Annotated in this window: 53 protein-coding genes and 1 pseudogene (1 of these 54 only partly in view); 24 read left to right on the top strand and 30 right to left on the bottom strand. The window is 72.3% G+C overall.

Annotation, left to right across the window (positions count from 1 at the left end):
* Positions 1 to 155 carry the 3' portion of a hypothetical protein gene (locus tag AB0F71_RS24660; RefSeq protein WP_360238091.1) on the top strand. It extends 103 nt beyond the left edge of the window, so 155 of the gene's 258 nt are visible here — the last part of the coding sequence; its start codon lies off the left edge, out of view; it ends in the stop codon at positions 153 to 155.
* 87 nt (positions 156 to 242) lie between these two features.
* Here AB0F71_RS24660 and AB0F71_RS24655 read toward each other — a convergent pair whose 3' ends face one another.
* From AB0F71_RS24655 to AB0F71_RS24625, 7 genes are all read right to left on the bottom strand, one after another.
* Complete coding sequence (locus AB0F71_RS24655; protein WP_360238089.1) at positions 243 to 1,013, bottom strand: succinate dehydrogenase iron-sulfur subunit; 771 nt, start codon at positions 1,011 to 1,013, stop codon at positions 243 to 245.
* Positions 1,013 to 2,755: a succinate dehydrogenase flavoprotein subunit gene (sdhA, locus tag AB0F71_RS24650; RefSeq protein WP_360238087.1), complete on the bottom strand. Its 1,743-nt coding sequence runs from the start codon at positions 2,753 to 2,755 to the stop codon at positions 1,013 to 1,015. The genes AB0F71_RS24655 and sdhA overlap by 1 nt, the downstream gene beginning before the upstream one ends.
* A 51-nt stretch (positions 2,756 to 2,806) precedes the next feature.
* Positions 2,807 to 3,298, bottom strand: a complete 492-nt coding sequence (gene sdhD, locus AB0F71_RS24645) for a succinate dehydrogenase, hydrophobic membrane anchor protein (RefSeq protein WP_360238085.1) — start codon at positions 3,296 to 3,298, stop codon at positions 2,807 to 2,809.
* An 8-nt stretch (positions 3,299 to 3,306) separates the two neighbouring features.
* Positions 3,307 to 3,687 (bottom strand): succinate dehydrogenase, cytochrome b556 subunit, encoded by a 381-nt coding sequence (sdhC, locus tag AB0F71_RS24640; protein WP_033332398.1) that lies wholly within the window; start codon positions 3,685 to 3,687, stop codon positions 3,307 to 3,309.
* Between the two features lie 308 nt (positions 3,688 to 3,995).
* Entirely contained in the window at positions 3,996 to 4,436 is a 441-nt protein-coding gene (locus tag AB0F71_RS24635) for a 2-oxo-4-hydroxy-4-carboxy-5-ureidoimidazoline decarboxylase (RefSeq protein ID WP_360238175.1), read from the bottom strand.
* Between the two features lie 327 nt (positions 4,437 to 4,763).
* Complete coding sequence (locus AB0F71_RS24630) at positions 4,764 to 6,413, bottom strand: alpha/beta hydrolase (protein WP_360238083.1); 1,650 nt, start codon at positions 6,411 to 6,413, stop codon at positions 4,764 to 4,766.
* A gap of 73 nt (positions 6,414 to 6,486) precedes the next feature.
* Entirely contained in the window at positions 6,487 to 7,242 is a 756-nt protein-coding gene (locus tag AB0F71_RS24625; protein WP_360238081.1) for an SDR family oxidoreductase, read from the bottom strand.
* A 334-nt stretch (positions 7,243 to 7,576) separates the two neighbouring features.
* Between AB0F71_RS24625 and AB0F71_RS24620 the strand changes: the two genes are divergently transcribed.
* The 7 genes from AB0F71_RS24620 to AB0F71_RS24590 all read left to right on the top strand — a co-directional run bounded on the left by AB0F71_RS24620 (position 7,577) and on the right by AB0F71_RS24590 (position 16,268).
* Complete coding sequence (locus AB0F71_RS24620) at positions 7,577 to 8,830, top strand: amidohydrolase (protein ID WP_360238079.1); 1,254 nt, start codon at positions 7,577 to 7,579, stop codon at positions 8,828 to 8,830.
* 256 nt (positions 8,831 to 9,086) lie between these two features.
* On the top strand, positions 9,087 to 10,142 hold the full coding sequence (locus tag AB0F71_RS24615) for a BMP family ABC transporter substrate-binding protein (protein ID WP_360238077.1): 1,056 nt from the start codon (positions 9,087 to 9,089) through the stop codon (positions 10,140 to 10,142).
* A gap of 215 nt (positions 10,143 to 10,357) precedes the next feature.
* On the top strand, positions 10,358 to 12,022 hold the full coding sequence (locus AB0F71_RS24610; RefSeq protein ID WP_360238173.1) for an ABC transporter ATP-binding protein: 1,665 nt from the start codon (positions 10,358 to 10,360) through the stop codon (positions 12,020 to 12,022).
* A gap of 3 nt (positions 12,023 to 12,025) precedes the next feature.
* Entirely contained in the window at positions 12,026 to 13,180 is a 1,155-nt protein-coding gene (locus AB0F71_RS24605) for an ABC transporter permease (protein WP_360238075.1), read from the top strand.
* On the top strand, positions 13,177 to 14,469 hold the full coding sequence (locus AB0F71_RS24600) for an ABC transporter permease (RefSeq protein WP_360238073.1): 1,293 nt from the start codon (positions 13,177 to 13,179) through the stop codon (positions 14,467 to 14,469). The genes AB0F71_RS24605 and AB0F71_RS24600 overlap by 4 nt, the downstream gene beginning before the upstream one ends.
* The gene (locus AB0F71_RS24595) at positions 14,466 to 14,858 is read left to right on the top strand and encodes a cytidine deaminase (RefSeq protein WP_360238071.1); all 393 of its coding nucleotides are present in this window, start codon (positions 14,466 to 14,468) and stop codon (positions 14,856 to 14,858) included. The genes AB0F71_RS24600 and AB0F71_RS24595 overlap by 4 nt, the downstream gene beginning before the upstream one ends.
* 132 nt (positions 14,859 to 14,990) lie before the next feature.
* Positions 14,991 to 16,268 (top strand): thymidine phosphorylase, encoded by a 1,278-nt coding sequence (locus AB0F71_RS24590; RefSeq protein WP_360238069.1) that lies wholly within the window; start codon positions 14,991 to 14,993, stop codon positions 16,266 to 16,268.
* A 63-nt stretch (positions 16,269 to 16,331) separates the two neighbouring features.
* Here the strand turns inward: AB0F71_RS24590 and AB0F71_RS24585 are convergent, their stop codons facing one another.
* The 3 genes from AB0F71_RS24585 to AB0F71_RS24575 are packed head-to-tail and all read right to left on the bottom strand — an operon-like array spanning position 16,332 to position 18,264.
* A complete protein-coding gene (locus AB0F71_RS24585; RefSeq protein WP_360238067.1) occupies positions 16,332 to 16,625 on the bottom strand; it encodes a hypothetical protein in 294 nt (97 codons plus the stop codon).
* Positions 16,612 to 16,965 carry an AbrB/MazE/SpoVT family DNA-binding domain-containing protein gene (locus AB0F71_RS24580; RefSeq protein ID WP_360238065.1) on the bottom strand — a complete coding sequence of 118 codons (354 nt, stop codon included), beginning with the start codon at positions 16,963 to 16,965 and terminating at the stop codon, positions 16,612 to 16,614. Before AB0F71_RS24580 ends, AB0F71_RS24585 begins: the two co-directional genes overlap by 14 nt.
* Before the next feature lie 9 nt (positions 16,966 to 16,974).
* The gene (locus AB0F71_RS24575; RefSeq protein WP_360238063.1) at positions 16,975 to 18,264 is read right to left on the bottom strand and encodes an MFS transporter; all 1,290 of its coding nucleotides are present in this window, start codon (positions 18,262 to 18,264) and stop codon (positions 16,975 to 16,977) included.
* A 92-nt stretch (positions 18,265 to 18,356) separates the two neighbouring features.
* Here AB0F71_RS24575 and AB0F71_RS24570 point away from each other — a divergent pair, with 92 nt between their 5' ends.
* The 3 genes from AB0F71_RS24570 (at position 18,357) to AB0F71_RS24560 (ending at position 21,259) form a co-directional block, all read left to right on the top strand.
* Positions 18,357 to 19,325, top strand: coding sequence for a LysR family transcriptional regulator (locus AB0F71_RS24570; protein ID WP_360238061.1), 969 nt, complete (start codon positions 18,357 to 18,359; stop codon positions 19,323 to 19,325).
* Between the two features lie 192 nt (positions 19,326 to 19,517).
* Entirely contained in the window at positions 19,518 to 20,675 is a 1,158-nt protein-coding gene (locus AB0F71_RS24565; protein ID WP_360238059.1) for an adenosine deaminase, read from the top strand.
* A 215-nt stretch (positions 20,676 to 20,890) separates the two neighbouring features.
* Positions 20,891 to 21,259, top strand: coding sequence for an ATP-binding protein (locus tag AB0F71_RS24560; RefSeq protein ID WP_360238057.1), 369 nt, complete (start codon positions 20,891 to 20,893; stop codon positions 21,257 to 21,259).
* Positions 21,260 to 21,343: 84 nt separating this feature from the next.
* On the opposite strand, the gene AB0F71_RS24555 is transcribed toward AB0F71_RS24560, so the two are convergent.
* On the bottom strand, positions 21,344 to 21,529 hold the full coding sequence (locus AB0F71_RS24555; RefSeq protein ID WP_188308551.1) for a PspC domain-containing protein: 186 nt from the start codon (positions 21,527 to 21,529) through the stop codon (positions 21,344 to 21,346).
* A 366-nt stretch (positions 21,530 to 21,895) separates the two neighbouring features.
* On the opposite strand from AB0F71_RS24555, the gene AB0F71_RS24550 reads away from it, so the two are divergent.
* Positions 21,896 to 23,251: a hypothetical protein gene (locus tag AB0F71_RS24550; protein WP_360238054.1), complete on the top strand. Its 1,356-nt coding sequence runs from the start codon at positions 21,896 to 21,898 to the stop codon at positions 23,249 to 23,251.
* Positions 23,252 to 23,323: 72 nt separating this feature from the next.
* Here the strand turns inward: AB0F71_RS24550 and AB0F71_RS24545 are convergent, their stop codons facing one another.
* Positions 23,324 to 23,866 carry a hypothetical protein gene (locus AB0F71_RS24545; RefSeq protein WP_360238052.1) on the bottom strand — a complete coding sequence of 181 codons (543 nt, stop codon included), beginning with the start codon at positions 23,864 to 23,866 and terminating at the stop codon, positions 23,324 to 23,326.
* Positions 23,867 to 24,019: 153 nt separating this feature from the next.
* Here AB0F71_RS24545 and AB0F71_RS24540 point away from each other — a divergent pair, with 153 nt between their 5' ends.
* Positions 24,020 to 24,661: a PhzF family phenazine biosynthesis protein gene (locus tag AB0F71_RS24540; RefSeq protein ID WP_360238050.1), complete on the top strand. Its 642-nt coding sequence runs from the start codon at positions 24,020 to 24,022 to the stop codon at positions 24,659 to 24,661.
* Here the strand turns inward: AB0F71_RS24540 and AB0F71_RS24535 are convergent.
* The 4 genes from AB0F71_RS24535 to AB0F71_RS24520 form a co-directional block, all read right to left on the bottom strand.
* A complete protein-coding gene (locus AB0F71_RS24535; protein ID WP_360238048.1) occupies positions 24,658 to 25,275 on the bottom strand; it encodes a VanZ family protein in 618 nt (205 codons plus the stop codon). The genes AB0F71_RS24540 and AB0F71_RS24535 overlap by 4 nt on opposite strands.
* 118 nt (positions 25,276 to 25,393) lie before the next feature.
* Positions 25,394 to 25,723, bottom strand: a complete 330-nt coding sequence (locus tag AB0F71_RS24530) for a hypothetical protein (protein ID WP_360238046.1) — start codon at positions 25,721 to 25,723, stop codon at positions 25,394 to 25,396.
* Positions 25,720 to 27,261, bottom strand: a complete 1,542-nt coding sequence (locus AB0F71_RS24525; RefSeq protein ID WP_360238044.1) for a HAMP domain-containing sensor histidine kinase — start codon at positions 27,259 to 27,261, stop codon at positions 25,720 to 25,722. The genes AB0F71_RS24530 and AB0F71_RS24525 overlap by 4 nt, the downstream gene beginning before the upstream one ends.
* Positions 27,262 to 27,305: 44 nt before the next feature.
* The gene (locus AB0F71_RS24520) at positions 27,306 to 27,983 is read right to left on the bottom strand and encodes a response regulator transcription factor (protein WP_030257458.1); all 678 of its coding nucleotides are present in this window, start codon (positions 27,981 to 27,983) and stop codon (positions 27,306 to 27,308) included.
* A gap of 586 nt (positions 27,984 to 28,569) precedes the next feature.
* On the opposite strand from AB0F71_RS24520, the gene AB0F71_RS24515 reads away from it, so the two are divergent.
* Entirely contained in the window at positions 28,570 to 29,232 is a 663-nt protein-coding gene (locus AB0F71_RS24515; RefSeq protein ID WP_360238171.1) for a SigE family RNA polymerase sigma factor, read from the top strand.
* A gap of 216 nt (positions 29,233 to 29,448) precedes the next feature.
* On the opposite strand, the gene AB0F71_RS24510 is transcribed toward AB0F71_RS24515, so the two are convergent.
* From AB0F71_RS24510 to deoC, 5 genes are all read right to left on the bottom strand, one after another.
* Entirely contained in the window at positions 29,449 to 30,072 is a 624-nt protein-coding gene (locus AB0F71_RS24510) for an ATP-binding protein (protein WP_360238169.1), read from the bottom strand.
* Between the two features lie 76 nt (positions 30,073 to 30,148).
* Positions 30,149 to 30,556 carry a hypothetical protein gene (locus AB0F71_RS24505; RefSeq protein WP_360238042.1) on the bottom strand — a complete coding sequence of 136 codons (408 nt, stop codon included), beginning with the start codon at positions 30,554 to 30,556 and terminating at the stop codon, positions 30,149 to 30,151.
* 212 nt (positions 30,557 to 30,768) lie between these two features.
* Positions 30,769 to 31,674, bottom strand: coding sequence for an aldehyde dehydrogenase family protein (locus AB0F71_RS24500; protein WP_360238040.1), 906 nt, complete (start codon positions 31,672 to 31,674; stop codon positions 30,769 to 30,771).
* The gene (locus tag AB0F71_RS24495) at positions 31,667 to 33,163 is read right to left on the bottom strand and encodes an aldehyde dehydrogenase family protein (RefSeq protein ID WP_360238038.1); all 1,497 of its coding nucleotides are present in this window, start codon (positions 33,161 to 33,163) and stop codon (positions 31,667 to 31,669) included. Before AB0F71_RS24495 ends, AB0F71_RS24500 begins: the two co-directional genes overlap by 8 nt.
* 5 nt (positions 33,164 to 33,168) lie before the next feature.
* The gene (gene deoC, locus AB0F71_RS24490) at positions 33,169 to 34,155 is read right to left on the bottom strand and encodes a deoxyribose-phosphate aldolase (protein ID WP_360238036.1); all 987 of its coding nucleotides are present in this window, start codon (positions 34,153 to 34,155) and stop codon (positions 33,169 to 33,171) included.
* Between the two features lie 225 nt (positions 34,156 to 34,380).
* On the opposite strand from deoC, the gene AB0F71_RS24485 reads away from it, so the two are divergent.
* The 5 genes from AB0F71_RS24485 to solA all read left to right on the top strand — a co-directional run bounded on the left by AB0F71_RS24485 (position 34,381) and on the right by solA (position 39,225).
* The gene (locus AB0F71_RS24485; RefSeq protein WP_360238034.1) at positions 34,381 to 35,061 is read left to right on the top strand and encodes a PH domain-containing protein; all 681 of its coding nucleotides are present in this window, start codon (positions 34,381 to 34,383) and stop codon (positions 35,059 to 35,061) included.
* A gap of 194 nt (positions 35,062 to 35,255) precedes the next feature.
* Positions 35,256 to 36,167, top strand: coding sequence for a pyrroline-5-carboxylate reductase (gene proC / locus AB0F71_RS24480; protein WP_360238032.1), 912 nt, complete (start codon positions 35,256 to 35,258; stop codon positions 36,165 to 36,167).
* 94 nt (positions 36,168 to 36,261) lie between these two features.
* Complete coding sequence (locus AB0F71_RS24475; protein ID WP_360238027.1) at positions 36,262 to 37,131, top strand: methyltransferase; 870 nt, start codon at positions 36,262 to 36,264, stop codon at positions 37,129 to 37,131.
* On the top strand, positions 37,124 to 38,068 hold the full coding sequence (locus tag AB0F71_RS24470; RefSeq protein WP_360238025.1) for an EamA family transporter: 945 nt from the start codon (positions 37,124 to 37,126) through the stop codon (positions 38,066 to 38,068). Before AB0F71_RS24475 ends, AB0F71_RS24470 begins: the two co-directional genes overlap by 8 nt.
* On the top strand, positions 38,065 to 39,225 hold the full coding sequence (gene solA / locus AB0F71_RS24465) for an N-methyl-L-tryptophan oxidase (RefSeq protein ID WP_360238023.1): 1,161 nt from the start codon (positions 38,065 to 38,067) through the stop codon (positions 39,223 to 39,225). The genes AB0F71_RS24470 and solA overlap by 4 nt, the downstream gene beginning before the upstream one ends.
* Positions 39,226 to 39,306: 81 nt before the next feature.
* On the opposite strand, the gene AB0F71_RS24460 is transcribed toward solA, so the two are convergent.
* The 3 genes from AB0F71_RS24460 to AB0F71_RS24450 form a co-directional block, all read right to left on the bottom strand.
* Positions 39,307 to 41,031, bottom strand: a complete 1,725-nt coding sequence (locus tag AB0F71_RS24460) for a phospho-sugar mutase (protein ID WP_360238021.1) — start codon at positions 41,029 to 41,031, stop codon at positions 39,307 to 39,309.
* A gap of 163 nt (positions 41,032 to 41,194) precedes the next feature.
* Positions 41,195 to 42,016 carry a purine-nucleoside phosphorylase gene (locus tag AB0F71_RS24455; RefSeq protein WP_360238019.1) on the bottom strand — a complete coding sequence of 274 codons (822 nt, stop codon included), beginning with the start codon at positions 42,014 to 42,016 and terminating at the stop codon, positions 41,195 to 41,197.
* Between the two features lie 146 nt (positions 42,017 to 42,162).
* Positions 42,163 to 42,600, bottom strand: a complete 438-nt coding sequence (locus tag AB0F71_RS24450; RefSeq protein ID WP_350503464.1) for a gamma-glutamylcyclotransferase — start codon at positions 42,598 to 42,600, stop codon at positions 42,163 to 42,165.
* Positions 42,601 to 42,697: 97 nt separating this feature from the next.
* Between AB0F71_RS24450 and AB0F71_RS24445 the strand changes: the two genes are divergently transcribed.
* A complete protein-coding gene (locus AB0F71_RS24445) occupies positions 42,698 to 44,149 on the top strand; it encodes an NAD(P)H-quinone dehydrogenase (protein WP_360238016.1) in 1,452 nt (483 codons plus the stop codon).
* 199 nt (positions 44,150 to 44,348) lie between these two features.
* Entirely contained in the window at positions 44,349 to 45,341 is a 993-nt protein-coding gene (locus AB0F71_RS24440) for a DeoR/GlpR family DNA-binding transcription regulator (RefSeq protein ID WP_360238014.1), read from the top strand.
* 85 nt (positions 45,342 to 45,426) lie between these two features.
* Here the strand turns inward: AB0F71_RS24440 and AB0F71_RS24435 are convergent, their stop codons facing one another.
* From AB0F71_RS24435 to AB0F71_RS24410, 6 genes are all read right to left on the bottom strand, one after another.
* On the bottom strand, positions 45,427 to 47,202 hold the full coding sequence (locus tag AB0F71_RS24435) for a biotin carboxylase N-terminal domain-containing protein (protein ID WP_360238012.1): 1,776 nt from the start codon (positions 47,200 to 47,202) through the stop codon (positions 45,427 to 45,429).
* Positions 47,203 to 47,437: 235 nt separating this feature from the next.
* The gene (locus AB0F71_RS24430) at positions 47,438 to 48,184 is read right to left on the bottom strand and encodes a hypothetical protein (RefSeq protein ID WP_360238010.1); all 747 of its coding nucleotides are present in this window, start codon (positions 48,182 to 48,184) and stop codon (positions 47,438 to 47,440) included.
* An 86-nt stretch (positions 48,185 to 48,270) separates the two neighbouring features.
* The gene (locus tag AB0F71_RS24425; protein WP_360238008.1) at positions 48,271 to 48,873 is read right to left on the bottom strand and encodes a nucleoside triphosphate pyrophosphatase; all 603 of its coding nucleotides are present in this window, start codon (positions 48,871 to 48,873) and stop codon (positions 48,271 to 48,273) included.
* Between the two features lie 47 nt (positions 48,874 to 48,920).
* Positions 48,921 to 49,061 carry a hypothetical protein gene (locus tag AB0F71_RS24420; RefSeq protein ID WP_360238006.1) on the bottom strand — a complete coding sequence of 47 codons (141 nt, stop codon included), beginning with the start codon at positions 49,059 to 49,061 and terminating at the stop codon, positions 48,921 to 48,923.
* Positions 49,062 to 49,192: 131 nt separating this feature from the next.
* Positions 49,193 to 49,414 (bottom strand): acyl-CoA carboxylase epsilon subunit, encoded by a 222-nt coding sequence (locus tag AB0F71_RS24415; RefSeq protein WP_360238004.1) that lies wholly within the window; start codon positions 49,412 to 49,414, stop codon positions 49,193 to 49,195.
* Between the two features lie 29 nt (positions 49,415 to 49,443).
* On the bottom strand, positions 49,444 to 51,033 hold the full coding sequence (locus AB0F71_RS24410) for an acyl-CoA carboxylase subunit beta (RefSeq protein WP_360238167.1): 1,590 nt from the start codon (positions 51,031 to 51,033) through the stop codon (positions 49,444 to 49,446).
* 262 nt (positions 51,034 to 51,295) lie between these two features.
* Here AB0F71_RS24410 and AB0F71_RS24405 point away from each other — a divergent pair, with 262 nt between their 5' ends.
* From AB0F71_RS24405 to AB0F71_RS24395, 3 genes and pseudogenes are all read left to right on the top strand, one after another.
* On the top strand, positions 51,296 to 52,189 hold the full coding sequence (locus tag AB0F71_RS24405) for a biotin--[acetyl-CoA-carboxylase] ligase (RefSeq protein WP_360238002.1): 894 nt from the start codon (positions 51,296 to 51,298) through the stop codon (positions 52,187 to 52,189).
* A gap of 173 nt (positions 52,190 to 52,362) precedes the next feature.
* Positions 52,363 to 53,484, top strand: a complete 1,122-nt coding sequence (locus AB0F71_RS24400; RefSeq protein ID WP_360238000.1) for an adenylate/guanylate cyclase domain-containing protein — start codon at positions 52,363 to 52,365, stop codon at positions 53,482 to 53,484.
* Between the two features lie 374 nt (positions 53,485 to 53,858).
* Positions 53,859 to 54,884 (top strand): annotated as a pseudogene (locus AB0F71_RS24395) (sensor domain-containing diguanylate cyclase); the annotation flags it as partial.
* Positions 54,885 to 55,722: the final 838 nt, after the last annotated feature.

Below are 55,722 nucleotides of genomic sequence, written 5' to 3'. Positions count from 1 at the left end.
ACCAGGCCTTCGTGAACGGCGACCACTCCCAGCCCACCGCCTTCTTCTGGGTCCACCTGCTCCTCGCCGTCACCTCCTTCCTCCTCGGCATCGCCGTCGGCACCATCGGCGTCCGCGGCCTCCGCGCCACCCGCCGCACCCCGGCCACGGACTGAAATCCCCGTTGCCGCCACCCGGCAACGACGGAGGCCCCCGTCCGATCGGAGGATCGGGCGGGGGCCTCCGTCTTGCTCAGGCGGGGGTCAGAAGCGGCGGGTGACCAGCGCCCGCTTCACTTCCTGGATCGCCTTGGTGACCTCGATGCCACGCGGGCAGGCCTCGGAGCAGTTGAAGGTGGTGCGGCAACGCCACACGCCCTCACGGTCGTTGAGGATCTCCAGGCGCTGCTCGGCACCCTCGTCGCGCGAGTCGAAGATGAAGCGGTGCGCGTTGACGATGGCGGCCGGGCCGAAGTACTGGCCGTCGTTCCAGAACACCGGGCAGGACGACGTGCACGCGGCGCACAGGATGCACTTGGTGGTGTCGTCGAAGCGCTCGCGGTCCTCGGCGGACTGCAGGCGCTCGCGGGTCGGGTCGTTCCCCTTGGTGATGAGGAACGGCATGACGTCCTTGTACGCCTGGAAGAACGGGTCCATGTCCACGACCAGGTCCTTGAGGACCGTCAGGCCCTTGATGGCCTCGATCGTGATCGGCTTCTCCGGGTTGACGTCCTTGATCAGGGTCTTGCACGCCAGCCGGTTGCGGCCGTTGATCCGCATGGCGTCGGAGCCGCAGATGCCGTGCGCGCAGGAACGGCGGTAGGTGAGGGTGCCGTCCTGCTCCCACTTGATCTTGTTGAGCGCGTCCAGGACGCGCTCCTTCGGGTCCATGGTCAGCTGGTAGTCGACCCACACCGGGTCCGGGTGCTCCTCCGGGTTGAACCGGCGGATCCGGAAGGTGACGGTGATCAGCTGTACGCCACCGGCCTCGACCGCGTCCAGAGCGGCCGAGTGCTCCACAGTCGGAGTGCTCATCAGTACTTACGCTCCATCGGCTGGTAGCGGGTCGTGACGACCGGCTTGTAGTCGAGGCGGATGGAGGTGCTGCCGTCGGCGGCGACCTCCTGGTACGCCATGGTGTGCTGCATGAACTTCACGTCGTCACGGGTCGGGAAGTCCTCGCGGTAGTGGCCGCCGCGGGACTCCTCGCGGGCCAGCGCGGAGACGGCCAGCACCTCGGCCAGGTCGAGCAGGTTGCCCAGCTCGATGGCCTCCAGGAGGTCCGTGTTGTAGCGGAAGCCCTTGTCCTGGATGGAGACGTGCTTGTAGCGCTCCCGCAGGGCGGCGATGTCCTCGACGGCCTGCTTGAGGGTGGCGCCGGTGCGGTAGACCATCGCGTTGGCGTCCATGGTCTCCTGCAGCTCCTTGCGGATCTGCGCCACGGACTCGGTGCCGGTGGACTCGCGGAGCCGGTCGACCATGCCCTGGACCAGCGCCTCCGGGTCGTCCGGGAGCGGGACGAACTCGTTCGCGTTGGCGTAGTCGGCGGCGGCGATGCCCGCGCGACGGCCGAACACGTTGATGTCCAGCAGCGAGTTGGTGCCGAGGCGGTTGGCGCCGTGCACGGACACGCAGGCGACCTCGCCGGCCGCGTACAGGCCCGGGACGACGTCGGTGTTGTTGCGCAGGACCTCACCCTCGACGTTGGTCGGGATGCCGCCCATGGCGTAGTGCGCGGTGGGCTGGATCGGGATCGGGTCCGTGTAGGGCTCGATGCCGAGGTAGGTGCGCGCGAACTCGGTGATGTCCGGGAGCTTGGCGTCCAGCTGCTCCGGCGGCAGGTGGGTCAGGTCCAGGTAGACGTGGTCGCCGTCCGGACCGCAGCCGCGGCCTTCGCGGATCTCGGTGTAGATCGCGCGGGAGCAGACGTCACGGGACGCGAGGTCCTTCATGACGGGGGCGTAGCGCTCCATGAAGCGCTCGCCGTCCTTGTTGCGCAGGATGCCGCCCTCGCCGCGGGCGCCCTCGGTGAGCAGGATGCCCATCCGCCAGATGCCCGTCGGGTGGAACTGGAAGAACTCCATGTCCTCCAGCGGGAGGCCGCGGCGGTAGGCCACGGCCTGGCCGTCACCGGTGAGGGTGTGGGCGTTGGAGGAGACCTTGAAGAACTTGCCGGTGCCGCCGGAGGCGAACACGACCGACTTGGCCTGGAAGACGTGGATCTCGCCGGTGGCCAGCTCGTAGGCGACGACGCCGGCCGTCTTGCCCTCGTTGAGCAGCAGGTCGAGGACGTAGTACTCGTTGAAGAACTCGACGCCGTGCTTGACGCAGTTCTGGAACAGCGTCTGGAGGATCATGTGGCCGGTGCGGTCGGCCGCGTAGCACGAGCGGCGGACCGGGGCCTCGCCGTGGTTGCGGGAGTGGCCGCCGAAGCGGCGCTGGTCGATCCGGCCCTGCTCGGTGCGGGAGAAGGGGAGGCCCATCTTCTCCAGGTCGAGGACGGCGTCGATGGCCTCCTTGCACATGATCTCGGCGGCGTCCTGGTCGACCAGGTAGTCACCGCCCTTGACCGTGTCGAAGGTGTGCCACTCCCAGTTGTCCTCCTCGACGTTGGCCAGGGCGGCGCACATGCCGCCCTGGGCCGCGCCGGTGTGGGACCGGGTCGGGTAGAGCTTGGTCAGGACCGCGGTGCGGCTGCGCTGCGTCGACTCGATGGCCGCGCGCATGCCGGCGCCGCCGGCGCCGACGATGACGGTGTCGTACTGGTGAATCTGCATGGGGGGTTAACTCGCCTCTGGCCTCTGCCGATGGTCGATGGTGCTCGCGGCTCAGATGTTGGGGTCGAAGGTGAAGATCACCAGGGTGCCGAGCAGCACGGTGAAGACCGTGGCGGTACCCATGAGCCCCTTGAGCCAGAGCCGGGTCGAGTCCTTCTCGGCGTAGTCGTTGATGACCTGACGCATGCCGTTGGCGCCGTGCAGCATGGCGAGCCAGAGCATCAGGAGGTCCCAGCCCTGCCAGAACGGCGAGGCCCAGCGACCGGCGACGAAGGCGAACCCGATCTTGGAGACGCCACCGTCCAGGATCAGCATGATCAGCAGGTGGCCGAGGATCAGCACGACCAGGACGACACCGGACAGGCGCATGAAGAGCCAGGCCAGCATCTCGAAGTTGGTGCGGGTGCGGCGCGGGGTCTTCCCGGTCCGCTTGCGCGGCGGCTCGATGACGAAGGCGTCGGCGGGGTTGCCGGTGCCGATGCCCTTGCCGGTGTGCGCCTGCTTGGAGGGGACGACGATCGCGTCGGAGTAGTCCGTGGACATCAGTCAGCTCACTTCCCGAACCAGGAGATCAGCGTGTGCTGCAGGATGCCGTAGAAGGAGCCGGCCATCAGGACGACCCAGACCCCGACGACGGTCCACAGCATCTGCTTCTGGTACTTCGGGCCCTTGGACCAGAAGTCCACCGCGACGACGCGCAGGCCGTTGAGCGCGTGGAACAGGATGGCGGCCACCAGGCCGTACTCCATCAGGTTCACGAGCGGAGTCTTGTACGTCTGAATGACGGTGTCGTAGGACTCCGGCGACACTCGCACGAGGGCGGTGTCCAGGACGTGGGCGAACAGGAAGAAGAAGATGAGGACGCCGGTGACTCGATGAGCCACCCAGCTCCACATGCCTTCCCGGCCGCGGTACAGCGTTCCAGCCGGCACGGAAAAACCCTCCGGAAGCGATTGGGGGCTCGGCCGGCTTCGGTGTCGGTCAGCCCGGCCGGGTACGGTCCACCGGCCGCCAGCATCCTATCGACGCCGCGTCGGGAACCGCCTCCGGGGTACCCAGGTGTGATCAATCAGGCACTTCTGGCCTAGTGGGGCGGGAACCGGGGCCACTTCGGTCACACTGGGTGATTGCCTTGGGGCTCAACGGTGACGGGCGGCGATCGGATTCACCCGTGGGGATGAATCGGGGCCGGCCGCGCCGCCCCGGCGCGCCGGGGCGGCGCGGCCGGGGTGGCGGGGGCTCAGCGCGCTCCGGCCTCGGAGTGGGTGGCGACCAGGTGCTCCAGCCTGGTGAGGGCGATCCGCCGGAGCTCGTCCGCCGCGGTCAGCCGCTCCTCGTCCGGGTCGTTGGCCAGCCGGGTGCGGATGGAGGAGAGTACGGCGTCGAGCATCTCCTCCGGGGCGACGCCGTCCAGGCAGACCACGAAGACGTGGCCGAACCGGGCCTCGTAGGCGGCGTGGGCGGCCCGCAGCGCGGTGTGCGCGGCCTGGCTGCCGGGTGCGCGCATGCCGAGCAGCGGCTGCGGCATCCAGCTCTCGTCGGCCAGGGCCTCGGCGAGGTCCGCCGGGCGCAGGTCGTAGGAGGCCTCGCTGGCGGCGGCCAGCAGGGACCCTATGTCGGGGTAGGGCCGGTGGGCGGTGAGCCGCAGGGCCCAGCGGTGGCTGCCGCAGCAGGCCAGCAGGGCCTCCTCGGCGGCGCCGGCGTCCGCTTCGTTGAAGCGGTGCAGGCCGAGGAGGGTCGGGTCGCTGCTGGCGTCGGGCCGCTGTGACGGGATGTCGCTGGCCAGCGGGTCCTCCTCGGAGGGCGGGAAGCGGCTGGTGTGGGTGGTGGAGCAGGTGAAGTATGGGGCTGCGGAGGGGGCGCGCGGCGCCGTTCTGGCAGCCCCTCAAACGTAGTTGAGTGCTCATCAGTTGGGGAGGGCGCGCGCGGAATTCATCCGGACGAGCTATCAAGTTGTGACGTTGACACCTTCGTGTCAGCGCCCTCCCCGTACGGATCTGCTACCGGCTCAGCCGCAGCGGGTGCCCTCGGCCGGCATGGTGCCGTCGGTCAGGTAGGCGGCCATGGCGAGGTCGGTGCAGGCGCTGCCCTTGCCGAAGGCGCCGTGGCCCTCGCCCACCCGGGTGAGCAGGGTGGCCTTGGCGAAGCCCTTGGCCAGCTTCTCGGCGGAGGAGTACGGGGTGGCCGGGTCCCCGGTGGTGCCGACCACCAGGATCGGGGCGGCGCCCTCGGCGCGGATGGTGTGCGGCTTCTCCTGGGTCTTGAACGGCCAGTAGGCGCAGCCGGGCTCGGCGTAGTCGTCGACCGTGACGCCCTTGGAGAGCAGCGGCGCCTCGGTCCGCAGCCGTTCGACGGCCTGCCGGGCGTGCTCGGGGGTCGGCGCGGGGCGGGCCGCGTCGGCGCAGCTGATCGCGCTGTTGGCCTCGTCCATCGGGCTGTAGTGGCCGTCCTGGTCACGGCCGTTGTAGTCGTCGGCGAAGGCCATCAGGTAGTCGCCCTTGTCGCGCTTCATCGCCCAGCCGAGGCTGGCCCGCAGGTACTGCCAGGAGGTCTTCTCGTCCCCGTACAGCAGGGAGATGACGCCGGTCCAGGCCATGTCACGGCCGAGCTTGCGGCCGTCCTTGGTGGTCAGCGGGTGGTCGTGGAGGCCGTCCAGGAAGTCGGCGGCCTTCTTGGCGGCCTTGGTCCGGTCCGTGCCGAGCGGGCACTCGTCGGGGTGGTTGTCCACGCAGTCGGCGGCGAAGCGCTCGAAGGACTTCTCGAAGCCGACCTGCTGGTCGACGCCGTGGTCCAGGTTGTCCTGGGCCGGGTCGACGGCGCCGTCCAGGACCAGCCGGCCGGTGTTCTGCGGGAACTCCTCGGCGTAGAGGGCGCCGAGGTAGGTGCCGTAGGAGATGCCGAGGTAGTTGAGCCGCTGGTCGCCGACGGCGGCGCGCAGCACGTCCAGGTCGCGGGCGGTGTTGCGGGTGCCGACGAAGGGCAGCAGCCTGCCGGACTTGGCCTGGCAGGCGGCGGCGTGGTCGGTGGACTGCTTGACGTGGGCGGCCTTGCGCTCGGCGGGGTCGTCCGGCGCGTCCTCCTGGTTGGCGGCGTCGAGCTGCTTGTCGTCGTAGCAGACCACGGGGGAGCTGTCGCCGGTGCCGCGCGGGTCGAAGCCGATCACGTCGAAGCGGTCGTGCAGGGTGCCGGCGAAGTCCTTGGCGCCGTACTTGACCATCTCGACGCCGGAGGCGCCGGGGCCGCCGGGGTTGACCATCAGCGAGCCGATCCGCTTGCCCTGGTCGGCCGCCGCGTACTTGACCAGGGCGAGGTCGATCGCGTCGGTGGCGGGGTTCGCGTAGTCGAGCGGGACGTGCAGCCTGCCGCACCGCATGCCGGAGGTGTCGATCTTCGCCTTCTCGGCCTTGGGGTCGGCCGGGCAGTCCGCCCAGGTGATCTGCTGGCCGTAGAAGGCCTTGAGCGCCGGGTCGGCCTCGCCCTTGGGCCTGGCGGTGGGCGTCGGGGTGGCCGTCGGGCTGCCGGCGGCGGGCGCGGTGGGGCCGGAGGCCTTGTCCTGAGCCGTCGTCACGGTGTCGTTGCAGGCGGCGGTGAGCAGGAGGGTGCCGGCCGCGAGGGCGGTCAGCAGCACCCGTGGGCGGGCGGCCCGGAAGATCGTCATCGCACGTGTGTACCACTCGTGTACGACACGTGTTCGATCGGGGTGTCCTCGGGCCGCCCGCCGGAAGGGCCGGTCAGCCGCGGTGGACCTTGTGGTTGGCGGCCTGCGCCCGCGGGCGGACCACCAGCAGGTCGATGTTCACGTGCGAGGGCCGGGTGACCGCCCAGGCCACGGTGTCCGCGATGTCCTCCGAGGTCAGCGGCTCGGCCACGCCCGCGTACACGGCGGCGGCCTTCTCCTCGTCGCCGCGGAAGCGGGTGACGGCGAAGCCCTCGGACTTCACCATCCCGGGCGCGATCTCGATCACCCGGATCGGCTCCCCGCACAGCTCCAGCCGCAGCGTCGCCGCGATGGTGTGGGCGGCGTGCTTGGCCGCGACGTACCCGCCGCCGCCCTCGTAGGCGGCCAGCGCGGCGGTCGAGGAGAGCACCAGCACGGTGCCGTCACCGGTGGCGCGCAGGGCGGGCAGCAGCGCCTGGGTCATGTGCAGCACCCCGAGCACGTTCACCTCGTACATGGCCCGCCAGTCGGCCGGGTCGCCGTGCTCGACGGTCTCCGCGCCGATCGCGCCGCCCGCGTTGTTCACCAGGACGTCCACCCGGCCGACCTCGGCCGCGAAGGCGTCCACGGCGGCCCGGTCGGTGACGTCCAGCGTGACCGCCCTGGCCGAGCCGCCCCGCTCGGCGATCTCCTTGGCCAGCGCCTCGATCCGCTCGGTCCGGCGCGCGGTCAGCACCACCTCGAAGCCCTCGGCGGCCAGCCGGCGGGCGGTCGCCGCGCCGATTCCGCTGCTGGCACCGGTGACCACGGCCACCTTCTGCTCGGTCATTGCCACTCCCTGGGGCTCATCCGGTCGTTCGTCCGATCATCTCAACCGGGTGCGCGGAGCGAGCGCTCCGGTCCGGCCGTCACCCGGGCGCCGGGCGCACTGCAGGGGGGACAGCCACCGAACGGGCCTGCTGAGCGGCCGTCAACGGGCCCGGGCGTCAAGCCGGTGGCGGCCGTGACCACCGGCCAGGGTGATCGTTGCACAGGGCAAGCAACCCGGGGAAGGCGGCTGAAACGAGATGTCATACCCACCTGTCCGGCCGGTATGCGCCCATCCGGGGACTGGTTTTCCGGAAGTCGGGCCAAATCCCCCCAACGGGCCTACTCTTGGGGAGATGAACCGTCCTGAGCCCGCTCAGCCGGGCGCCACTCTCGCCGCCGCACGCCCCGCCGCCGAACTGCGCGCCCGGGTCCGGGGGCTGGAGCCCGAGCTGATCGCCTTCCGCCGTGATCTGCACCGGCACCCGGAGCTGGGCCGCCAGGAGTTCCGCACCACCAACCTGCTGCGCGACCGGCTGGTCGCGGCGGGCCTGGAGCCGCGGGTGCTGCCCGGCGGCACCGGGCTGCTGGTCGACCTCGTCCCGGCCGGCACCGCTGCGGGCGCCGAGTTCCTGGCCTTCCGCGCCGACATCGACGCGCTGCCGATCGACGACGCCAAGACCGACGTGCCGTACCGCTCGACCGTCCCCGGCCGGGCCCACGCCTGCGGCCACGACGTGCACACCTCGGTGCTGCTCGGCACCGGCCTGGTGCTGGCCGGGGCGCTGCGCTCCGGCGAGCTGCGCCGCCCCGTCCGGCTGGTGTTCCAGCCGGCCGAGGAGGTCATGCCCGGCGGGGCGCTGGACGTCATCAACGCGGGCGGGATGGACGGCGTCGGCCGGATCTACGCGGTGCACTGCGACCCCAAGGTGGAGGTGGGCCGGATCGCCCTGCGGGTCGGCGCGATCACCTCGGCCTGCGACCGCCTGGTGCTGCACCTGGACGGCCCCGGCGGGCACACCGCGCGCCCGCACCTGACCACGGACCTGGTGACCGCGATCGCCCGGATGGCCGCGGACCTGCCGGCCGCCCTGGCCCGCCGGATGGACCCGCGCTGGGGCGTCAGCCTGGTCTGGGGCCGGATCGCCTCCGGCTCCGCGGCCAACGTCATCCCGCAGCACGCCGAACTGGAGGGCACCGTCCGCTGCCTGGAGCTGGACGGCTGGCGCGAGGCGCCGGACCTGCTGCACGAGCTGATCGCCAAGCTCGCCGAGACCTACCGGGCCAAGTGGACCCTGGACTACCACCGCGGGGTGCCGCCGGTGGTCAACGAGGCGGTCTCGGTCGCGCGGCTGGAGGAGACGATGACCGCCCGGTTCGGCGGGGACGGCGCCCAGGTGGTGGAGGGCACCGAACAGAGCCTGGGCGGCGAGGACTTCTCCTGGTACCTGGAGCACGCCCCGGGCGCGCTGGCCCGGCTGGGCGTCCGGGCCCCCGGCGACACCACCGTCCGTGACCTGCACCAGGGCCGCTTCGACGTGGACGAGCGGGCGATCGGCGTGGGCGTGGAGCTGTTCTCGGCGCTGGCCCTGGAGGATGACCGGATCTGACCGTTCCGAGGGGGTTTGTGGGCGACGCGTGCGCAGGTTGTCGAGCTCCGGAGTTTCGGAACAGTTCCGTAGACTGGGCGGACCAAGTCTCGGATTCACCGTCCGCGCACGGGAAAAGGGGCTCGGGGAAGGCCGTCAGACCACGGTTTGATAACAACCCGAATGCTCCGGCAGCCCGTAACCCAACCGTGTTCTACGCGCGTTACGGTGGCGTCCGACCACGCTAATCGGGTGCGTGTGAGAAGGAGAAACTCCCTTGCGCCGTTCAATGAAGCTCGCCGCGGTTGTGCTCTCGGGTTCCCTGGGCATGGCCTCGCTCGCCGCTTGCGGCGCAAAGAGCACTGACACCAACGCCTCCTCCGGGTCTTCCGACGCTCTCAAGGTCGGCATGGCCTACGACATCGGCGGCCGTGGTGACCAGTCCTTCAACGACTCCGCCGCGCGCGGTCTCGACAAGGCCAAGGCCGACCTGGGCGTCTCCGTGACCGAGGCCGAGGCCAAGTCGGGCGAGGCCGAGGCCGACAAGGAGACCCGCCTCAAGAACCTGGTCGACGCCGGCTACAAGACCATCATCGCGGTCGGCTTCGTCTACCAGCCGGCGGTCAACAAGGTCGCCAAGGACAACCCGAACGTCAAGTTCGCGATCATCGACTCGAACGACAAGGACCAGCCGTCCAACGTCACCTCGCTGCTCTTCGCCGAGCAGGAGGGTTCGTACCTCGCCGGCGTCGCCGCCGCGAACAAGTCGAAGGCCCACCACATCGGCTTCATCGGTGGTGTGCAGTCCGAGCTGATCAAGAAGTTCGAGGCCGGTTACAAGGCGGGTGCCAAGTCCGTCGACCCGAACATCCAGGTCGAGACCACCTACCTGACCACGCCTCCGGACTTCACCGGCTTCAACTCGCCCGACAAGGGCAAGGAGGCCGCGCAGGGCCAGCTCGACAAGGGCGCGGACGTCATCTACTCCGCCGCCGGCTCCTCCGGCAACGGCTCCATCGAGGCCGTCGCCAACGCGGGCAAGTGGGCCATCGGCGTCGACTCCGACCAGGCCAACCAGCCGGCCCTGGCGAAGTTCAAGAACAGCATCCTGACCTCGATGGTCAAGAACGTCGACAACGCGGTGTACGCGTACATCGACTCGGTCAAGAAGGGCACGCCGTTCACCGGCATCAAGCTCTTCGACCTCAAGGCCAACGGTGTCTCGCTCGCCACCACCGGCGGCAAGATCGACGACATCCAGGACAAGCTCAAGGCCGCCAGTGACGCCATCACCAGCGGCGCGACCACCATCCCGACCGCGCCGACCTCCTGAGGACGGCGCGTCCCGGACGCGACCTGACGCTGCCGCCTGCCCGGTAGCGCGATGATCGACTCGATCAACGGGAGGGGCCCGGCAGGGTGCGCTCGACGCACCCCCGGGCCCCGTTCCGTCTCCACGTTTCCCCTGTCCCCCCTTGGCCCTCCGAGCGCAACGACGCGCCTCCAGACCACCAGGAGACCGCCATCACCGCATCAGACCCCGTCCCCCTGCGCAAGGACGGAACCCCCAGCGCGGGGACGGCGACCCCGGCCGTCGAACTGCGCGGCATCACCAAGCGCTTCCCCGGTGTCGTGGCCAACCACGACATCAACCTCACCGTCCGCACCGGCACGGTGCACGCCCTCATGGGCGAGAACGGCGCCGGCAAGTCGACGCTGATGAAGATCCTCTACGGCATGCAGAAGCCGGACGAGGGCACCATCGCGATCAACGGCGAGCTGTGCGAGTTCCACACCCCCGGTGACGCCATCGCGCGCGGCATCGGCATGGTGCACCAGCACTTCATGCTGGCCGACAACCTCACCGTGCTGGAGAACGTCGTCCTCGGCGGCGAGAAGCTCCACGGCATCGGCGCCAAGGCGAAGGCGAAGATCAAGGAGATCTCCGACCAGTACGGCCTGGGCGTTCGCCCGGACGCCCTGGTCGAGGACCTCGGCGTCGCCGACCGCCAGCGCGTCGAGATCCTCAAGGTGCTGTACCGCGGCGCCAAGATCCTGATCCTCGACGAGCCCACGGCCGTACTCGTCCCGCAGGAGGTCGACGCGCTGTTCGACAACCTGCGCGAGCTCAAGGCCGAGGGCGTCACCGTCATCTTCATCTCGCACAAGCTGCACGAGGTGCTCGCGGTGGCCGACGCGATCAGCGTCATCCGGCGCGGCACCACGGTCGGCGACGCCGACCCGAAGGCCGTCACCGCCCGCCAGCTGGCCGAGCTGATGGTCGGCGCCGAGCTGCCCTCCCCGGAGAGCCGCGAGTCGACCGTCACCACCACCGAGATGCTCAAGGTCGAGGGCCTGCGGATCGCCAAGACCGACGCCGAGGGCATCGAGCGCGTCGTCCTGGACGACATCTCGCTGCGCATCCACAAGGGCGAGATCCTCGGCATCGCGGGTGTCGAGGGCAACGGCCAGGCCGAACTGGTCGAGGCCATCATGGGCATGCTGCCGCTGGACGGCGGCACCGTCACCCTGGACGGCAAGGACCTCTCCGGCACCCTCACCCGGGCCCGCCGCGAGGCCGGCATCGGCTACATCCCCGAGGACCGCCACAAGCACGGCCTGCTGCTGGAGGCCCCGCTCTGGGAGAACCGGATCCTCGGCCACGTCACCGAGGAGCCCAACTCCAGCGGGGTGCTGCTCAAGCCGGCCGCCGCCCGCGAGGACACCGCGCGGATCGTCCGGAAGTACGACGTCCGCACCCCCGGCATCGAGGTCACCGCGGCCTCGCTCTCCGGCGGCAACCAGCAGAAGCTGATCATCGGCCGCGAGATGAGCCACCAGCCCAAGCTGCTGATCGCCGCCCACCCGACCCGCGGTGTGGACGTCGGCGCGCAGGCGCAGATCTGGGAGCACATCCGGGTCGCCCAGCGGGAGGGCCTGGCCGTCCTGCTGATCTCGGCCGACCTGGACGAGCTGATCGGCCTCTCCGACACCATCCGGGTCATCTACCGCGGCCGCCTGGTCGCCGACGCCGACCCGGCCACCGTCACCGCCGAGGACCTCGGCACCGCGATGACCGGTGCCGCCGCAGGCCACATCGAGTCCGAGCCGGAGGCCGTCGCCGAGGCGCAGGCCGTCGCCGCCGAGGGCACCGAGGCCGCGGCCGAGCACCCGCACACCGACACCGCCGACGACCCGCAGGCGGGGGAGTAACCCATGACCAGTCCCAACCCCGCCGCCAAGCGCAGCCTGGCGCAGCGGATCAGCGGTGAGCGGATCGTGCTCGCACTGGCGGCGCCGGTGCTCGCGGTCGTGCTCTCCGTCGCGATCTGTTCCGTCCTGCTGGCGACCTCGGGCAAGAACCCGTTCGACGCGTGGAACGTGATGATCACGTACGCCACCAAGTCGGACGGCCAGGTGAACATCCTCAACCGGACCACCACCTACTACCTGGCCGCCGCGGCCGCCGCGTTCGGGTTCCGGATGAACCTGTTCAACATCGGCGTCGAGGGCCAGTACAAGGTCGCCGCGCTGTTCGCGGCCTTCGTCGGCGCCCAGGTCGACCTGCCGGCGATCATCCAGATCCCGCTGCTGCTGGTCACCGCGATGCTGGTCGGCGGCCTGTACGCGAGCATCGCCGGTCTGCTCAAGGTCTACCGCGGTGTCAGCGAGGTCATCTCGACCATCATGCTGAACTCGATCTCGCTCGCGATCGTCGGTCTGCTGCTCGTTCCCGGCATCTTCGCCCCGAAGGTCAGCGGCACCAGCAACTCGATCCAGACCGACCCGGTCTCGCAGTCCAGCCACTTCTTCAGCATCCCCACCGCCGGTGGGAACCTCTGGGGCTTCATCTTCGTCGCCGCCCTGGTCGGTGTGGTCTTCCAGTTCACCCTGACCCGCACCCGCTTCGGCTTCGACCTGCGCGCCACCGGCCGCTCGGAGTCCGCCGCGACCGCGTCCGGCGTGAACGTCAAGCGCATGGTGGTCATCTCGATGGTGGTCTCGGGCGCCATCGCCGGTCTGATCGGCCTGCCCGAGCTGCTGCAGAACTCGTACTACTACGGCCAGAGCTTCCAGCCCGGCCTCGGCTTCCTGGGCATCTCGATCGCCCTGCTCGGCCGGAACAGCCCGATCGGCATCGCCTTCGCGGCCCTGCTGTTCGCCTTCCTGGACGCCACCGGCTCGCAGCTGCCGCTCCAGGGCGGGTTCCCCTTCGAGATCGTCGACGTCATGAAGGGCACCATCGTCATCTGCGTCGTCGTCGCGTACGAGCTGGTGCGCCGCTACGGCTTGAAGCGCCAGCAGCAGAAGGTCGGCGCCCAGCTCGCCGCCCAGGCCGCCGCAGCTAGCAACAAGGAGGTTGCGGCATGAGCCAGAACTTTACGGCCGATTACTGGAAGAGGGTCGTCTTTCCGCTCGGAGAGCCCACGGGCAAGCCCGCGAAGAAGCGCAAGCTGTCCTGGCCCGTGGTGCTCCTGCTGATCGCGGGCGCCCTGGTCCTGTTCGCCGCCGTGGGCATGGCCACCGGCAACCACTCGCTGACCTCCTCCGGTCAGGTCGCCGCGGCGCTCGGCTCCGCCGTGCCGATCGGCATGGCCGGTCTGGGCGGTCTCTGGTCCGAGCGGGCCGGTGTGGTCAACATCGGCCTCGAAGGCATGATGGTCGCCGGCACCTTCTGCGGCGCCTGGGCGGGCTACCTGGTCAACCCGTGGGTCGGTCTGCTGGCCGGCATGCTCGGCGGTGCGCTGGGCGGTCTGCTGCACGCGGTCGTCACCGTCACCTTCGGCGTCGACCACATCGTCTCCGGCGTCGGCATCAACCTGCTGATCCCCGGCATCTGCGCGTACGTCAACCGGATCTACTACAAGGACTACATCTCGGCCGGTGCCGGGGCGAACCAGTCCCCGCCGGCGGACCCGCTGCCGTACATCACCGTCCCGGGGCTGTCCTCCGGCTTGAAGACCATCGAGAACCACCACTGGTTCCTGGTCTCCGACCTCGCCGGCGTGCTCGGCGGTCTGGTCACCAACCTCTCGGTGGTCGTGGTGCTGGCCGCCGTGCTGATCGTGGTCAGCTACTTCCTGCTCTGGCGCACGGTGTTCGGCCTGCGGCTGCGCTCCTGCGGTGAGAACCCGACGGCCGCCGAGTCGCTGGGCGTCAACGTCTACAAGTACAAGTACCTGGCGGTCATCGCCTCGGGCGCCTTCGCGGGCCTCGGCGGTGCGTACCTCTCGCTGGTCGCCGCGCACTTCTACAAGGACGGCCAGACCCTGGGCCGCGGCTTCATCGGCCTCGCGGCGATGATCTTCGGCAACTGGATGCCCGGCGGCCTCGCCATGGGCGCCGGCCTGTTCGGCTTCACCGACAGCCTCCAGCTGCGCGACCCGGAGTCGGTGCACGTGCTGATCCTGGTCGTCTCGATCGCGATGGCGCTGTTCGCCCTGTGGCAGCTGTACCGCCGCAAGTACACCGCGACCGTGGTCTCCTTCGTGGTGGCCGGCGGCCTCGGCGCCTGGTACGCGCTGACCGACGAGGTGCAGCGTCCGCTGATCGTCGCCACGCCGTACCTGATCACCCTGGTGGTGCTCTCGCTGGCCTCGCAGCGCCTGCGGATGCCCAAGGCCGACGGTCAGGTCTACCGCAAGGGCCAGGGCAAGTGACGGCCCCCGCGGTCGACTGGGAGCGGCTGCGCGAGGCGGCGCGCGAGGCCATGGGCCACGCGTACGCCCCGTACAGCAAGTTCCCGGTCGGCGCGGCGGCGCTGGTCGACGACGGTCGGCTGGTCAGCGGCTGCAACGTGGAGAACGCCTCGTACGGGCTCGGGCTGTGCGCCGAGTGCGGGCTGGTGTCCGCGCTGCACGCATCCGGCGGCGGCCGGCTGGTCGCCTTCACCTGCGTCGACGGCGCGGGCGAACTGCTGATGCCGTGCGGGCGCTGCCGCCAGCTGCTGTACGAGCACGGCGGACCGGGACTGCTGGTCGACCTGGCCTCCGGCGTGAAGCCGATGAGCGAGGTCCTGCCCGACGCGTTCGGCCCGGAGCGGCTCTAGCTTCGGCAATTGTTACGCGCGTAGAGTGTCGCGAGTGGGCCGGAACCCGGTCATCTCGCGGCACTCTTCGCATTTCCACGCATCTTCTCGACGCATCTGTACGACGCATCTGAAACCCCTCTTGGAGCACGCATGGACGCCATCTCCGTCATCAGGACCAAGCGCGACCGCGGCGAGCTGAGCGACGCTCAGATCGACTGGGTCATCGACGCCTACACCCGTGGCGAGGTCGCCGACGAGCAGATGTCCGCGCTGGCCATGGCGATCCTGCTGAACGGCATGAAGCCGCACGAGATCAGCCGCTGGACCGAGGCCATGATCCGCTCCGGCGTCCGGATGGACTTCTCCTCGCTGCCGCTGCCCACCAGCGACAAGCACTCCACCGGCGGCGTCGGCGACAAGATCACCCTCCCGCTCGCCCCGCTGGTCGCCGCCTGCGGCGCCGCCGTCCCGCAGCTGTCCGGCCGCGGGCTCGGCCACACCGGCGGCACCCTGGACAAGCTGGAGTCCATCCCCGGCTGGCGCGCCCTGCTCTCCAACGACGAGATGATGGACGTGCTGCGCGACGCCGGCGCGGTCATCTGCGCGGCCGGCGACGGCCTCGCCCCCGCCGACAAGAAGCTGTACGCGCTGCGCGACGTCACCGGCACCGTCGAGGCCATCCCGCTGATCGCCTCCTCGATCATGTCCAAGAAGATCGCCGAGGGCACCGGCGCGCTCGTGCTGGACGTCAAGGTCGGCTCCGGCGCCTTCATGAAGAACCTGGACGACGCCCGCGAGCTCGCCCGCACCATGGTCGGCCTGGGCACCACCGCGGGCGTCAACACCGTCGCCCTGCTCACCGACATGTCCACCCCGCTCGGCCTCACCGCCGGCAATGCGCTGGAGGTCCGCGAGTCGATCGAGGTGCTGGCCGGCGGCGGTCCTGCCGACGTCGTCGAGCTGACCCTCGCCCTGGCCCGCGAGATGCTCGCCGCAGCGGGCGTGCACGGCAAGGACCCGGCCGACGCGCTGCGCGACGGCTCCGCGATGGACCACTGGCGCCGCATGATCGCCGCCCAGGGCGGCGACGTGGACGCCCCGCTCCCGGTCGCCCGCGAGCAGCACGTCATCCCGGCGCCCGCCTCCGGCGTGCTCACCGAGCTGGACGCCTACGCGATCGGCGTCTGCGCCTGGCGCCTGGGCGCCGGCCGCGCCCGCAAGGAGGACCCGGTGCAGGCCGGCGCCGGCGTCGAGATGCACGCCAAGCCCGGCGACACCGTGGTGGCCGGCCAGCCGCTGCTGACCCTGCACACCGACACCCCCGAGCGCTACGACTACGCCATCGAGGCGCTCGCGGGCGGCATCACGGTCTCCCCGGAGGGCACCGCGTTCACCCCGAACCCGATCGTGCTCGACCGCATCGCCTGACCGTGGTCGTGAACAGGTCCGCCCGCCGGTGCTCACCGCCGGGCGGACCTGCGCTTCCACCGGTCAGGGACGGCCGAAGATGTCGTGGGTGCCGATCCGGCGCCAGACGATGTGGGGTTCGCCGTCCTGGACGGGCACCCCATAGCTGAACGTGGCGCGGCCGTCCGGAGCCCACGTCATCTCCCACACGTCCGGGTGGCCCTGCATCTTCTTCACCCGAAGGCCCCGACGGAAGCCCCGTCCGGCGTGGAGGTCGGCGACGAACTGGGCCACCGCGACGAGGAACGCGGTCTTCTGCGCGGCGGTCAGACTCTTCCAGTCGCGCAGGAAGTGGGCCAGCGACTCATACGTCGGCACGTCGCTTGATCTCCCCCACGTCCAGGCCGGCCTCGTCGGCGAGCGACTGCAGGAAGGTGTCACCGTCCTGGAACACCTCGCCCCGCTCGCCCGCCGCGATCGCCTCGTCGACCTCGTGCTCTTTCTGCTGCCAGGCAGCGCTCCAGAACCATGCCTGGTCGTCCGGGATGACGGAGGCGGGGGTCAGGACGATGCGGCCGTCCTCCACCGCAACCACCAGCTGGTCACCCTCTTGGAGGTCCAGCTGCTCTCTTATCTCCTGCGGGATGGTGACCACGCCCTTCTTCCGCACGGGCGTGGACACGAGGTGGGGACGGCGCCGGCGCTTGAGGTCTGCCATGAGGAAAGTCTACCTCGCAGAAAGTCTGCCCAATCTTGCTCGCCGGGCTGTGTGCGCCTGGTGGGTGGCGTAGAGGGTGACGGCGGCGGCGAGGGCCATGGCGGTGAGGCCGACGGTGGCGGCGCCGGGCCAGCCGGTGGAGTGGTAGGCGTCGGCGCCGAGGGTGCCGCCGAGGCTGTTGCCGAGGTAGTAGGCGATCAGGTAGAGGGCGGAGGCCTGGGCGCGGCCCTCGGTGGCGGTGCGGCCGACGGCGGCGGAGGCGGTGGCGTGGCCGGCGAAGAAGCCGGCGGTGATCAGTACCAGCCCGAGCAGCGCGCAGACCAGGGAGTCGGCGAGCGAGAGCAGCAGCCCGGCGGCGGTCACGCCGATGGCGACGTAGAGGGTGCCGCGGCGGCCGAGCCGGCCGGAGAGGCGGCCGGCCGCGGCGGAGGTGCCGGTGCCGACCAGGTAGACCACGAAGATCGAGGCGGCGACCGACTCCGGCAGGTGGAAGGGCGCGGCGATCAGCCGGTAGCCGACGGTGTTGTAGACCGCGCCGAACACCGCCATGAACAGCATGCCGAGCGCGTACAGCCGCACCAGCAGCGGGTTGCGCAGGTGCCGGCCGACGGTACGGGCGAGCGCGCGGGCGTCCACCGGGGCCGGGGTGAAGTGCCGGGCGGCGGGGATCAGCAGCCGGAAGGCGAGCGCGGCCAGCAGGGCGAGGGCGGCGGAGGCGGCGAGGCCCCAGCGCCAGCCGAGGGCGGCGGCGGTCCAGCCGGAGACCAGCCGGCCGCCCATGCCGCCGATGCTGTTGCCGGCCACGTACAGGCCCATCGCGGAGGCCAGCGCGCTGGGGTGGACCTCCTCGGCGAGGTAGGCCATGGCGGTGGCGGGGAGCCCGGCGAGGGCGGCGCCCTGGAGGACGCGCAGCGCGACCAGGGTGGTGAGGCCGGGCGCGAGGGGCAGGGCGACGGCGAGGGCGGAGGCCGCGAGGACGGAGGCCGTCATCACCGCGGTGCGGCCGTACCGGTCGGACAGCGCGCTGGCCGGGAGCAGCCCGAGGGCGAGGCCGAGGGTGGCGGCGGAGGCCGTCCAGCTGGCCTGGCCGGGGGTGAGGTCGAGGTCGGCCGAGAGGACCGGCAGCAGGCCCTGGGTGGAGTAGAGCAGGACGAAGGTCGCGACCCCGGCGGCGAACAGGGCGAGGTTGGCGCGGCGGAAGCCGGGTCCGCCCGGGCGGTGGCGGTCGTCCCGGTCGAGGGTGTGCGCGGCGGAGGCATCCGGGGTGCCCGCGGATGCCCTGGTATCGGAGGGCTGCATGGCATCGACGCTAGGCCCGGCACGGTTGATGCGTCCAATGCATGAAGAGTGGATGATCGATGCACTGGCGTATGGGTCGAGGTGGGACGGGGATGGCCGTGGCGGATGTGTCGGACGGAGCGGAGCAGCCGTACCGGGCGGCCGAGTTGGGGCCCCGGGAGCCGGCCGTGCTGCTGGCGCCCAGGCTGGCCCGGTTCGCCGCGGTGGCCCGGCTGGAGCACGTGACCCAGGCGGCCGCGCTGCTCGGGGTGCCGCAGCCGACGCTGTCGCGCGCGGTGTCCCGGCTGGAGGCGGAGCTGGGGGTGGAGCTGCTGGCCCGTCAGGGCCGGACGGTCCGGCTGACCAGGGCGGGCCGGCTGCTGCTGGCCTCGGTGGAGCGGGCGCTGGCGGAGCTGGAGCGGGGCGCGGAGGCGGCCCGGGCGGAGGCGGACCCGGCGGCGGGGCGGGTGGCCTTCGGCTTCCTGCACACGATGGGCCCGGACGCCGTCCCGGCGCTGCTGCGCGGCTTCCGGGTGGCGCACCCGAGGGTGCGGTTCCAGCTGGTGCAGGACTACGGCATGGCGATGCTGGAGCGGTTGCGGGCGGGCGAGTTGGACCTGTGCCTGGTCGCGCCGCTGCCGGACGACCCGGCCTTCACGGCCCGCCCGCTGGACGAGCAGCGGCTGCACCTGGCCGTCCCGGCGGACCACCGGCTGGCTGGGCGGCGGCGGATCCGGCTGGCCGAGGTGGCCGAGGAGCCGTTCGTCGGGCTGGAGCAGGGCTACGGGCTGCGCATGATCACGGACGGCTTCTGCGGGCAGGCCGGCTTCGTGCCCCGGCTGGCCTTCGAGGGGGAGGAGACCGAGACCCTGCGGGGGCTGGTGGCGGCCGGGCTGGGGGTGGCGCTGCTGCCGCCGGCGCTGGTGCCGCGGCCCGGGGTGGTGGAGCTGGAGGTGACCGCGCCGCGGACCCGGCGGGCGATCGGGCTGGCCTGGGCGACGGGGCGGCCGCTGACACCGCCGGTGGCGGCGTTCCGGGACTTCGTGCTGTCCCGGCGGGGGCGACTGCTGCACCACGACTGAGGTGCGGGGCGCGGACGACTGCGGTGAGGGGCGCCACGACTGAGGTGGGGGCGCAGCGACCGCGGTGGGGGGGCGCACCGCGGTGGATTTGGCGGATCCTATGGACCGGGCGGTGGAATTCCGGTCCTGCTTTGGACCATCCGGTGGTGTTCCCGGTGGTGGGTCTACGCGCGTAGGGGCTATATTTCCGCAATGGAGAAGCAGATCCCCGTCACCACCGCGGGCACCGGCCCGCGCATTCCCACCCCCGACCAGATCCGCCGCGCGCCGAAGGTCCTGCTGCACGACCACCTCGACGGCGGACTGCGCCCCGAGACCGTCGTCGAGCTCGCCGCCGCGAACGGCTACGAGGGACTCCCCACCACCGACGCCAAGGAGCTCGGCGAGTGGTTCCGTGAGGCCGCCGACTCCGGCTCGCTGGTCCGCTACCTGGAGACCTTCGCCCACACCTGCGCCGTCATGCAGACCCGCGAGGCCCTGATCAAGGTCGCCGCCGACTGCGCCGAGGACCTGGCCGCCGACGGCGTCGTGTACGCCGAGGTCCGCTACGCCCCCGAGCAGCACCTGGAGGGCGGCCTGAGCCTGGACGAGGTCGTCGAGGCCGTCCAGGAGGGCTTCCGCCTGGGCGAGGCCAACGCCCGTGCGGCCGGCCACCGGATCCGCATCGGCACCCTGATCACCGCGATGCGGCACGCCGCCCGCTCGCAGGAGATCGCCGAACTGGCCAACCGCCACCGGGACTCGGGCGTCGTCGGCTTCGACATCGCGGGCGCGGAGGCGGGCTACCCCCCCACCCGCCACCAGGCCGCCTTCGACTACCTCAAGGGCGAGAACAACCACTTCACCATCCACGCGGGCGAGGCCTTCGGCCTGCCGTCGATCTGGGAGGCCCTGCAGTGCTGCGGCGCCGACCGGCTCGGCCACGGCGTGCGGATCGTCGACGACATCACGCTGAACGAGGACGGCACCGTCGAGCTGGGCCGGCTGGCCGCGTACGTGCGCGACAAGCGCATCCCGCTGGAGATGTGCCCGACCTCCAACCTCCAGACGGCGGCGGCCGCTTCGTACGCCGAGCACCCGATCGGGCTGCTCAGCCGGCTGAAGTTCCGGGTCACCGTGAACACCGACAACCGGCTGATGAGCGGTACCAGCATGAGCCAGGAGTTCGGACACCTGGTGGACGCCTTCGGCTACACCCTGGGCGACATGGAGTGGTTCACGGTGAACGCGATGAAGTCCGCGTTCCTGCCCTTCGACGAGCGGCTGGCGATGATCAACGACGTGATCAAGCCGGGCTACGCCGAGCTCAAGGCGGAGTGGCTGTTCAGCGTGGGCACCGCCGGCAGCTGAGCCGACGACCCGCCCCTGCGGTCGGATGAACGCGGCTTCCGGGCACGGAAGTTGGCGTTCATCCGACTACTCACTCGAGTGAGTGAACGCCCTTTGGTTCTCACGCGATCCTGTCACTACGGTGTGCCAGTCAATGCTGACAGGCCGTGGCGGCAATCGCCCGTCCGCCGCCCCGCGCGATGTCGGCCACCGACGAGGACTCAAGGGGACGAACCATGAAGCAGGCTCTCAAGGCCGCCGGTACCGCGGCGCTCGGCATCGCCATCGCAGCGGTCGGCGCCGGCACCGCCTCCGCGGCCGGCCAGGCGGCCGGCGGCCTCGGGCTGCCCACCGGCGCGGTGACGAACCCCGCGGTGACCGGTGCGGTCACCGACACCGCGGCCAAGCTGCCCGGCGGCGACAAGGTCGCCGGCACCCTCGGCACCCTGACCCCGAGCGCCGGTCAGGCCGCTCCCGCCGCCGACGCCGCTCCGCTCGCCGGCGTCACCCAGCAGCGTGGCGCCGTCCCGAGCGTCCCCGGCCTGGACAAGACCCCCGTCGGCGGGCTGACCGGCGCCCTGCCGCTGCCGGGCCTGACCGGCTGACCCCGGCCGCCGTACGGCGACGGGCCGCCCGCCCCCGGAGACCCCGGGAGCGGGCGGCCCGTCGTCGTGCCCGCCGGTACGGCCTCACGGCTCCTGGGGGAGCAGCACCCACAGCGCGAGGTAGACCAGGAACTGCGGGCCGGGCAGCAGGCAGGACAGCAGGAAGATCAGTCGTACGGTCCACGGGGTGAGGCCGAAGCGCTCGGCGATCCCGGCGCAGACGCCGGCGATGACGCGGTTGTGGCGGGGGCGGGCGAGGCGCGCACTCATGGGAACTCCTTGGCTGGCTGCCGGTGCCGGGTGGTCCGGCGGGCGTACTTCCATACTCCGCCGCCGGCGGCCCGGAAACCTCCACCCGCCAGGCGATCCTCGACCCTGGCCGGTCACCGGGAAGACGTAGACCCGGATCGGGGTCCGCCTCAGGGATGACCCGGAGATCCGGGTACGAAACCCGTTCGCGAAGGTGTCCGGGCTGAGGGATATGATTCCGCGGTCGCTGATGGTGGGGGGAAAAACCGGCGGCGCCGTCACGGCCTCAAGAGGCCCCTCACGCCTGCGATTTCGCACTCTTCTCGGGCTGTGCCCGAATTCTCCCGTGAGGTCCCCTTGCGCAATCAGCCCCGCAGAATCCTCGCCGTGGCCGCCGCGGCCGCGCTGGCCTCCGGCGTCGCCCTGGCCTCGGCCCCGGCGGCGCTGGCGGCCCCGACGGCCGGTCCGACGGCTCCCGTCTCACCGCCGCAAGGCCTGGCCTCGCCCATCGTGATCACCACGAGCGCATTCCCGACCACGGTCGAGGCGGGCACCTCGGTCGAGTTCACCTCGACCCTCAAGAACACCGCCGACCACCAGCTGGACGTGCAGACCGACTTCGTCGTCACGACGGTCCGCGGCAGCGGCCCCCGGCAGAGCCAGCTCAGGTTGGAGTACCAGCGCCCCGGCGACACCCAGTGGCATGACGCCAAGGTGCAGGGCAACGACGCCGGCGGCGCTTGGGCGTTGGACCAGTTCGCCACCGAGCTGCATCTGGCGGCCGGCGCCGAGTTCACCTACCGGCTGCGGCTGACCTTCGCCGCCGACGCCGCCCCCGGCCCGGCCTCCGCCGCCCTCAGCGCGGTGGCCTTGGATCCGACCCTGCCCGCCCCGGGGCAACGCCCCACCGTTGCCTGGGGCGGCACCCCGAACTTCACGGTCGTTCCGGTGGGTGGCCCGACCACCCCGGCCCCGGTCGGGCTCCCGGACGTGAAGGTCGAGGGTGTGCCCGCCTCCTTCACGGCCGGCGGCGAGGCCAAGGCGTTCAAGGTGGTCTACAGCAACCACACCGGCAAGGACCTCCAAATCGTCCCGGCGGTCGTCCTCCAGGGCGAGAACGCGTTCCTTCCCGCAGTGGTCAGGCTCGAATTCCAGACCCAGCAGGGCCAGTGGCTGGCCGGCACTCCGTCGCCGCTGGGGGACCTCCCCAGCACCCAGTTGGCTGTGGCGCTGTACACCGGCAACAAGAGCACCGACATCATTCCGCTGCCCGACGGCGAGACCCGTACGGTCAACCTGCGGCTGGCCTGGACCAAGGACGCACCGGTGGGCACCGAGTCGGTGTTCGCCAACGGCTACAGCCTGGCCGGTCCGGGCGGGACCGAGCGGGGGACCTCCAGCCCGAAGGTGGACTTCCGGATCGAGGCCGCCACGGCGGGGTCCGGCGCCCCGGCCCCCACATCCTCGGCCACTGGTGCGCCGACCACCCGGGCCACTGCCGATCCGTCCAGCGCCGCCGTCCCGGCCGCGCAGGTCACCACCGGCGCGCCGAGCCCCGCGGCCGACACCCCGCAGGCCGCCGCTGCCGCCGCCCCGGCCCCGGCGGTCGTGGAGACCACCCGGCTCGCCTCCACCGGCGGCGGCTCCTCGGCCGCCCCGATGGCGATCACCGGCGCGACCGCGATCGCCCTCGGCATCGGAACCCTGGTCGTCGCCCGCCGCCGACAGCGCGCCGGGAACTGAGCCCCGACAGCACAAGGCCCGTCCGTCCCCGCTCGAAGGCGGGGACGGACGGGCCTTCCGGCGTTCCGGGGCTCAGCCGGCCGGCTGCTGCGGCGGCTGCGGCTGGGCGTACGGGTTGTCCGCCACCGGCTGCGCCGGAGCGCTCGGCTGGTTCGGCACGGCGCCCTGCGGCGCCACCGGCTGGCCCGGCTGCCCGGCCTGCGGGGCGTTCGGGTTGAACGCGGCCGCCTGCGGGGCGGCGGCGTTGGGGTTGTACGGCGCCTGCGGGGCGTTGGGGTTGTACGGCGCGTGCGGGGTGTACGGCGTGACCGGCTGCTGCGGCGCGTTCTTGGCGTTGCTGCGCTCGACGACCGCCTTCACCGTGGTGACGATCATGGCGATCGGCAGGATCAGCGCTTGGAAGAAGATCCGGTAGGTCCCGCCCTCGAAGACGAACGCGAGGTAGTAGGCGTAGCCCGCGAACGCGAGGCCGATCGCGATGTTGAGGATCCGCATGCCGACCTTGAGCCCGCGCAGGGGCAGGACGCCGAGGACCAGCATGATGGTGCCGCTGAGCGCCAGCAGGACGACGTACCAGGAGAAGCCGGGCTCGTTGCTGAAATCGAGATTGTTCAAGGGATTTCCTGTGGGAGGGGAAAAGCGACGGGAACCGTCCGGGGACGACAGCGCACAGTACTGGAGGGGGCCGACAGTCGTCGTCGCCTTTTCATCACGGTGTCGTTGCGCTGAGTCGCAGTGGTGCCGGAGCGGTAATTGACGAGGTGGGAAATGACTGACTATGAGGTGCTGCGGGTCTTTTGCGGGCCGGACGGGCGGCACGGCAACGCCCTCGGCGTGGTGCGGGACGGCGCCGCCGTGCCGGGGCGGGCGGCGCGGCAGGCCTTCGCCGGTGAACTCGGTTTCAGCGAGACGGTGTTCGTCGACGACGCGGAGCGCGGGGAGATCGACATCTACACCCCGAGCGTGCGGCTGCCCTTCGCCGGCCACCCGTGCGTGGGCGCCGCCTGGCTGCTTGGGGTGGACCGGCTGGTGACCGCCGCGGGGGAGGTGGCGGTGCGGCGCGAGGGCGGGCTGACCCGGATCGAGGCCCGGCCGGAGTGGGCCCCCGGGCGGACCCTGCGGCAGTACGGCTCGGCCGCCGAGGTGGAGGCGCTGGAGGTGCCGCCGCCGGGGGAGTGGGTGTACGCCTGGGCCTGGCAGGACGAGGCGGCCGGTACGGTCCGGGCGCGGGCCTTCCCGGGCCGGGGTGACGGGATCGACGAGGACGAGGCGACCGGCGCGGCGGCGTTGCTGCTGGCGGCCCGGCTCGGGCGGGCGGTGACCGTCACCCAGGGCCGGGGTTCGCAGCTGCTGGCCGGTCCGCGGCCGGGCGGGCTGGTCGAGGTCGGCGGCCGGGTGGTGCGGGCCTAGCCGGCGGGCGGGGTGGGTCCCGCGTAGGCGCGCGGACGGGCCGCGGCCGCCATGGTCACCGTCGGGGTGACGGCGGCGGCCACCGGCGGGGCGGCCAGGACGGCGGCCCGCCGGGCCCGCGCCGCCGCCCGGTGGTCCCGCAGCAGGCGGCGCAGACCGGGGACGAGGGCGAGGTGGGCGATCATCACGCCGAGCACGGCGAACAGTATGTGGTCCACGTTGAGCACGTGTCCGGGCGTCCAGGAGGAGAGGAACTCCAGGCCGGTCGCCAGCAGGGCGGACACGCCGGTGGTGCGCAGGAAGGACGGCAGCCAGGGGGCCCGGACCCGGCCGCCGGCCAGCGGCAGCAGGACGCCGAGTGGGGCGAGCAGCAGGAACTCGCCGATCACCTGCCAGGTGGTGGAGGAGCGGAGCGAGGCCAGCGGCGTCAGGTTGGCGTCGTACACCCAGGCCACCGGCAGGGGTCTGAGCACCAGCCAGAGCACCAGCGTCAGGTGGAGGGCCAGGCCCGCCAGTCCGGCGTGCCGGAGGGGACGGTGGACGCCCGCCGCCGGCCTGTTCTCGGTCCGTGCGCCGGAACGCTCGTCGCGTGTCCTGGTGCCATCTCGCTGCACGGGGGGAAGGACGTGGGCCGGTGGCGCGGCGGTTCCACACCGGGCCTGAACATTCCGGGACGCGCCCCCGTTTCCCGTCACACGGGGTCGGACGGGCGCGTCCCGGCCGGAGCAGGCCCTACCGACAGGGCGCCGCCGTGGGCACCGCACTGAACACGTTGTCGGGCGGCGGCGAGCCCGGCGCCACCGGGGTGGGCGAGGGGCTGGCGCTCGCCTTGGCCGCGCCGCGGGCCGGGGTGGCGGCCGGGGCCGGCGGGGTCGGGGTGGCCAGCGCGGTCGGTATGTGCGGGGCGCTCGGGCAGGCCGTCCGGCTGGCGGGCGCGCCGGCGTCGACCGGTACGGCCGTCGGACGGATGCCGCAGCCGGAGGCCAGCGCGAGCAGGAGCAGCACGCCGGCGGCGCGGCGCAGGGTGGAGCGGCGCAGGGCGGTGCGGGTGGGGGCGGTCACGTGGCGTCCTTGAGCTCGGCGTCGCCGGCGGGGCCGCGCTCGGCCCCGCCCGCGGACGGCGGCGGTGGCGGGGTCAGCGGCAGCGTCAGGGTGAACACCGCGCCGACCTCCCCGTTCGCCGCCGTGATGGTCCCCCCGTGGATCTGGGCGTTGGCCATCGCGATGGACAGCCCCAGGCCGCTGCCCTCCGAGCGGGCCCGGCCGCGGTCGGCCTTGTAGAAGCGGTCGAAGACGTGCGGCAGCACGTCCTCGGGGATGCCGGGGCCGCTGTCGGAGACCTCTACCACGACCGAGTCCGCGGACTGCCGGACCTTGACCCGCACCGGTGAGCCGCCGTGCTTGAGCGCGTTGCCGATCAGGTTGGCGAAGACCACGTCGAGCCGGCGCGGGTCGACCACGGCCAGGATGCCGCGCGGGGCGTCCAGTTCGACCGCGTCGTACCAGGCCCGGCCGTCGATGCAGGACATGATCAGGTCGGCGACGTCGACCTCGTCGGCGACCAGCTTGGCGGTGCCGGCGTCGAAGCGGGTGACCTCCATCAGGTTCTCGACCAGGTCGGACAGCCGCCTGGTCTCGCTCACCACGAGTCGGACGGCGGGCTCGATCATCGGGTCCAGCGACTCGGCCTCGTCCTCCAGGATGTCGGTCACCGCGGTCATCGCGGTCAGCGGGGTGCGCAGCTCGTGCGACATGTCGGCGACGAACCGCCGGCTCTGCGCCTCGCGCGCGCTCAGCTCCTCGACCTGCTCGTGCAGCGACTCCGCGGCCCGGTTGAAGGTCCGGGCCAGGTCGGCGAGTTCGTCGGAGCCCTCGACCTCCAGCCGGGTGTCCAGGTGGCCCTCGCCGAGCCGCTTGGCGGCCTCCCCGAGCCGCTTGACCGGCCGCAGCACGGTCGAGGAGGCGGCCTGGGCGAGCAGGGCCGAACCGATCAGCGCGAGCAGGGTCGCGATCGCCAGCGACCAGCCCAGGGTGTTGAGGTCGGCCCGTTCGTTCTCCAGCGACTTGAACATGTACGCCGTCGGACCGTTCGGCAGCACCTTGGTGCCGCCGATCACGAACGGGCGGCCCTCCAGGTTCTGCCGCTGCCAGTACAGGTGGTACGGGTACGGGTTGCTCTCGGTGACCTCGCGCGGCTTGGCGACGGTGGACTGCAGCGCCGCCGGGACGTCGGCCAGGGTGAAGTGCGTCGGGGCCGAGGAGGCCGGGCACTCGGGGTGCGCCGGGTCGACCACGACCACGTCGTAGGACAGGCCGGAGCTCGCCACGTTGGCGGCCAGCGTGGCGAGCTCCGGGCAACTGGCGTTCAGCGGAAGGTCGGAGACGTTGCGGCTGAGCGAGACCCGGAAGTCGTTCAGCGCGGTGTCCTGGGCGCGCTTGAGCACCGCGTCGCGGTTCAGCCAGTACGCGATGCCGGAGGCCGAGACGGCGGCGAGCAGCGCGACGGCCGCGAACACCGCGATCAGCCGCACCCGCAGGGAGCGCAGCCGTCGCCACGGACCGGACGAGAACCGCCGGGCAGTCTGCTGATGGTCAGTCACAAGAGCCTGTCGTCGTACGGGAGTTCAGGAAGGTGGGCGGGGGCTCAGGCGGGCGGGTCCAGTCGGTAGCCGACCCCGCGCACGGTGCGGATCAGCGTCGGCGCGGACGGCACGTCCTCGACCTTGGCCCGCAGCCGTTGCACGCAGGCGTCCACCAGGCGGGAGTCGCCGAGGTAGTCGTGCTCCCAGACCAGCCGCAGCAGCTGCTGACGGGAGAGCGCCTGGCCGGGGCGGCGGCTGAGCTCCAGCAGCAGCCGCAGCTCGGTCGGGGTGAGCTGGAGGTCCTGACCGTCCTTGGTGACGGTCATCGCGGCCCGGTCGATCACCACGCTGCCGTACGCGGAGGAGTCCGAGCTCTCCCGCTCGCCGCGCCGCAGCACGGCGCGGATCCTGGCATCCAGCACGCGTGGCTGGACCGGTTTCACCACGTAGTCGTCCGCGCCGGACTCCAGGCCGACCACCACGTCGATGTCGTCGGAGCGGGCGGTGAGCAGGATGATCGGCAGCTGGTCGGTACGGCGGATCCGACGGCACACCTCGAAGCCGTCGATTCCGGGCAGCATGACGTCCAGCACGATCAGGTCGGGCCGCTGCTCCTTGAAGAGCCTCAGACCGTCCTCGCCGGAGGCGGCGGTGGCCACACGGTGGCCCTGGCGGGTGAGGGCGAGTTCGAGGCCGGTCCGGATGGCGTCGTCGTCCTCGATCAGTAGGAGGAAAGGCACGGCCCCATTTTGGCCCACCGGGAACGCCGAATCACCCCCAGGACCGGTCACCGCCCGTACGGGAACCGGAAGGATGCCCACCGGCGTCCGGAACGGCGGGAGGAGGCACGGGTCGAAAGGCCCGGCCCTGTGACACCCCTGTGACAGTCGGCGGACAGCGCCATCACAACCGGCGGGCAGGATTTTCCATGTCGCCGCAGGACAGCGGGCCGCAAGGGCCGGCTGGAGGGCGGCAACAGGAACCGCTCGTACCGAACCAAGGGGGCGCACGATGAACGCCATGCTTCAGACCCGGACCAACCCGGCTGTCCGCACCGCGCGTTCCTCAGCGACCACCCACCGGACCCGGTACGAGATCAGGACCGACGAGAACTCCGGTGCCGTGACCGTACGGGGGTGCGCGCACAGCACCGGTGGAAACCCTGTCGCACGCCGGGTGAGCGGCGGCGGCAGGACGGGGGAGCTGTACGGGATCGGCCGACTGGGGAGTGCGGTCGACTCCGGCAACACCCTCGCGCTGCGGGGGATCCTCCCCGTCCGCGTCGAGGGTACGGACGCCCGGGGGGGCGACCAGAGGAAGAACGGTCTGCGCACGGTCGGCTCGGGGGAGCCGGCCGGTCGCGGGGCCGCCGGTGCGACGCTGCTGCGGCTGAACCCCGCGCCGGCCCGCACCACCGAGGCGGGACAGGGAGACGCGCAGGGGGAGCACCCGGCCGTCGCGGAGGACCACATCACGGAGTTCACCGCGTACGTGCGCGAGCGCCGCGCCTCCCTGTACGCCACGGCGTACCACCTCACCGGTGACCGCTACGAGGCCGAGGACCTGCTGCAGAGCGCGCTCTTCAGCACCTACCGGGCCTGGGGCCGGATCACCGACAAGGCCGCGGTCGGGGGCTACCTCCGCCGCACCATGACCAACCTGCACATCTCCGCCTGGCGGCGCCGCAAGGTCAACGAGTACCCGACCGAGGAGCTGCCGGAGACGGCCGGCGACACCGACGCGATGGGCGGCACCGAGCTGCGCACCGTGCTCTGGCAGGCGCTGGCGAAGCTGCCGGAGAACCAGCGGACCATGCTGGTGCTGCGGTACTACGAGGGCAAGACCGACCCGGAGATCGCCGACGTGCTCGGGATCAGCGTCGGCACGGTCAAGAGCAGCATCTGGCGCGCGCTGCGCCGGCTGCGCGATGACGAGCACCTGAACAAGTCGGGCGACACCGCCCGGGCGTTCGGCGAGCTGGTCGCCTGACGGCGGTCGGCAGGGAGCAGGGGAGCAGGGGACAGGACTCCCGTCGGGGGACGGGTAGCGGACGGTTGCGGTTCGGGGGCACCGGCTCGGGGGAGCGGTGCTCGTGGGGAGCCGAAGCCGTTCGGCGGGCGACGGGCCCGGTGCGGGGGAGACGCACCGGGCCCGTCGTCGTGTTCGTCCGCAGGTGGAGCGGACCGGCTCAGAGCGCGGACCGGCTCAGACCGCGGACAGCTCCCGCCGCCCGGCGGCGGCGCGGATCCGCCGCTCGGCCTCCGGCCCGGCACACGGGTACGAGCCCAGCTCGACCTGCCGTCCGACGATGGCCCGCTCGGCCCGCATCAGCCGCAAGCCCCGGCGCAGCAGCACCGGAAGCGACTTGCGGCCCTCCCGGACGTCCCGGCGCAGTCGGCGCCAGGCTGTGGTGAGCGCGCCGTTGCGCAGGCACAGAGCGTCGCCGAGCAGGCCCTCGGCGGTGCACTCGGTGACGATCTCGGCGGCGAAGATGCCCTCGGCGATGAACGCGGTGGCGCCGTCCAGGTCCAGGGCGCGGGTGGAGATCCGGCCGTTGTCCGGGATCGAGTACACCGGCACCTCGGTGCGCCCGTGCTCGTACAGCGCGCGGATGGCCGCGACGGCCTGGTCGCGGTGCCAGGCGAGCGGGGAGTCCCAGTCCACGGCGCCGTCGGGCAGCCGGGGGAGGGTGGGGTCGTCCCCGTCCTTGTAGAAGTCGTCCAGCTGGAGCACCGGGAGGCCGCTGCGTTCGGCCAGCGAGGACTTCCCCGATCCGGAGGGCCCGGAGAGCAGGATCACCCGGGCGTGGGCCGTCGGCACGGGGTTCATGGGGGAGTCACTCACGGGACACCAGTCTGACGCATCCCGGCCGGTTGCCGAAACCGTTGTGCATCACACCTTCCGGTCACGCCTGCCGGAAGTGGGGGCCGGCGAGGGCGAGGTGGACCGCCGGGAGGTAGCGGCTGTCGACCTGGAGGTACACCTGGCGGCCGCCGCCGGGCGGCCGGTAGCCGGTGGCGGCCCAGTCCTGGGAGTGCCAGGTGTCGGGCTCGGGCTCGTGGAAGGTGCCCCCGGTGGGCAGTTCGAGCGGGCCGGCCCCGCGGGCGCGGAAGGTGACCGCGGCGGCACCCGGGGTGATGTCCAACCGGCCGTTGGCGTAGTGGCGTTGCCAGCCAGGCCTGTCGGACCGGGCGGAGCAGGGCACTCGGACGGCCTTCCCGGCGGTCAGTCGGCGGCCGACCCGGGCGACGTGCCAGCGGCGGACGAAGCCGTCCGTGAGCAGCGGCATCAGCTCGGCGATCAACTCTCCCACGGCGCCTCCTCGGTGGTGTCGGTACCGGGGATTCTGGTCCGGACGCACACGCACGGCGAGCGCCGAAAGTCGGCGCGGGCGGTGACGAAAGTCGACGGACCCGCACCAGGGGGGGAGAGGTGCGGGTCCGTCCAATGACCGTCCGGGCCCTGGGGGGAGAGGGCACGGGGGACGGCCAGTCTGTGGAGTTGTGACGCGATACCGACGGAGGGTCAGATACCCATCGGGTGCCAGACCGTCTTCGTCTCCAGGAAGGAGAGTAGCCGGTTGGTACCGGGCGCATCCGTCCAGTCCTGGGCGAACGGGTCCAGCCCCGGACGGACCACCCGCTTCAGGGTATCGGCGGCGGCGGCCTCCAGGGCGGTCGCCGCGCCGGGGCCGTCTGCGGCGATGGCGCCGGTGAGGTCCAGCGCGTTGACGTCCTGGTGCGAGGCCAGGGTGGGGGCGATGTCCGCGGTCCGGCCCGAGATGATGTTGACCACGCCGCCCGGGAGGTCCGAGGTGGCCAGCACCTCGCCCAGGGACAGCGCGGGCAGCGGGGCGTCCGCGGCGGCCGCGACCACGACCGTGTTGCCGGTGGCGATCGCCGGGGCGATCACCGAGACCAGGCCGAGCAGCGAGTGCCCGTACCCGGCCTGCGGGGCGACGATCCCGACCACGCCGGTCGGCTCCGGGGTGGAGAGGTTGAAGTACGGCCCGGCGACCGGGTTGGCGCCGCCGGCGATCTGGGCGATCTTGTCCGTCCAGCCCGCGTACCAGACCCAGCGGTCGATCGCGGCGTCCACCAGCGCGGCGGCCTTCTTCGGGCCGATGCCCTCGGAGAGCGCCACCTCGGCGGCGAACTGCTCGCGCCGGCCCTGCAGCATCTCGGCGACCCGGTAGAGCACCTGGCCGCGGTTGTACGCGGTGGTGCCGGCCCAGCCCTTGACCGCCGCGCGGGCGGCCAGGACGGCGTCCCGGGTGTCCTTGCGGGTGCCCAGCGGGGCGTTGGCGAGCCACTCGCCCTTTGAGTCGGTCACCTCGTACACCCGCCCGCTCTCGGAGCGCGGGAACTTCCCGCCGACGTACAGCTTGTAGGTCTTGAGGACGTCAAGACGCTGGATGGTCGTGTCAGACATCTCGGGCCTCGACATTCAGGTAGGGCTCCAGACCGTGGCGGCCACCCTCGCGGCCGTAACCCGACTCCTTGAAACCGCCGAACGGCGAGGTCGGGTCGAACTTGTTGAAGGTGTTGGCCCAGACCACACCCGCCTTGAGCCGGTTGGCCGTCCAGAGGATGCGCGAGCCCTTCTCCGTCCAGATGCCGGCGGAGAGGCCGTACGGGGTGTTGTTGGCCTTCTGGACCGCCTCTTCGGGGGTGCGGAAGGTCAGCACCGACAGGACCGGGCCGAAGATCTCCTCCTGGGCGATCCGGTGGGCCTGGCTGACGCCGGTGAACAGGGTCGGCCTGAACCAGAAGCCGGTGCCCGGGAGTTCGCACTCCGGCGACCAGCGCTCGGCGCCCTCGGCCTCGCCGGCCGCGGTCAGCTCGGTGATCCGGGCCAGCTGGGCGGCCGAGTTGATCGCGCCGATGTCGGTGTTCTTGTCCAGCGGGTCGCCGACCCGCAGGGTGCCCATCCGGCGCTTGAGGGCGTCCAGCAGCTCGTCCTGGATCGACTCCTGGACCAGCAGGCGGGAGCCGGCGCAGCAGACGTGGCCCTGGTTGAAGAAGATGCCGTTGACGATGCCCTCGACCGCCTGGTCGATCGGCGCGTCGTCGAAGACGATGTTGGCGGCCTTGCCGCCCAGCTCCAGCGACAGCTTCTTGCGGCTGCCGGCCAGCTGCTTGGCGATCGCCCGGCCGACCGGGGTGGAGCCGGTGAAGGCGACCTTGTTGACGTCCGGGTGCGCGGTGAGCGCGGCGCCGGTGCGGCCGTCGCCGGTGACGATGTTGACGACGCCCTTCGGCAGACCGGCCTGGCGGCAGATCTCGGCGAAGCGCAGCGCGGTCAGCGGGGTGGTCTCGGCCGGCTTGAGGACGACGGTGTTACCGGTCGCCAGCGCGGGCGCGATCTTCCACGCCAGCATCATCAGCGGGAAGTTCCACGGGATGATCTGGCCGGCCACGCCCAGCGGGCGCGGGTTGGCGCCGAAGCCGGCGTAGTCCAGCTTGTCCGCCCAGCCCGCGTAGTAGAAGAACCAGGCGGCGACGGTCGGGACGTCGAAGTCGCGGGTCTCACGGATCGGCTTGCCGTTGTCCATCGACTCCAGCACGGCCAGCTCGCGGGCGCGCTCCTGGATGATCCTGGCGATCCGGAACAGGTACTTGGCGCGCTCGCTGCCCGGCAGCGCCGACCAGTCGGCGAAGGCCTTGCGGGCGGCGGCGACGGCGCGGTCCACGTCCTCGTCGGTGCCCTGGGCGAACTCGGCGAGCACCTGCTCGGTGGCCGGGTTGACCGTCTTGAGGGCCTCGCTGCCGGAGGAGTCGACGAACTCGCCGCCGATGAAGTGGCCGTACGAGGTCGCGAGGTCGCCCGCGGCGGCGGGGGACTCCGGGGCCGGGGCGTAGGTGAAGAGGCCTCCGGCCGGCTGGGCCGCGGGCTCCTCGGTGTTCTTCTTCTTGGCCATGGTGATCAGTCCACCGTCACGTAGTCGGGGCCGGAGTAGCGGCCGGTGGCGAGCTTCTGGCGCTGCATCAGCAGGTCGTTGAGCAGGCTGGAGGCGCCGAAGCGGAACCAGTGCGGGGTCAGCCAGTCGTCGCCGAGCGTCTCGTTGACCATCACCAGGTACTTCATGGCGTCCTTGGTGGTCTTGATGCCACCGGCCGGCTTCACGCCGACCTGGACGCCGGTGGCGGCGCGGAAGTCGCGGACCGCCTCCAGCATCAGCAGGGTGACCGGCGGGGTCGCGTTGACGGTGACCTTGCCGGTGGAGGTCTTGATGAAGTCGGCGCCGGCCAGCATCGCCAGCCAGGAGACCCGGCGGACGTTGTCGTAGGTCTGCAGCTCGCCGGTCTCGAAGATCACCTTGAGGTGGGCGTAGCTGCCGTCGGCGCGCTTGCACGCCTCCTTGACGGCGACGATCTCGTTGAAGACGTCGAAGTAGCGGCCGGAGAGGAAGGCGCCCCGGTCGATCACCATGTCGATCTCGTCGGCGCCCGCGGCCACCGCGTCGGCGGTGTCGGCGAGCTTGACCGGGAGGGCGGCGCGGCCGGCCGGGAAGGCGGTGGCCACCGAGGCGACCTGGATGTCGGTGCCCCGGAGGGCGTCCTTCGCGGTGGCGACCATGTCCGGGTAGACACAGATGGCGGCGACGCGCGGGGTGGTCGGGTCGGTCGGGTCGGGGGTCCTGCCCTTGGCGCACAGTGCGCGCACCTTGCCGACCGTGTCCGCGCCCTCCAGCGTGGTCAGGTCGATCATGGAGATCGCCAGGTCGATGGCGCGGGCCTTCGCCGTGGTCTTGATCGAGCGGGTCCCGAGGGACGCGGCGCGGGCTTCGAGGCCGACCTGGTCGACGCCGGGCAGGCCGTGCAGGAAGCGGCGGAGCGAGGCCTCGGACGCCGCAACGTCCGCGAGGCCGCTGCCCGCAACGCCGGGGGCATTGGCTGCAACAGTGGACATAGTCACCAGACCAGCATATCTACGCGCGTAGCCGACCGCTAGAGCGGCCACCTTTCCGGCCGCCTTTCGTGGCCGGACCGAGACCTCGGCCGAGCGGGGCCGCCCGGCGGGGGCCCGGACGAGGGCGGGGTGCCGGCCGGGGTGCTGGCGGGGCGCCGCCTGGGGGGCCATTCGTGGCCGGACCGAGACCCGCCGGCGAGGGGTGCATGGGGCAGAATCGACGCCATGACCGAATCCGACGGCAAGCCCCACCAGGGCCCGGCCGCCCCCGACGGGGAACCCGAGTACGCGGACCGCGTGTACCGCTCCGTCCCCGGCGTGATCTCCGGAGTGTTCCTGCTCGCCGTCGCCGCCTGGCTGATCGGCGACGCGGCGGTGACCGGCACCGGCAAGACCCCGTACGTCGCGCTCGCGGCGCTGCCGGTGTTCGCCTTCCCGGTGATCGCCTACACGCTGCGCCCGGCGGTGTTCGCCGGCAGCCGGCGCCTGGTCGTCCGCAACCCCTGGCGCACCATCACCGTCCCCTGGGCCTCGGTCGACGCGCTGCGGGCCGGGTACTCGGTCGAGCTGCTGTCCGGCGAGAAGAAGTACCAGGTGTGGGCCGTCCCGGTGTCGCTGCGCCAGCGCAAGCGGGCCAACCGGGCACTGAGCCGCGGCAACGCCGAGCACGCCTCCCGGACGGGCCTGGGGCTGGGCCTCGCCGCCCGGACCAACCCGGTCGTCCAGGGGTCCTCGGACCCCACCCGGGCCTGGTCCGACCAGGTGACCGACGTCCTCCAGGGAATGGCCGAGCGCAACGGCCGCCGACCCGACGCCGCCGGCCCGGTGGTCGTCCGCTGGTGCTGGTGGGTGATCGCCCCGACGCTGCTCGGCCTGGTCGCGCTGATCACGGTGATCGCGGTCTGACGACGACCGCACCACGCAGGAGCCCGCCGGAAACGGCGGGCTCCTTCGCATTGGGGGAGGCGCGGCGCGGGGAGGTGCGTTGGGGGAGGCCCGTCCCTCGAAATAGGTTTTGTACGGTCGTAAAACCTGTCCGGTCCATCCGCCTTTGGTCACTTGTCGGTCCAAGATCACATAAATAGGCTGGCGCGGGTGTTGTGAAGCTTCCGAAAAGGCACATTCGTGATGACCGTCGCTTGGTGCGTCCAGAAGTGACGCCCGTTGACAGTGGGGGAAATGTGGCCAGTGGGGAAAGTCTGACAGCCGGCGTGGACCGGGTCGTCGTCATCGGCGCCGGGCACATGGGCGCCGCGATCATTTCCGGACTCCTGAGGAAAACTCCGGACCTCCCGCTCGAAATCGTGGAGACGGCCGAATCCCGGGCGCTCCTGGTACGTACGGAATTCGGCCTGGAACCCGTCGTCCGGTACCGCCCGCGGCCCGGGGACGCCGTGATCCTGGCCATCCAGCCGCAGGCCTTCGAGGGCTTCGCGGCCGACCAGGAACCGGGCGCGTTCGAGGGGGCCCTGGTCATCTCCGTGATGGCCGGGGTGAGCATCGCGGCCATGGCGGCGCTGCTGCACACCGACCGCGTCGTCCGGGCGATTCCCAACACGCCGTCCGAGGTCGCGCAGGGCATGACCGTGCTGTGCCCCGGCGCCACCGTGCCGGCGGCCGACGTGCGGACCGCCGAACGGCTGCTGTCGTCGATCGGCCGGGCCCTCACCGTGCGCGACGAGGCCCTCATCGACGACGCCACCGCGCTCTGCGGCGGCGGGCCGGCCTTCGTCGCGCACATCGCCGGGGCCTTCATCGACTTCGCCGTCACCGCCGGGTTCGACCGCGCGCAGGCCCGGTCGATGACCACCCAGGTACTGCGCGGCACCGCGGAACTCCTGGATTCGACCGAGCACTCTCCCGAGGAACTCTGCCGGCAGGTCATGACCCCGGGGGGAACGACCGAACAGGGAATCTTCCATTTCCAGGAGCTGGGGCTCCAGGAGGTACTGGTGGGGGGTTTGACCCGGTCCGCCGACCGGTCGCGTGAACTGGGCGGCATCGGCAGGTGAAAGCGCGTGCCACGGCGGCCGCCACCCCGGTGAATGCGGTGCGGCCGGGGAACCGGCCGAGAACCCGACCGAAAATTCCATTAGAGGGGGAATCATGCTGGGCGTGATCCGGCAGCACAATCCCGGCGACAGAACCGCGGCGGTGCATTCCGAGGACTTCTACGAGGTCTACTTCGGGCTCGGGCACAGCCTCCGACTGCAGGACCGCCCGGGCGTGTTCAAGGTCAGCCCCGCCGGGCTGAGCCTCGGCGACGTCCTGGTGCGCACCCTCGACCGGTCCGTCCTGGAGGGATCGGTCCTCGACATGGGCACCGGCAGCGGGGCCCTGGCCCTGCTGATGCGGAGCCTGGGCGCCCGCGACATCGTGGCGACGGACGTGTCGATCCCCGCGTTGAAGACCGCCGCGGAGAACGAGCAGCTCAACTTCGGCGACCAGATCGTCCGGTTCGACTCGGGCAGCCTGTTCCAGAGCCCGGCCGCGGACCGCAGGTTCGACCTCGTCGTCTTCAACCCGCCCGGCTGGCGCACCCCGTCCGCGGACTGCCGGCGCGAACTGCGGCAGCAGGGGCTGGCCGACCTCGAACTGTCGGCCATGTTCTCCGGCGAGGAGGTCCTGCTCGGCTTCCTGCGCGACCTCCCGGACCACCTGACCGACACCGGGCGCGCCGTCGTCGGCCTCAACTCCATGACGGGCATCCAGGACGTGCTCCGCCGACTCGGCGGGCCGGCGGGCAGCGCCGGCCCACTGGAGTTCCGGCTGATCGAACGGCACAGCTTCCCGCTGTTCCTGTACACCAGGGAGTGGCACGCCTCCAGACAGGTCCTCACCCGGGAGTTCCACCACTGGAAGGAGCACCACGGCGCGGCCTTCAGCATCGCCGGCGACGGGACCCTCTACTGGTCGTACGAGATCGTCGAATGCCGCCTGGCCCGCCGGGGGGAGAAGAGGCGGGCGGATGGGTAGCGTGCGCGGCCGGGGCGCTCCGGCGGGCCTGGCCGCGATCGCGGTCGCCAACGTCATCCTCGGCTCGTCCTCGCTGTTCTGGCGGGCCCTGGCGCACGTACCGCCGGTGACGCTGCTCGGCTATCGCATCCTGGTGTCGCTGGCGACGCTGTGCGCCGCGCTCGCCCTGCTGGGGCGGTTCCGGGCCGCGGCCCGCACGGCCGCCACCCCGAGGCTGGTGCTGGTGCACCTGACCGCGGCGCTGCTGGTCTGCGTCAACTGGCTCACGTTCATCTGGGGTTCGATCCACGGGCGGGTCATCGAGACCGGCCTCGGCTACCTCATCGCCCCGGCGGTGACCGTCGTCCTCGGGACGCTGGTGATGCGCGAACCGCTCGGACGGCTGCGCCGGGCCGCGCTCGGGCTGTGCCTGCTGGGCGTCGTGCTGCTCGTCGTGCGCAGCACCGAACTCGACTGGTGGGTGTACGTCACGATCGGCCTGACCTGGGGGGTGTACACCTTCCTGAAGAAGCTCACCACCGCCGACCCGGTCACCGGGCTGACCCTGGAGACGGCCCTGCTGGCGCTCGGCATCGGGATCGCCGTCCTCACCACGGGCTACTCGCTCGACCCGGGGCCGGCCGCCGGGCACACGGACTTCGTGCTGCTCGCGGTGTGCGGCCTGGTCTCCGTCACGCCGCTGTGGCTGATCGCCTTCGGCGCGAAGAAGGTCAGCCTGACCGCGACGGGGTTCATGCAGTACGTGCTGCCGACCACGCAGCTCGTCGTCGCGCTGGTCTGGTACCACCAGCGGCCGTCCGCCAACACGCTGATCTGCTTCGCCGTGGTCTGGCTGTCGCTGGTCTCCATCGTCATCGAATCGGCGCTGCGCGTCCGCAGGGCGCGTCCGCAGTCCGGGCCGGTCGCGGCACCGGTCGAGAAGGGGGTACGGCTGTGAGAACGGGCGACGTACTGGTCATCGGCCTCGGGGTGTTCGGCGCGGCGGCGGCACAGGCTCTGGCCGAACGGGGCGCGCGGGTGCTCGCCGTCGACGCCCACGGCCCGACGCACCGGTTCGGCTCCTCCCACGGCGAGACCCGGATCTTCCGCCGGGCCTACTGGGAGGGGACGGACTACCTCCCGCTGCTGGAGCGCGCCCACGAGCGGTGGACGGACCTGGAGGCCGCGTACGGGGACACCCTGCTGATGCGCACCGGCGGGGTGTTCGTCGGGGCCGAGTCCAGCGGCGTGGTGGACCTCAGCCGGCGGACCGCGGAGGCCGGCGGCATCGCGCACGAGGTCTGGAACGCCGAGCAGCTCAACGGGCGCTTCCCGTGGTTCGGCGTCGGGGCCGACATGAAGGCGCTGTACGAACCCGGTGCCTACACCGTCCTGGCCAACCGCGCCCGGCTGGCGATGGTCGACGAGGCGGTCCGCCGGGGGGCCTCGATCCGCTTCGGCGAGGAGGTGGTGGACCTGCGGTCCGACGCCGGTGGCGTGACCGTACGGCTGCGCTCCGGCGGGACGCTCTCCTGCGACGCCGTCGTGGTCGCGACCGGCCCCTGGATGAAGGGGCCGCTCACGCCGTCCCCGGCGCGGCACCTGAGCCCGATGCGGGTCCCGGTGTACTGGTTCCGGGCGGACCCGAAGCTGGGCACCGAGGGCTTCCCCGCCTTCCTGTACGAGAGCGCCGACGGGCAGGTCGTCTACGGCGTGCCCGAGTGGGGCGAGGGCGGCCGCGAGGTCAAGATCGGCTTCCACAACCGCCAGCAGGTGCCCGGGGACCCGACGGACCTGGCACGCCGCGAGGTCTCGACGGCGGAGCGGGAGGAGATGGCCCGCATGGTGGCCCGGATCTTCACCGGCGTCCGGCCGGAGGCACCCCGGGCGCGCTACTGCTACTACACCCTGACCCCGGACGGCAGCTTCATCATCGACCGCTCGCCGGCCGACCCGCGGATCGTCCACACCTCGGCCTGCTCGGGGCACGGGTTCAAGTTCGCCCCCGCGGTGGGCGACTGCGCGGCCGCCCTGGCGCTGGGCGAGCCCGTCGGCATCGACCTGGCGCCCTTCGCGGGCGACCGGTTCGGCGCGGGAGCGGCCGACGACCGCTGACGGACGACCGCTGACGTCCACCCCGGACGCGCCCGTGCCTCCCCGCCCCCGAGGGGGTGGGGAGGCACGCGTGCGGTGGGGTCAGGCGGAGATGCCGGCGGCCGCGCCGAGGTCCCGCTTGATGTCGGCGAGCAGCCCGGCGGCCCGCTCCCGGGCGGCGGCCAGGTCGGCCGCGCTGCCGACCGGGAGGACGACCTCCAGGTAGCACTTGAGCTTGGGCTCGGTGCCCGACGGGCGGACCACGATCCGGGCCGAGCGCACGGTCTCGCCGGCCAGGTAGTAGCGCAGGCCGTCGGTGGGCGGCAGTTCGGCCGAGCCCGCCGAGAGGTCGTCGGCGCGGGTGACGGTCAGCCCGGCCAGGACGGTCGGCGGCTGCTCGCGCAGCCGGCGCATGGCGTCGGCGATCAGCGAGAGGTCCTGCACCCGGACGGACAGCTGGTCGGTGGCGTGCAGGCCGTGCTCCAGCGCCAGGTCGTCCAGCAGGTCGGTCAGCGTGCGGCCGGACTTCTTGAGCGTCGCGGCCAGCTCGGCGACCAGCAGGGCGGCGGTGATGCCGTCCTTGTCCCGGACGCCCTCCGGGTCGACGCAGTAGCCGAGCGCCTCCTCGTAGCCGTAGCGCAGGCCCTCGGCGCGGGAGATCCACTTGAAGCCGGTCAGCGTCTCGGCGTAGCCCAGGCCGGCGGCCTCGGCGATCCGGCCGAGCAGGGTGGCGGAGACGATGGTGGTGGCGAAGGTGCCCTCGGCCTTCTTCGCGACCAGCGCGGAGCCCAGCAGCGCGCCGACCTCGTCGCCGCGCAGCATCCGCCAGCCGGAGGTGCCGTTGCCGCTGCCCACGGCGTTGCCGTTGACCGGGACGGCCACCGCGCAGCGGTCGGCGTCCGGGTCGTTGGCGATCACGATGTCCGGGCCGACCGCGGCGGCGGTGCGGAAGGCGAGGTCCATCGCCCCCGGCTCCTCCGGGTTGGGGAAGGCCACGGTCGGGAAGTCCGGGTCGGGCTCGGCCTGCTCGGCGACCACGGTCGGCGCGGGGAAGCCGGCCCGGCGGAAGGCGGCGACCAGGGTGTCGCGGCCGACGCCGTGCATCGGGGTGTAGACCACGTCCAGCTCGCGCGGACTGTGCTCGTCGACGATCGAGACGGCCCGGGTCAGGTAGGCCTCGACGACGTCCTCGCCGAGCACCTCCCAGCCCTCCTCGGCGCGCGGGACGTCGTCCAGCGAGCCGATCGCGTCGATCTCGGCGGCGATCCCGGCGTCGGCCGGCGGGACGATCTGCGAGCCGTCGCCCAGGTAGACCTTGTAGCCGTTGTCCTGCGGCGGGTTGTGGCTGGCGGTGACGGTCACGCCGGCGGCCGCGCCCAGGTGGCGGACGGCGAAGGCGAGCACCGGGGTCGGCAGCGGGCGCGGCAGCAGCGCGGCGCGCAGACCGGCGGCGACCACCACGGCGGCGGTGTCCCGGGCGAAGTCGTACGACTTGTACCGGGCGTCGTAGCCGATCACCACGAGGTCGCCGAGGCCCTGCTGCTTCACGTACGCGACCAGGCCGGCGGCGGCCCGGATCACCACGGCGCGGTTCATCCGCATCGGGCCGGCGCCGAGCTCGCCGCGCAGGCCGGCGGTGCCGAACTGGAGGCGGTCGGAGAAGCGCTCGGCGAGCTCGGACCAGGCGCGGGTGTTGTCCTCCTGGGCCTCCGCGCCCTCGGCCCGGGCGAGCAGGGCGGCGAGCTCCTCGCGGGTCTGCGGGTCGGGGTCCTCGGCCAGCCAGGTGCGGGCCCGGGCGAGGAGATCGGGGTTGAGTGCCTGCGTCATGTTCTTGCCTGCTCCATCGGGAAGTGCGTCGGGTGACGGCCGGAGGGTTCCACGCAAAGGGGAGAAGAGGTGTGCACATGCGGACGGGGCCCCCGGGATGGCGTGATCAGCGGATCACGCCGCCCGTGGGCCCCGTCGTTCATGATTCTGCGCCCGGCAGGCGTCAGATCCGCTCCAGGACCTTCGCCAGCAGCTCGCCCATGCGCTCGGCCGAGGCCTTGCCGGCCTCCAGGACCTCTTCGTGGTTGAGCGGCTCGCCGGTGATGCCGGCGGCCAGGTTGGTGACCAGGGAGATGCCGAGGACCTCGGAGCCGGCCTCGCGGGCGGCGATGGCCTCCAGGGTGGTGGACATGCCGACCAGCTCGCCGCCGATCACCCGGGCCATGTTGACCTCGGCCGGGGTCTCGTAGTGCGGGCCGCGGAACTGGACGTAGACGGCCTCGTCCAGGCTCGGGTCGACCTCGCGGCACAGCGCGCGCAGGCGCTTGGAGTACAGGTCGGTGAGGTCGACGAAGTTGGCGCCGACGATCGGGGAGTCCGCGGTCAGGTTGATGTGGTCGCTGATCAGGACCGGCTGACCCGGGGTCCAGCCCTGGCGCAGACCGCCACAGCCGTTGGTCAGCACGATGATCCCGCAGCCGGCCGCGGCGGCGGTGCGCACGCCGTGGACGACGGTGGCGACGCCGTGGCCCTCGTAGTAGTGGTTGCGGCCCAGGAAGATCAGGGCGCGCTTGTCGCCGATCTTCACCGAGCGGATCTTGCCGGCGTGGCCGGCCACGGCGGGGGCGGGGAAGCCCGGGAGCTCGGTGACCGGGAACTCGGCCACGGTCTCGCCCAGGGCGTCGGCGGCCGGCACCCAGCCGGAGCCCATCACCAGGGCGACGTCGTGCCGCTCGGCACCGGTCAGCTCGCGCAGGCGCTCGGCGGCGGCCTGGGCGGCGGCGTAGGGGTCGGCGGAGACGACCGACTGAGGAGAAGCGTTCACGGGTCCGAGGATAGACGGCTTTCGGCTACGCGCGTAGAAATTCCGCTCCGGCATGTCGGATCGTTACCCGGTTGACCCGAAGACACAGCTCGGTGGCGCTTCCGGGCGACCGGGTTCGTCGATTCGTACGGAAAGCGGACCGGCGGTCAGCACGGCCGCCGGCGCAGCTCCATCACGTAGTCGTGCGGGGCCCCGGCGCTCTCCGCGGCGTCGGCGATCAGGCCGAGGTAGCGGGCCGCGGGCAGGCCGCCCTCGTAGTCGTTGAGCACGTACGTCCAGACCGGGATGTCGCCGTCCAGGGTCTGCGCCCGCAGCTTGATCTTGCGGTAGATGCCGAGCTGGACGCCCTCCCAGCGGTCCAGGCCCTCCTCGTCCATCGGCGCGATGTCGTAGAGGGAGACGAAGACCTGGTCCTTCTCGTCCTCCACGACGGTGGCCAGCGAGCCCTCCCAGCCGAGCTGCTCGCCGCCGAAGGTGAGCCGCCAGCCGTCCAGCCACCCCGTGCCGCGGAGCGGGGAGTGCGGGGCTCGGCGGGTCATCTGCCGGGCATCGAGGTTGGTGGCATACGCGGCGTAAAGGGGCATGGGTGCAGCGTAGCCCGGTCGGCCCACGGGGCGGGGCGAGTGGACGAGGAGATCGAGCCCGGACCCAGTTGTGGCGCCGCTCCCGGCGTGCGGGACAATGGGGTACGTGACTCGGATCGTGATCATCGGTGGCGGACCCGGCGGCTACGAGGCGGCCCTGGTGGCCTCTCAGCTCGGCGCGGAGGTGACCGTCGTCGACCGCGACGGTCTGGGCGGATCGGCGGTGCTCACGGACTGCGTGCCGTCGAAGACGCTGATCGCGACCGCGGAGGTGATGACCACCTTCGACAGCTCGTACGAGGAGCTGGGCATCACCGTCGACCAGGGCACCGCCGAGGAGCGGGAGTCCAAGGTCATCGGCGTGGACCTGGGCAAGGTCAACCGCCGGGTGAAGCGCCTGGCGATCGCGCAGTCCCACGACATCACCCAGTCCGTCACCCGCGCCGGGGTCACCGTGCTGCGCGGGCGCGGCCGGCTCGGCGCCGGCGGGCAGGCCGTGGACGGCTCCCGCGAGGTGCTGGTGGACACCCCCGACGGCAGCGTGCAGTCGCTGCGCGCCGACGCGGTGCTGATCGCCACCGGCGCCCACCCGCGCGAGCTGCCGGACGCCCAGCCGGACGGCGAGCGGATCCTCACCTGGACCCAGGTGTACGACCTGGAGGAGCTGCCCCGCGAGCTGATCGTGGTCGGTTCCGGTGTGACCGGTGCCGAGTTCGCCGGCGCGTACCAGGCGCTCGGCTCCAAGGTCACCCTGGTCTCCAGCCGCGACCGGGTGCTGCCGGGCGAGGACCCGGACGCCGCCGAGGTGCTGGAGGACGTCTTCCGCCGCCGCGGCATGAACGTGATGGGCCGTTCGCGGGCCGAGAGCGCCAAGCGCATCGGCGACCGGGTTGAGGTCACCCTCGCCGACGGCCGGGTGATCGAGGGCACCCACTGCCTGATGGCGGTCGGCTCGATCCCCAACACCGCCGAGATGGGCCTGGAGGAGGCCGGGGTCAAGCTCAACGACTGGGGCCAGATCCAGGTCGACCGGGTCTCCCGCACCAGCGCCCCGGGCGTGTACGCGGCCGGTGACTGCACCGGCGTCTTCATGCTCGCCTCGGTGGCGGCCATGCAGGGCCGGATCGCGATGTACCACGCGCTGGGCGACGCGGTGCAGCCGCTGAACCTCAAGACCGTGGCCTCCAACGTCTTCACCGACCCGGAGATCGCCACCGTCGGCTACACCGCCGCCGACGTGGAGTGCGGCAAGATGGACGCCGTCGTGGTCAAGCTGCCGCTGCGCGGCAACCCGCGGGCGAAGATGCAGGGCATCCGGGACGGCTTCGTGAAGCTGTTCTGCCGCCCGGGCACCGGCATCGTGGTCGGCGGCGTCGTGGTCGCCCCGCGGGCCAGCGAACTGATCCACCCGATCGCGCTCGCGGTGGACGCCAATCTGACGGTCGAACAGGTGGCCAGCGCCTTCACCGTCTACCCGTCGGTCTCCGGCTCGACCGCCGAGGCCGCCCGGCAGCTGCACGTCCGGAAGCGGGCCGGCGGCGAATCCTGAGCTCAAGGCGCACAGTTGGGGCGGCTGCCGGTCGGCGGCCGCCCTTCGCGCGGGCATGATCGTCACCCGGACGGCGGGCGCAGTTCCGGGGTGTTGACGGCGCGTATTGTACGGTCACGCGCCGCTCTTGCGTGAGCAATTCCCGCTACCAGCTGCAAACGCCTGAAAGCAGACGGTCACGCAGGTTACCGTCGGTTCTGTGTTTGCAGCAGAACGTCGCCAGTTGATCCTCGAAATGGTGCGCGCCAACGGAGCGGTCTCGCTCCGGGAGTTGGCCCGCGTCGTCCAGACCTCCGAAGTGACCGTGCGTCGTGACGTGCGGGCGCTGGAGGCAGAAGGGCTCCTCGACCGCCGGCACGGCGGCGCGGTGCTCCCCGGCGGCTTCAGCCGCGAACCCGGCTACCCGCAGAAGACCCATCTGTCCGCGGCGGAGAAGAGCGCCATCGCGGACGCCGCCGCCGGACTGGTGGAGGAGGGCGACGCGGTGGTGGTCGGCGCCGGCACCACCACCCAGGAGCTGGCCCGCCGGCTGGCCCGGGTGCCCGGGCTGACGGTGGTCACCAACTCGCTGCTGGTCGCCCAGGCGCTGGCGCACGCCAACCGGGTCGAGGTGGTGATGACCGGCGGTACCCTCCGCGGCTCCAACTACGCCCTGGTGGGCAGCGGCGCCGAGCAGTCGTTGCAGGGGCTGAGGGTCACCAAGGCCTTCATCTCCGGCAGCGGGCTGACCGCCGAGCGGGGGCTGTCGACCGCGAACATGCTGTCCGCGAGCGTGGACCGGGCCATGGTGCTGGCGGCCGCCGAGGTCATCGTCCTCGCCGACCACACCAAGCTCGGCGCGGCCGGCATGTTCCAGACCGTCGCCACCGAGACCATCACCCGGCTGGTCACCGACGAGCAGGCCACCGCGGACGACGCCTGCGCCCGCGAACTGGACGCGCTCGCCGACTGCGGGGTGCAGATCGACCTGGCGCCGCTCGGGGCCGCGCCGAGCGGCGACGCCCCGGTGCACGGCACCGGCAGCGGCCCGGTGCACCAGACCCAGCCGGGCCCGCTGGGCCGCCGTCCCGGCCCGCCCGGCGGCGCCCCGCTGCCCGGCCAGCGCCGCCCCGGGGCGCACGGCGGCGGCCCGGTCGGCCCCGGCGGGATGCCGGTCCGGCTGGCCGAGATGGGCCTGCCGCGCGGGCGCTGAGCCCGGCTCACGGCGGCGCGGCAAACGCGACCGGTCCGCACCCCCGAAGGGAGTACGGACCGGTCGAAGATTGACGAACCGGTCGTCAGTCCTTGATCTCGCAGAGCGCGGCGCCGCTGCTGACGCTCGCGCCGACCTCGGCCTTGAGGCCGACCACGGTGCCCGCCTTGTGGGCGTTCAGCGGCTGCTCCATCTTCATCGCCTCCAGGACCACGATCAGCTCGCCCTCGGCGACGACCTGGCCCTCCTCGACGGCGACCTTGACGATGGTGCCCTGCATCGGCGAGGCCAGGGTGTCACCGCTGACGGCCGAGCCGGCCTTCTTGGCGCCCACCCGGCGCTTGGCCTTGGCGGCGCCGGTCGCACCGGCGGCCGGGGCCGCCGCGACGCCCAGCGAGGACGGCAGCGAGACCTCGATCCGCTTGCCGCCGACCTCGACGACCACGGTCTCCCGGGTCTCCGCCTCCTCGCCCTCGCCGGCACCGCCGGTGAAGGCCGGGATGGTGTTCTCGAACTCGGTCTCGATCCAGCGGGTGTAGATCGTGAACGGGCCCTCGCCGCCGTTCACCTCCGGCGCGAACGCCGGGTCGGTGACGACCGCCTGGTGGAACGGGATGGCGGTGGCCATGCCCTCGACCCTGAACTCGCTCAGCGCGCGCCGGGCTCGCTCCAGGGCCTGCTTGCGGTCGCGGCCGGAGACGATCAGCTTGGCCAGCAGCGAGTCCCAGGCCGGGCCGATGACCGAGCCGGACTCCACGCCGGAGTCCAGGCGCACGCCCGGGCCGGACGGCGGGGCGAACAGCGTCACGGTGCCGGGCGCGGGCAGGAAGTTGCGGCCCGGGTCCTCGCCGTTGATGCGGAACTCGAAGGAGTGGCCGCGCACCTCCGGGTCGCCGTAGCCGAGCTCCTCGCCGTCGGCGATCCGGAACATCTCGCGGACCAGGTCGATCCCGGTGACCTCCTCGGTGACCGGGTGCTCCACCTGCAGACGGGTGTTGACCTCCAGGAAGGAGATCGTGCCGTCCAGCGCGACCAGGAACTCGCAGGTCCCGGCGCCCTCGTAGCCGGCCTCCTTGAGGATGGCCTTGGAGGCGCGGTACAGCTCGGCGTTCTGGGCCTCGGTCAGGAACGGCGCGGGCGCCTCCTCGACCAGCTTCTGGTGCCGGCGCTGCAGCGAGCAGTCACGGGTGGAGACGACCACCACGTTGCCGTGCTTGTCCGCGAGGCACTGGGTCTCCACGTGCCGCGGGTTGTCCAGGTAGCGCTCCACGAAGCACTCGCCGCGACCGAAGGCGGCGACCGCCTCGCGCACCGCGGACTCGTACAGCTCCGGGATCTCCTCCAGGGTGCGGGCGACCTTGAGGCCGCGGCCGCCGCCGCCGAAGGCCGCCTTGATGGCGACCGGCAGGCCGTGCTCCCGGGCGAAGTCGACGACCTCGTCGGCGCCCGAGACCGGGTCCGGGGTGCCGGCCACCAGCGGGGCGCCGGCGCGCTGGGCGACGTGACGGGCGGTGACCTTGTCACCGAGGTCGCGGATGGCCTGCGGCGGCGGGCCGATCCAGGTCAGGCCCGCGTCGATGACGGCCTGGGCGAAGTCGGCGTTCTCCGACAGGAACCCGTAGCCGGGGTGGACGGCGTCCGCGCCGGAGTCCTCGGCGGCCTTGAGGACCTTGGCGATGTCCAGGTAACTGGTGCCGGGGGTGTCACCGCCCAGCGCGTAAGCCTCGTCGGCCGCGCGGACGTGCAGCGCATCCCGGTCCGGCTCGGCGTAGACGGCGACGCTGGCGATACCGGCGTCCGAGCAGGCCCTGGCGACGCGGACGGCGATTTCCCCGCGGTTGGCGATGAGCACCTTGCGCACTGTGGCTCCCTTCTTGAACCTCGATGAGTTTATGGATTCCTGGGCGGTACCGGCGAGTAGCCCCGGGTTGTGAACTATCCCACACGCTCGGTGATGGGATTCCCCGCCGCCGGGACGGGGTTGGGAACGACTGCGCAGGTCGTGGCCGGTGCGCTCGGGCGGGGGTGGTCGACGGTGGGTGACCGTGGGGCGGCGTGGCGGGTCGGTGGGATGGGACACACCTTCCGCGCCCCGCTCATGCCGCGGTGCTTCCGGCCGGTGCCGCGGCGGTCGGGCGGCGCACCGCCTCGGCCGTCACGTCGGCGACCGGCTCGACCATGTCCGGCCCGTACGCCTCCGGGTTGACCACCCGCAGGACGAGGGCGAAGGTGCCGTTCCGGCCGTGCTCGCGGGCCAGTTCGCGGTGGTGCGCGACCAGGTAGCGCACGCCCGCCTGGTTGGCCGTGCCGGTCTGGCCGGAGACCAGGAACACCGGGCGGCCGCCCTCCGGGGTGGCGATCCGGGCCAGCAGGACGTGGGTCCGGTCGGGCTCGACGGTGAACTCCCGGTCGCCGACCGCGATCACGTTGCTGCCCGGGTCCGGGCCGGAGGTGACCCCCACGCCCGGCAGGCCCCAGGCCAGGTGGGCGGCCATCCGCTCGTTGCTGACCGGACCGCCCAGGCACAGCTCGGTCTTGGCGCCCAGGCCGCGGTGCGCGGCGTCGTGGGCGACCAGTTCGGGCCGGGCGCCGCACTCCTCGACCAGCCCGGCCAGCCACATCAGGGCGTAGGCGTCCCGGCGGGTCACGGTGGTGGCGTGCGAGCCCGTCCCGATGCTGCGGGGCACCACGATCAGGCACTCGCTGCCGGCCGGGAGCCCGAAGAACTCCCGTACCCGCTCGACCTTCCGGCGCCGCCGCAGGGTCTGGGCCAGCCAGCCGATCCCGGCGCTGATGGCGCTGGCCACCAGGCCGAGCACCACGTTGAGCACGTTGTCGTTCATCGCCCGCGTTCCCTCCCCGTTCGAACGCCGGTCAGCTTAGGGCGTGTCTGACACGCCCTAGAGGTACAACCGGACGGAGCAGCTGGTCAGTTGGTCCACAGATCGGTGATGCGGACGTCCAGGTCGGCGAGCAGCCGGCGCAGCAGCGGCAGGGACAGGCCGATGACGTTGCCCGGGTCGCCGTCGATGCCGTCGACGAACGGCGCCGAGCGGCCGTCGAGGGTGAACGCCCCGGCCACGTGCAGCGGTTCGCCGGAGGCGACGTAGGCGGCCACCTCGGCGTCGTCCGGGGTGCCGAAGCGGACGGTGGTGGAGGCGGTCGCCGAGGACTGCCGGCCGGTCGCGGTGTCGATCACGCAGTGCCCGGTGCGCAGCACCCCGGCGCGGCCGCGCATGGACTGCCAGCGGGCCAGCGCCTCGGTGGCGTCGGCCGGCTTGCCGAGGGCCAGGCCGTCCAGTTCCAGGACGGAGTCGCAGCCGATCACCAGCTCGCCGTCGGTCAGTTCGGCGGCGACCGCCTTCGCCTTGGCCTCGGCCAGGACGAGGGCGAGCTCGCCGGGGGTGGCGGCGGTGATCGCGTCCTCGTCGACGCCGCTGACCACCACGCGCGGGTCGAGCCCCGCCTGGCGCAGCAGCCCGAGGCGGGCGGGGGAGGCGGAAGCGAGGACGAGGGAGCGCTGGTCGGTCATGCCCACCAGGGTAGGGGGTGGGTGGTTGAGCCGTTCCGGTGAACGACTCAGGTGAAGTACCGGCTGACCATGATCAGTACGGCACCCACCAGCACGATCGCGGCGAGCACCTTGCCGGCCCGCTGCATCCGCTCCTGCATGCGACGGGCCTCGGGCGAGGGCTCGTCCTCGGGGTCTGACCAGAGCACCCGTCCAGAGTGCGGTGCGGGTGGGCCCGGCCGCCTGAGTATCCGTACTCAGGTTTCCGGCGGAGCGGGCGGCCGGGCGGGCCGTGGAGCGGGAAGCCGGGCCGGCCGGCCTCCCGCTCCGAGCGGTCGGCTCAGTGCGCCCAGCCCGAGGTCCGCCAGGCGTTGACGCCCGGGCGGACGGCGGGGCGGAGCAGCCGGGAGCGGTCGTTCCAGGGGGAGGCCGGGCCGACACCGGCCAGGCGCGCCGCCTCGGCGGCGGCCTGCGCGGCGGCGGCCCGGGCCTGGACCACCGCCAGGACGGTGGCGAGCTCCTCGGGGGTCGGCTGCCCGTGCAGCACGTGGATCGGGGACATGGCTGGTTCTCTCCCGAGAGGGGTGGTGCCTACAGGGGGATGTTGCCGTGCTTCTTGGGCGGCAGGACCTCGCGCTTGCCGCGCAGCGCCCGCAGGCCCCGGACGATGTGCCGGCGGGTCTCGCTCGGGGCGATCACCGCGTCGACGTAGCCGCGCTCGGCGGCCAGGTACGGGTTCAGCAGGGTGTCCTCGTACGAGGCGATCAGCTCGGCCCGCTTCTCCTCGACGGTGCCGGCCGCCTCGGCCTCGGCGATCTCCCGGCGGTGCAGGATGTTGACCGCGCCCTGGGCGCCCATCACCGCGATCTGCGCGGTCGGCCAGGCCAGGTTGAGGTCGGCGCCCAGGTGCTTCGAGCCCATGACGTCGTACGCGCCGCCGAAGGCCTTGCGGGTGATCACGGTGATCAGCGGGACGGTCGCCTCGGCGTAGGCGTAGATCAGCTTGGCGCCGCGGCGGATGATGCCGTCCCACTCCTGCTCGGTGCCGGGCAGGAAGCCGGGCACGTCCACGAAGGTCAGCACCGGGATGTTGAAGGAGTCGCAGGTGCGGATGAACCGCGCGGCCTTCTCGCTGGCGTTGATGTCCAGGCAGCCGGCCAGGTCCATCGGCTGGTTGCCGACGATGCCGACCGGGTGGCCCTCGACCCGGCCGAAGCCGGTGATGATGTTGCCCGCGTACAGCGGCTGGGTCTCCAGGAACTCGCCGTCGTCGACGACGTGCTCGATCACCTTGTGCATGTCGTACGGCTGGTTCGCCGAGTCCGGGACGATGGCGTCGAGTTCGAGGTCCTCGTCGGTGACCGAGAGGTCGGCCTGCTCCGGGTAGGACGGCGGGTCGCTCAGGTTGTTGGAGGGCAGGTACGACAGCAGGTTCTTGACGTACTCGATCGCCTCCTTCTCGTCCGAGGCCAGGTAGTGGGCGTTGCCGGACTTGGTGTTGTGGGTGCGGGCGCCGCCCAGCTCCTCCATGCCGACGTCCTCGCCGGTCACCGTCTTGATCACGTCCGGGCCGGTGATGAACATGTGCGAGGTCCGGTCCGCCATCACCACGAAGTCGGTGATCGCGGGGGAGTAGACCGCGCCGCCCGCGCAGGGGCCCATGATCAGCGAGATCTGCGGGATGACGCCGGAGGCGTGCACGTTGCGGCGGAAGATCTCGCCGTACAGGCCGAGCGAGACCACGCCCTCCTGGATCCGGGCGCCGCCGGAGTCGTTGATGCCGATGACCGGGCAGCCGGTCTTCAGCGCGAAGTCCATCACCTTGACGATCTTCTCACCGAAGACCTCGCCGAGCGAACCGCCGAAGACGGTGAAGTCCTGGGCGAAGACGGCGACCTGGCGGCCGTCGACGGTGCCGTAGCCGGTCACCACGCCGTCGCCGTACGGGCGGTTCTTCTCCTGGCCGAAGTTGGTCGAGCGGTGCCGGGCGAACTCGTCGAACTCGACGAAGGAGTCCTCGTCGAGCAGCTCCAGGACCCGCTCCCGGGCCGTCTGCTTGCCCTTGGCGTGCTGCTTCTCCACGGCCTTGGACGAGCCGGAGTGCACCGCCTCGTCCAGCCTGCGCCGCAGGTCGGCCAGCTTCCCGGCGGTGGTGTGGGGGTCGTACGGCGCCTCGGTCATCCGGTGGCTCTCCCTGATCATGGGCCGCGACCTGTTCGATCGCGCGGGCCGGGATCGGGGGCTCGCGCACGAGGGCAGGGCGGCGCTGCGAACTACCGCTGCGTAGCGTAACCAGCGCGCAGGGCGATGCGGCACGTCCTGGCGTTATGGCCATCGACACAGTGTGTCAACGGGTGTTCTGCGGGACGATGGGGCGGACTGCGCCTCTGTGGCCGGTCCTGCCGCGGGCGGGAGCTTGAGGACGGGCCCTAGGGTGGCCACCATGACCGCACCCGAGACCCCCCGCCGCAGCGGACTGCGCGGCTTCGGCCGCACCGGACCGTCCCCCTGGACCGACCTGGACCGGCCGCCGCTGGACCAGGAGGCGCTGCGCCGCGACCTGGTCGTCCCGGGCGGGCTCTGGACCTCGCTGGACGTCGTCACCGAGACCGGCTCGACCAACAGCGACCTCGCCGAGCGGGCCCGCGCCGGCTCCCCGCAGGGCGCGGTGCTGGTCGCCGAGGCGCAGAGCGCCGCGCGCGGGCGGCTGGACCGGCAGTGGACCGCCCCGGCCCGCTCCGGACTGTTCCTGTCCTTCCTGCTGCGCCCGGAGGAGGTGCCGGTCGAGCGGTACGGCTGGCTGCCGATCCTGGTCGGGGTGGCCGCCGCCAGCACCCTCGACCGGGTGGCCGGGGTCGAGGTCGGGCTGAAGTGGCCCAACGACCTCCAGGTGGAGATCGACGGCGCGGAGCGCAAGCTCGGCGGCATCCTCACCGAGCTGAGCGGCGGCGCGGTGGTGGTCGGGATCGGCCTCAACGTCTCGCTGCGCACCGCCGAACTGCCCGTCCCCACCGCCGCCTCGCTCGCGCTGGCCGGGGCCTCGACCACCGACCGGTCCGTCCTGCTGCGCGCCCTGCTGCGCGAGTTCGCCGGGCTCTACCGGGAGTGGACGGCCGCCGCGGGGGACCCGCACGCCAGCGACCTGCTGCGTGCGTACGCGGACCGCTGCAGCACCCTCGGCCGGCCGGTCAAGGTGCACCTGCCGGGCGACCGCGAGCTGGTCGGCGAGGCGGTCGCGATCGACGGCGACGGCCGCCTGGTGGTCCGCACCGCGGACGGCGCACGCCGGGCGGTCGGCGCGGGGGACGTGGTCCACGTCCGCCCCGAGCCGCGCTGAACGGCAGTCTTCACCTCTCCTTGACTCGGGCGGATGCCCCGGATCACGCGATTCCGTGCGAACATTCCACCTGGCAGCGGTGTGAGGCGCGCCACTGCCCGCCCGGGTGGCGGGCGGTGCGCCCGGACAGGTAGGACACGAGGCAAGTGCGGCGACCGCACGGGGACGGACCGGTGGCAGAGGACGGCAACGGCGGGACGGCGGGCAGTCACGACCCCACGGTCGCGCTCGAACTGGAACGCCTGATCCTGGACGCACCACGCCGCTACACCCCGTACCAGGCCGCGCGTGCCGCCGACGTCCCGATGGAGCTGGCCACCCGCTTCTGGCGGGCCATGGGCTTCCCCGACATCGGCCAGTCCCGGGCGCTCACCGACGGTGACGTGATCGCGCTGCGGCGGCTGGCCGGACTGGTCGAGTCCGGGTTGCTCAGCGAGTCGATGGCGATCCAGGTGGCCCGCTCCACCGGCCAGACCACGGCCCGGCTGGCCGGCTGGCAGATGGACACCTTCCTGGAGAACCTCACCCAGGCCGTCGAGCCCGGACTCACCCGCGCCGACGTCGCGTACCCACTGGTCGAACTGCTGCTGCCGGAGCTGGAGCAGTTCCTGGTGTACGTCTGGCGGCGCCAGCTGGCCGCCGTCACCGGCCGGGTCGTCCAGGCCGCCGAGGACCACGAGATCACCAGCGGCCGGCTCGCGGTGGGCTTCGCGGACCTGGTCGGCTTCACCCGGCTGTCCCGGCGGCTGGAGGAGGAGGAACTCGGCGAGCTGGTCGAGACCTTCGAGAACACCTGCTCCGACCTGATCGCCGGGCAGGGCGGCCGGGTGATCAAGACCCTGGGCGACGAGATCCTCTACGTCTCCGAGGACCCGGCCACCGCCGCCGAGATCGCGCTCAGCCTGATCGACGCTCTCGCCGAGGACGAAACCATCCCGGCGCTGCGGGTCGGCATGGCTTTCGGGACGGTCACCCAGCGGATGGGAGACGTCTTCGGCACCACCGTGAACCTGGCCAGCCGGCTCACCTCGATCGCCCCCAAGGACGCGGTGCTGATCGACGGCGAGTTCGCCGCCGCCCTGGAGCAGAACGGCAGCGTCGCCGCCGCCGACTCGGAGGGGCCGGGCCTGGCCGAGGCGCTGTCGGTGGCGGCCGGGATGCCCGCCTCCGGGCTGCCGGTGCCGGGGCCGGACACCGGGGCGCGGTTCCACCTCCAGCCGATGTGGCGGCGGCCGGTGCGGGGGCTGGGGCTGGTGGAGCCTTGGCTGCTGTCGCGGCGGATGAAGGCGGAGTAGGCGGAGTAGCCGGACCGGTCGGAACGGCTGGACTGGTCTGACTGGTGGGAGCGGGCTGGTCGGGTCTGGCTGGTCGGGGCGTTCGGTGGGGCCGGCTGGGGGTGATCCGGGTGGCCGAACGGTTGAAGGTCGTACGGTCCGTTGCGGGTTCATCCGGGCAAACGGGGCATAACCGAACGAAATCGCCATAGTCTTGGTGCAAGCGGCCAAGGGGTGCGGCCGACCGGTGGGGGTCCGGTAGGACCGAGCACAGGGAGCGAGGCGAGCCGGTGAGCGGTGAGGCGACCATGACGGACCGCGGCTGCGAGGGCCCGCACCGCGCCGACCCGCTGCCCGACCTGCGGCTCCAGTCGGTGGTCGAACTCGCCCAGGACATGGCCGGGGCGCTCACCCCGCTGGAGGCCGTCCGGGCCGCCGCCGCCCGGGCCACCGAGGCGCTCGGCGCCACCATGGCCGCCGTCTCGGTCTGGGACCGCGAGTCCGGCCGCCTCCGGGTGCTGGTCAACCACGGCGAGCTCGCCCCCGGCGAGGAGGAGCTGCCGCAGGACGAGTCCTACCCGGTCGCGGACTTCCCGGAGATCGTCACCTACCTGGAGGAACGCTGGACCACCGGGCGGCTGCCCCGCGCCTGGCTGCAGACCGCCGAGAACGACGCGCCGCACGCCGGGCACGCCCACCCGACCGCCGGCGCGTACTGCCAGGAGCGCGCCGCAGCGCTGCGCCGGCGCGGCCGGGCCTGCTGCGTGGTCGCGCCGATCGTGCTGCACGGGCAGGCCTGGGGCGAGCTCTACCTCGCCCGGTCCGTCGGCCTGCCGGTCTTCACCGAAGCCGACGCCGACTACGCGACCCTGCTCGCCGCCCAGATCTCGGCCGGCCTCGCCCAGACCGAACGCCTCGCCGACCTGCGCAGACTCGCCTTCTCGGACCCGCTCACCGGCCTCGCCAACCGGCGGGCCGTCGACGCCCGGCTGGAGAGCGCGCTGGAGGCCCACAACCGGGACAACACCGTGGTCTCGCTGGTGGTCTGCGACGTCAACGGGCTCAAACGGGTCAACGACCAGCTCGGCCACGAGATGGGCGACCGGCTGCTGGAACGCTTCGCCCACCAGCTCTCGCTGGCCGCCGCCAAACTGCCCGGCAGCCTGGCCGCCCGGCTCGGCGGGGACGAGTTCTGCCTGCTCGCCGAAGGACAGAAGGCCGACGAAGTGGTCGCCGTCGCCGAGGAGCTCTGCGCCCGGGCCCTCGCCCTCGCCGAGGGCGAGGGGGTCGCCTGCGGTGTCGCCTCCACCGGGGACTCCATCGGACCGGTCACCACCCCCGACCGGCTCTTCCGGCTCGCCGACGCCGCCCAGTACCGGGCCAAGGCCGCCCGCGCCGCCCACCCCGTCGTCGCCGGACGCAGCCACCGACCCGGCTTCTCGCCCGACCCCACCGTGCTGCTCGCCGACGCCGCCGACCCCCACCACCGCGCCGACGGACGCCGTGGGCCCGGCGGCCGGGCCGGCACCGCCGACCGGCGGCGGTTCCGCGGCGCCGCCCACAGCGCCGACCCCGGGCAGCTGCTCACCGCCGTCCTCTCCGCCCTCGACCAGGCCGCGGACGCCCGGGCCGTCCACCCGGCCGACACCCTCGGCAAGCTGGTCGTCGTCGCCGAGACCTCCGCCCGGCTGCTCGACGCGGTCGGCTGGTGGGTCTCGTACGTGCCGCCCGGCTCCCAGCTGATGCGCACCGCCCAGCACGCCGTCTACCGGATGACCAGCGGGCCCAGCAGCACCCGGGCCGAGACCCAGCGGGCCCAGATCGAGGCGCCGGACGCGGTGTTCGACCTCCGGCACTACCCGATGACGCGGCGGGCCGTTCGTGGCGGGGCGTTCGCGCTCCGCGCGGGGGCGGCGGGGAACGACCCGGCGGAGGAGGCGATGCTCGTGGTCTCCGGGTACCGGGGGATGGTCGCGGCGGGTGGGCAGAATGCGGCGGGGGGGTGGTTGGTGGAGCTCTTTGCGGATGATGCGACGTTGCCGTTGGGGCAGGTGGCTGGTGCGTTGAGGGCTTTGGTGGCGGTGGGGGTGGGGGGAGCTGCGTCGGTGCCGGGGGGCTGATGCGGTGGGGGCCGCTGCGCGGGGCTTTGGTTGGGGGGTGGGCTTTCGGGAGGGTGGGTTGGTCCGGGGGCGGTTCCGGGGGGGGGCGCTCCGGGGGCTGGATGATTTTCAGACCGCCGACCCTCATGGGGGGGTGTTG

The sequence above is a fragment of the Kitasatospora sp. NPDC028055 genome (assembly GCF_040637885.1).
Lineage (GTDB): Bacteria > Actinomycetota > Actinomycetes > Streptomycetales > Streptomycetaceae > Kitasatospora.
This window is presented reverse-complemented; position numbering and strand designations above follow the sequence as displayed.

Bases quoted from the DNA above. Each gene is read 5' to 3' on its own strand.
- AB0F71_RS24655 (WP_360238089.1), bottom strand. From the start codon at position 1,013: ATGAGCACTCCGACTGTGGAGCACTCGGCCGCTCTGGACGCGGTCGAG.
- sdhA (WP_360238087.1), bottom strand. From the start codon at position 2,755: ATGCAGATTCACCAGTACGACACCGTCATCGTCGGCGCCGGCGGCGCC.
- sdhD (WP_360238085.1), bottom strand. From the start codon at position 3,298: ATGTCCACGGACTACTCCGACGCGATCGTCGTCCCCTCCAAGCAGGCG.
- AB0F71_RS24630 (WP_360238083.1), bottom strand. From the start codon at position 6,413: ATGACGATCTTCCGGGCCGCCCGCCCACGGGTGCTGCTGACCGCCCTC.
- AB0F71_RS24625 (WP_360238081.1), bottom strand. From the start codon at position 7,242: ATGACCGAGCAGAAGGTGGCCGTGGTCACCGGTGCCAGCAGCGGAATC.
- AB0F71_RS24620 (WP_360238079.1), top strand. From the start codon at position 7,577: ATGAACCGTCCTGAGCCCGCTCAGCCGGGCGCCACTCTCGCCGCCGCA.
- AB0F71_RS24605 (WP_360238075.1), top strand. From the start codon at position 12,026: ATGACCAGTCCCAACCCCGCCGCCAAGCGCAGCCTGGCGCAGCGGATC.
- AB0F71_RS24600 (WP_360238073.1), top strand. From the start codon at position 13,177: ATGAGCCAGAACTTTACGGCCGATTACTGGAAGAGGGTCGTCTTTCCG.
- AB0F71_RS24590 (WP_360238069.1), top strand. From the start codon at position 14,991: ATGGACGCCATCTCCGTCATCAGGACCAAGCGCGACCGCGGCGAGCTG.
- AB0F71_RS24580 (WP_360238065.1), bottom strand. From the start codon at position 16,965: ATGGCAGACCTCAAGCGCCGGCGCCGTCCCCACCTCGTGTCCACGCCC.
- AB0F71_RS24575 (WP_360238063.1), bottom strand. From the start codon at position 18,264: ATGCAGCCCTCCGATACCAGGGCATCCGCGGGCACCCCGGATGCCTCC.
- AB0F71_RS24570 (WP_360238061.1), top strand. From the start codon at position 18,357: ATGGCCGTGGCGGATGTGTCGGACGGAGCGGAGCAGCCGTACCGGGCG.
- AB0F71_RS24565 (WP_360238059.1), top strand. From the start codon at position 19,518: ATGGAGAAGCAGATCCCCGTCACCACCGCGGGCACCGGCCCGCGCATT.
- AB0F71_RS24560 (WP_360238057.1), top strand. From the start codon at position 20,891: ATGAAGCAGGCTCTCAAGGCCGCCGGTACCGCGGCGCTCGGCATCGCC.
- AB0F71_RS24555 (WP_188308551.1), bottom strand. From the start codon at position 21,529: ATGAGTGCGCGCCTCGCCCGCCCCCGCCACAACCGCGTCATCGCCGGC.
- AB0F71_RS24540 (WP_360238050.1), top strand. From the start codon at position 24,020: ATGACTGACTATGAGGTGCTGCGGGTCTTTTGCGGGCCGGACGGGCGG.
- AB0F71_RS24510 (WP_360238169.1), bottom strand. From the start codon at position 30,072: ATGAACCCCGTGCCGACGGCCCACGCCCGGGTGATCCTGCTCTCCGGG.
- AB0F71_RS24500 (WP_360238040.1), bottom strand. From the start codon at position 31,674: ATGTCTGACACGACCATCCAGCGTCTTGACGTCCTCAAGACCTACAAG.
- AB0F71_RS24495 (WP_360238038.1), bottom strand. From the start codon at position 33,163: ATGGCCAAGAAGAAGAACACCGAGGAGCCCGCGGCCCAGCCGGCCGGA.
- deoC (WP_360238036.1), bottom strand. From the start codon at position 34,155: ATGTCCACTGTTGCAGCCAATGCCCCCGGCGTTGCGGGCAGCGGCCTC.
- AB0F71_RS24485 (WP_360238034.1), top strand. From the start codon at position 34,381: ATGACCGAATCCGACGGCAAGCCCCACCAGGGCCCGGCCGCCCCCGAC.
- AB0F71_RS24475 (WP_360238027.1), top strand. From the start codon at position 36,262: ATGCTGGGCGTGATCCGGCAGCACAATCCCGGCGACAGAACCGCGGCG.
- AB0F71_RS24470 (WP_360238025.1), top strand. From the start codon at position 37,124: ATGGGTAGCGTGCGCGGCCGGGGCGCTCCGGCGGGCCTGGCCGCGATC.
- AB0F71_RS24460 (WP_360238021.1), bottom strand. From the start codon at position 41,031: ATGACGCAGGCACTCAACCCCGATCTCCTCGCCCGGGCCCGCACCTGG.
- AB0F71_RS24450 (WP_350503464.1), bottom strand. From the start codon at position 42,600: ATGCCCCTTTACGCCGCGTATGCCACCAACCTCGATGCCCGGCAGATG.
- AB0F71_RS24445 (WP_360238016.1), top strand. From the start codon at position 42,698: ATGGGGTACGTGACTCGGATCGTGATCATCGGTGGCGGACCCGGCGGC.
- AB0F71_RS24430 (WP_360238010.1), bottom strand. From the start codon at position 48,184: ATGAACGACAACGTGCTCAACGTGGTGCTCGGCCTGGTGGCCAGCGCC.
- AB0F71_RS24425 (WP_360238008.1), bottom strand. From the start codon at position 48,873: ATGACCGACCAGCGCTCCCTCGTCCTCGCTTCCGCCTCCCCCGCCCGC.
- AB0F71_RS24415 (WP_360238004.1), bottom strand. From the start codon at position 49,414: ATGTCCCCGATCCACGTGCTGCACGGGCAGCCGACCCCCGAGGAGCTC.
- AB0F71_RS24410 (WP_360238167.1), bottom strand. From the start codon at position 51,033: ATGACCGAGGCGCCGTACGACCCCCACACCACCGCCGGGAAGCTGGCC.
- AB0F71_RS24405 (WP_360238002.1), top strand. From the start codon at position 51,296: ATGACCGCACCCGAGACCCCCCGCCGCAGCGGACTGCGCGGCTTCGGC.